The 56507-nt window shown below is 60.7% G+C and carries 52 protein-coding genes and 1 pseudogene; 18 read left to right on the top strand and 35 right to left on the bottom strand.

Annotated elements, in window-relative coordinates:
• The first annotated feature begins 221 nt into the window (after positions 1-221).
• Positions 222-992 carry an oxygen-binding di-iron domain-containing protein gene (locus DNK49_RS18780; RefSeq protein ID WP_110528224.1) on the top strand — a complete coding sequence of 257 codons (771 nt, stop codon included), beginning with the start codon at positions 222-224 and terminating at the stop codon, positions 990-992.
• A gap of 61 nt (positions 993-1053) precedes the next feature.
• On the opposite strand, the gene DNK49_RS18775 is transcribed toward DNK49_RS18780, so the two are convergent.
• The 3 genes from DNK49_RS18775 to DNK49_RS18765 are packed head-to-tail and all read right to left on the bottom strand — an operon-like array spanning position 1054 to position 4501.
• The gene (locus DNK49_RS18775) at positions 1054-2232 is read right to left on the bottom strand and encodes a vWA domain-containing protein (protein ID WP_110528221.1); all 1179 of its coding nucleotides are present in this window, start codon (positions 2230-2232) and stop codon (positions 1054-1056) included.
• A gap of 3 nt (positions 2233-2235) precedes the next feature.
• The gene (locus tag DNK49_RS18770) at positions 2236-3636 is read right to left on the bottom strand and encodes an EAL and HDOD domain-containing protein (protein ID WP_110528218.1); all 1401 of its coding nucleotides are present in this window, start codon (positions 3634-3636) and stop codon (positions 2236-2238) included.
• Positions 3637-3646: 10 nt separating this feature from the next.
• Positions 3647-4501, bottom strand: coding sequence for an AAA family ATPase (locus DNK49_RS18765; RefSeq protein WP_110528214.1), 855 nt, complete (start codon positions 4499-4501; stop codon positions 3647-3649).
• Positions 4502-4646: 145 nt separating this feature from the next.
• On the opposite strand from DNK49_RS18765, the gene DNK49_RS18760 reads away from it, so the two are divergent.
• A complete protein-coding gene (locus tag DNK49_RS18760; protein WP_110528212.1) occupies positions 4647-4967 on the top strand; it encodes a c-type cytochrome in 321 nt (106 codons plus the stop codon).
• Positions 4964-5293: a c-type cytochrome gene (locus DNK49_RS18755; protein WP_243632441.1), complete on the top strand. Its 330-nt coding sequence runs from the start codon at positions 4964-4966 to the stop codon at positions 5291-5293. Before DNK49_RS18760 ends, DNK49_RS18755 begins: the two co-directional genes overlap by 4 nt.
• Positions 5294-5321: 28 nt before the next feature.
• On the opposite strand, the gene DNK49_RS18750 is transcribed toward DNK49_RS18755, so the two are convergent.
• The 13 genes from DNK49_RS18750 to DNK49_RS18690 form a co-directional block, all read right to left on the bottom strand.
• Complete coding sequence (locus DNK49_RS18750) at positions 5322-6464, bottom strand: ABC transporter substrate-binding protein (RefSeq protein WP_110528209.1); 1143 nt, start codon at positions 6462-6464, stop codon at positions 5322-5324.
• 115 nt (positions 6465-6579) lie between these two features.
• The gene (locus tag DNK49_RS18745) at positions 6580-7011 is read right to left on the bottom strand and encodes a DUF1841 family protein (protein ID WP_110528206.1); all 432 of its coding nucleotides are present in this window, start codon (positions 7009-7011) and stop codon (positions 6580-6582) included.
• A 35-nt stretch (positions 7012-7046) separates the two neighbouring features.
• Positions 7047-7679 carry an endonuclease III gene (gene nth / locus DNK49_RS18740; RefSeq protein WP_110528202.1) on the bottom strand — a complete coding sequence of 211 codons (633 nt, stop codon included), beginning with the start codon at positions 7677-7679 and terminating at the stop codon, positions 7047-7049.
• A gap of 11 nt (positions 7680-7690) precedes the next feature.
• A complete protein-coding gene (locus tag DNK49_RS18735) occupies positions 7691-8404 on the bottom strand; it encodes an electron transport complex subunit E (RefSeq protein WP_110528199.1) in 714 nt (237 codons plus the stop codon).
• Between the two features lie 11 nt (positions 8405-8415).
• Positions 8416-9081 (bottom strand): electron transport complex subunit RsxG, encoded by a 666-nt coding sequence (gene rsxG, locus DNK49_RS18730; protein ID WP_110528196.1) that lies wholly within the window; start codon positions 9079-9081, stop codon positions 8416-8418.
• Positions 9078-10079 carry an RnfABCDGE type electron transport complex subunit D gene (locus DNK49_RS18725; protein WP_110528192.1) on the bottom strand — a complete coding sequence of 334 codons (1002 nt, stop codon included), beginning with the start codon at positions 10077-10079 and terminating at the stop codon, positions 9078-9080. The genes rsxG and DNK49_RS18725 overlap by 4 nt, the downstream gene beginning before the upstream one ends.
• 4 nt (positions 10080-10083) lie before the next feature.
• Entirely contained in the window at positions 10084-11781 is a 1698-nt protein-coding gene (gene rsxC / locus DNK49_RS18720; protein WP_110528188.1) for an electron transport complex subunit RsxC, read from the bottom strand.
• Entirely contained in the window at positions 11778-12329 is a 552-nt protein-coding gene (rsxB, locus tag DNK49_RS18715) for an electron transport complex subunit RsxB (RefSeq protein ID WP_110528184.1), read from the bottom strand. Before rsxB ends, rsxC begins: the two co-directional genes overlap by 4 nt.
• Before the next feature lie 62 nt (positions 12330-12391).
• Positions 12392-12976 carry an electron transport complex subunit RsxA gene (gene rsxA, locus DNK49_RS18710; RefSeq protein WP_110528182.1) on the bottom strand — a complete coding sequence of 195 codons (585 nt, stop codon included), beginning with the start codon at positions 12974-12976 and terminating at the stop codon, positions 12392-12394.
• Between the two features lie 97 nt (positions 12977-13073).
• On the bottom strand, positions 13074-14078 hold the full coding sequence (locus DNK49_RS18705) for a quinone-dependent dihydroorotate dehydrogenase (protein ID WP_110528178.1): 1005 nt from the start codon (positions 14076-14078) through the stop codon (positions 13074-13076).
• 70 nt (positions 14079-14148) lie between these two features.
• Positions 14149-14871 (bottom strand): arginyltransferase, encoded by a 723-nt coding sequence (locus DNK49_RS18700; RefSeq protein ID WP_110528175.1) that lies wholly within the window; start codon positions 14869-14871, stop codon positions 14149-14151.
• A gap of 23 nt (positions 14872-14894) precedes the next feature.
• Complete coding sequence (aat, locus tag DNK49_RS18695) at positions 14895-15602, bottom strand: leucyl/phenylalanyl-tRNA--protein transferase (RefSeq protein WP_110528172.1); 708 nt, start codon at positions 15600-15602, stop codon at positions 14895-14897.
• On the bottom strand, positions 15599-16705 hold the full coding sequence (locus tag DNK49_RS18690) for an ABC transporter ATP-binding protein (RefSeq protein WP_110528169.1): 1107 nt from the start codon (positions 16703-16705) through the stop codon (positions 15599-15601). The genes aat and DNK49_RS18690 overlap by 4 nt, the downstream gene beginning before the upstream one ends.
• 121 nt (positions 16706-16826) lie before the next feature.
• Here DNK49_RS18690 and DNK49_RS18685 point away from each other — a divergent pair, with 121 nt between their 5' ends.
• Positions 16827-18497 (top strand): ABC transporter permease, encoded by a 1671-nt coding sequence (locus tag DNK49_RS18685; RefSeq protein ID WP_110528166.1) that lies wholly within the window; start codon positions 16827-16829, stop codon positions 18495-18497.
• Between the two features lie 175 nt (positions 18498-18672).
• Here the strand turns inward: DNK49_RS18685 and DNK49_RS18680 are convergent, their stop codons facing one another.
• On the bottom strand, positions 18673-19695 hold the full coding sequence (locus DNK49_RS18680; protein ID WP_110528162.1) for a Fe(3+) ABC transporter substrate-binding protein: 1023 nt from the start codon (positions 19693-19695) through the stop codon (positions 18673-18675).
• Positions 19696-19819: 124 nt separating this feature from the next.
• On the opposite strand from DNK49_RS18680, the gene DNK49_RS18675 reads away from it, so the two are divergent.
• Positions 19820-20173 (top strand): DUF2325 domain-containing protein, encoded by a 354-nt coding sequence (locus DNK49_RS18675; protein ID WP_110528159.1) that lies wholly within the window; start codon positions 19820-19822, stop codon positions 20171-20173.
• A gap of 17 nt (positions 20174-20190) precedes the next feature.
• Here DNK49_RS18675 and DNK49_RS18670 read toward each other — a convergent pair whose 3' ends face one another.
• The 6 genes from DNK49_RS18670 to DNK49_RS18645 all read right to left on the bottom strand — a co-directional run bounded on the left by DNK49_RS18670 (position 20191) and on the right by DNK49_RS18645 (position 25931).
• Complete coding sequence (locus tag DNK49_RS18670) at positions 20191-20712, bottom strand: C40 family peptidase (protein WP_110528156.1); 522 nt, start codon at positions 20710-20712, stop codon at positions 20191-20193.
• Between the two features lie 109 nt (positions 20713-20821).
• On the bottom strand, positions 20822-21466 hold the full coding sequence (locus DNK49_RS18665; protein WP_110528153.1) for a 3'-5' exonuclease: 645 nt from the start codon (positions 21464-21466) through the stop codon (positions 20822-20824).
• Positions 21463-23361 carry a DUF294 nucleotidyltransferase-like domain-containing protein gene (locus DNK49_RS18660; protein WP_110528150.1) on the bottom strand — a complete coding sequence of 633 codons (1899 nt, stop codon included), beginning with the start codon at positions 23359-23361 and terminating at the stop codon, positions 21463-21465. Before DNK49_RS18660 ends, DNK49_RS18665 begins: the two co-directional genes overlap by 4 nt.
• A 171-nt stretch (positions 23362-23532) precedes the next feature.
• On the bottom strand, positions 23533-24963 hold the full coding sequence (locus tag DNK49_RS18655; RefSeq protein WP_110528145.1) for a PhoH family protein: 1431 nt from the start codon (positions 24961-24963) through the stop codon (positions 23533-23535).
• Positions 24964-24991: 28 nt separating this feature from the next.
• Positions 24992-25447, bottom strand: a complete 456-nt coding sequence (locus DNK49_RS18650) for a peroxiredoxin (protein ID WP_110528142.1) — start codon at positions 25445-25447, stop codon at positions 24992-24994.
• Between the two features lie 106 nt (positions 25448-25553).
• Positions 25554-25931 (bottom strand): Mth938-like domain-containing protein, encoded by a 378-nt coding sequence (locus DNK49_RS18645; protein WP_110528139.1) that lies wholly within the window; start codon positions 25929-25931, stop codon positions 25554-25556.
• Between the two features lie 165 nt (positions 25932-26096).
• On the opposite strand from DNK49_RS18645, the gene DNK49_RS18640 reads away from it, so the two are divergent.
• Positions 26097-27395 carry a pyridoxal phosphate-dependent aminotransferase gene (locus tag DNK49_RS18640; protein WP_110528137.1) on the top strand — a complete coding sequence of 433 codons (1299 nt, stop codon included), beginning with the start codon at positions 26097-26099 and terminating at the stop codon, positions 27393-27395.
• Between the two features lie 48 nt (positions 27396-27443).
• A complete protein-coding gene (locus tag DNK49_RS18635) occupies positions 27444-28751 on the top strand; it encodes a homoserine dehydrogenase (protein ID WP_110528134.1) in 1308 nt (435 codons plus the stop codon).
• A 57-nt stretch (positions 28752-28808) separates the two neighbouring features.
• Here DNK49_RS18635 and DNK49_RS18630 read toward each other — a convergent pair whose 3' ends face one another.
• The 4 genes from DNK49_RS18630 to DNK49_RS18615 form a co-directional block, all read right to left on the bottom strand.
• Positions 28809-29084, bottom strand: coding sequence for a S1 domain-containing protein (locus DNK49_RS18630; RefSeq protein ID WP_110528131.1), 276 nt, complete (start codon positions 29082-29084; stop codon positions 28809-28811).
• 36 nt (positions 29085-29120) lie between these two features.
• Positions 29121-29387, bottom strand: coding sequence for a hypothetical protein (locus DNK49_RS18625; protein WP_110528128.1), 267 nt, complete (start codon positions 29385-29387; stop codon positions 29121-29123).
• Between the two features lie 32 nt (positions 29388-29419).
• On the bottom strand, positions 29420-30154 hold the full coding sequence (locus DNK49_RS18620) for a dinitrogenase iron-molybdenum cofactor biosynthesis protein (RefSeq protein ID WP_110528125.1): 735 nt from the start codon (positions 30152-30154) through the stop codon (positions 29420-29422).
• A 215-nt stretch (positions 30155-30369) separates the two neighbouring features.
• Complete coding sequence (locus DNK49_RS18615; RefSeq protein WP_110528122.1) at positions 30370-33543, bottom strand: error-prone DNA polymerase; 3174 nt, start codon at positions 33541-33543, stop codon at positions 30370-30372.
• A 277-nt stretch (positions 33544-33820) separates the two neighbouring features.
• Between DNK49_RS18615 and DNK49_RS18610 the strand changes: the two genes are divergently transcribed.
• Positions 33821-35617: a M61 family metallopeptidase gene (locus DNK49_RS18610; protein ID WP_110528119.1), complete on the top strand. Its 1797-nt coding sequence runs from the start codon at positions 33821-33823 to the stop codon at positions 35615-35617.
• Between the two features lie 15 nt (positions 35618-35632).
• Here DNK49_RS18610 and DNK49_RS18605 read toward each other — a convergent pair whose 3' ends face one another.
• The 6 genes from DNK49_RS18605 to DNK49_RS18580 all read right to left on the bottom strand — a co-directional run bounded on the left by DNK49_RS18605 (position 35633) and on the right by DNK49_RS18580 (position 42492).
• A complete protein-coding gene (locus tag DNK49_RS18605; protein ID WP_110528116.1) occupies positions 35633-36286 on the bottom strand; it encodes an HAD family hydrolase in 654 nt (217 codons plus the stop codon).
• Between the two features lie 178 nt (positions 36287-36464).
• On the bottom strand, positions 36465-36896 hold the full coding sequence (locus DNK49_RS18600; RefSeq protein ID WP_110528113.1) for a host attachment protein: 432 nt from the start codon (positions 36894-36896) through the stop codon (positions 36465-36467).
• Between the two features lie 175 nt (positions 36897-37071).
• Positions 37072-37536 (bottom strand): flavodoxin family protein, encoded by a 465-nt coding sequence (locus tag DNK49_RS18595; RefSeq protein WP_110528110.1) that lies wholly within the window; start codon positions 37534-37536, stop codon positions 37072-37074.
• Positions 37533-38330, bottom strand: coding sequence for a M90 family metallopeptidase (locus DNK49_RS18590; RefSeq protein ID WP_110528107.1), 798 nt, complete (start codon positions 38328-38330; stop codon positions 37533-37535). Before DNK49_RS18590 ends, DNK49_RS18595 begins: the two co-directional genes overlap by 4 nt.
• 4 nt (positions 38331-38334) lie before the next feature.
• Entirely contained in the window at positions 38335-39228 is an 894-nt protein-coding gene (locus DNK49_RS18585) for a DMT family transporter (protein ID WP_110528104.1), read from the bottom strand.
• 183 nt (positions 39229-39411) lie between these two features.
• On the bottom strand, positions 39412-42492 hold the full coding sequence (locus tag DNK49_RS18580; RefSeq protein ID WP_110528101.1) for a transglycosylase domain-containing protein: 3081 nt from the start codon (positions 42490-42492) through the stop codon (positions 39412-39414).
• 97 nt (positions 42493-42589) lie between these two features.
• Between DNK49_RS18580 and DNK49_RS18575 the strand changes: the two genes are divergently transcribed.
• The gene (locus DNK49_RS18575; RefSeq protein ID WP_110528099.1) at positions 42590-44794 is read left to right on the top strand and encodes a RelA/SpoT family protein; all 2205 of its coding nucleotides are present in this window, start codon (positions 42590-42592) and stop codon (positions 44792-44794) included.
• A gap of 74 nt (positions 44795-44868) precedes the next feature.
• Here DNK49_RS18575 and ppk1 read toward each other — a convergent pair whose 3' ends face one another.
• Positions 44869-46947 carry a polyphosphate kinase 1 gene (gene ppk1, locus DNK49_RS18570; RefSeq protein WP_110528096.1) on the bottom strand — a complete coding sequence of 693 codons (2079 nt, stop codon included), beginning with the start codon at positions 46945-46947 and terminating at the stop codon, positions 44869-44871.
• Positions 46948-47110: 163 nt separating this feature from the next.
• Between ppk1 and ppx the strand changes: the two genes are divergently transcribed.
• From ppx to DNK49_RS18530, 8 genes are all read left to right on the top strand, one after another.
• The gene (gene ppx, locus DNK49_RS18565) at positions 47111-48613 is read left to right on the top strand and encodes an exopolyphosphatase (RefSeq protein WP_110528319.1); all 1503 of its coding nucleotides are present in this window, start codon (positions 47111-47113) and stop codon (positions 48611-48613) included.
• A gap of 8 nt (positions 48614-48621) precedes the next feature.
• A complete protein-coding gene (locus DNK49_RS18560) occupies positions 48622-49740 on the top strand; it encodes an MlaE family ABC transporter permease (protein WP_110528093.1) in 1119 nt (372 codons plus the stop codon).
• Positions 49737-50513: an ABC transporter ATP-binding protein gene (locus tag DNK49_RS18555; RefSeq protein WP_110528090.1), complete on the top strand. Its 777-nt coding sequence runs from the start codon at positions 49737-49739 to the stop codon at positions 50511-50513. Before DNK49_RS18560 ends, DNK49_RS18555 begins: the two co-directional genes overlap by 4 nt.
• Positions 50514-51461, top strand: a complete 948-nt coding sequence (locus tag DNK49_RS18550) for an MlaD family protein (RefSeq protein ID WP_110528087.1) — start codon at positions 50514-50516, stop codon at positions 51459-51461. It begins immediately after the preceding gene.
• A gap of 73 nt (positions 51462-51534) precedes the next feature.
• The gene (locus tag DNK49_RS18545) at positions 51535-52152 is read left to right on the top strand and encodes an ABC-type transport auxiliary lipoprotein family protein (RefSeq protein WP_110528084.1); all 618 of its coding nucleotides are present in this window, start codon (positions 51535-51537) and stop codon (positions 52150-52152) included.
• A gap of 68 nt (positions 52153-52220) precedes the next feature.
• Positions 52221-53870 carry an acyl-CoA synthetase gene (locus DNK49_RS18540; protein WP_110528081.1) on the top strand — a complete coding sequence of 550 codons (1650 nt, stop codon included), beginning with the start codon at positions 52221-52223 and terminating at the stop codon, positions 53868-53870.
• Positions 53871-53976: 106 nt separating this feature from the next.
• On the top strand, positions 53977-54777 hold the full coding sequence (locus DNK49_RS18535) for an enoyl-CoA hydratase (protein ID WP_110528078.1): 801 nt from the start codon (positions 53977-53979) through the stop codon (positions 54775-54777).
• Positions 54778-54792: 15 nt separating this feature from the next.
• Positions 54793-55581, top strand: a complete 789-nt coding sequence (locus tag DNK49_RS18530; protein ID WP_110528075.1) for a TatD family hydrolase — start codon at positions 54793-54795, stop codon at positions 55579-55581.
• Between the two features lie 18 nt (positions 55582-55599).
• Here the strand turns inward: DNK49_RS18530 and DNK49_RS18525 are convergent, their stop codons facing one another.
• Positions 55600-56196: a TetR/AcrR family transcriptional regulator gene (locus DNK49_RS18525; protein ID WP_110528073.1), complete on the bottom strand. Its 597-nt coding sequence runs from the start codon at positions 56194-56196 to the stop codon at positions 55600-55602.
• 183 nt (positions 56197-56379) lie between these two features.
• On the opposite strand from DNK49_RS18525, the pseudogene DNK49_RS18520 reads away from it, so the two are divergent.
• A pseudogene (locus DNK49_RS18520) lies at positions 56380-56507 on the top strand (electron transfer flavoprotein subunit beta/FixA family protein); the annotation flags it as partial.

Genomic DNA, 56507 nt, shown 5'->3' with positions numbered 1-56507 from the left:
CCCGGGCCGGCGGGCAACCCGGTCAACCGTTTCGCACTTGTGCGGACAGCAGCTTGAGGGCGGCCCCAGGGCCGCCCTTTTTTTCCGATCGGCATAGGCGCAATCCCTTTTGATCCAGGTCAATGATTGCGCGCATAATCCGGAGCAGACGCGAGCAGTGCGGTAGAGTCTTACGCTTTGTTCCCGCTGTGGCGGGTCAACCATTCCGGGGCATCCGAAACATGGCAGTTGAGCTCTATAACGACGGCAAGCATGTGTGCCTGGCATTTTATGATCTGGTCGACGAAGAGGCTGATCATGCTGTGCAGTGCAACCAGTTCCTGATCGTGGATGGCGATCACGGCGCACTGGTGGATCCGGGTGGCAACATGACTTATAACGGCCTGCTGATGGGTATGCAGCGTTATTTTCCGTCGCGCAATCTCGACTACATCCTGGCGTCGCATGCCGACCCCGATATCATCGCATCGCTCAACAAGTGGATGGTCACCACCAACTGCCGGGTACTGATCTCCAAGCTGTGGGCCCGATTCCTGCCGCATTTCACCACGGGTCGGGATTATTCCGATCGTATCATCGGCATTCCGGACGAAGGCATGATCGTGCCGTTGGGGGCGAGCCGCTTGAAGGCTATTCCCGCTCATTTCATGCACTCGGAAGGCAACTTCCAGTTTTACGATCCGGTCTCCAAAATCCTGTTCACCGGCGATATGGGGGCCTCACTGATCGATCATGACGAAGCGCTGAAGCCGGTCGCCAACTTCGATGAGCACATTCCGTTCATGATTGGCTTTCACCGCCGCTACATGATCTCCAACAAGATCTGCCGCTTCTGGGTGAACATGGTGCGCAAGCTGGATGTCGAGATGATCGTCCCCCAGCATGGTGCCCGCTTCGAAGGCAAGGAAATGGTCAATCGTTTCCTGGACTGGATTGAGAATCTGCAGTGCGGGGTCGACATCATGACCCAGGACAACTATCGCGCACCCTGAAGTCATTGATCATGGCCGGGCAGGCGCAAGTCAGGCCTGCCTTTCGGGCGCGGATGCAGCTTCAGTGCTTGCGCGACAAGGACTGCATTGCCCGGGTCAGCCCGTCCAGCGTCATAGGAAACATTCGATCGCCGACCAGTTGATGGATCAGATCGATGGACTTGCGATAGGGCCACAGCCGTTCCGGCTCCGGATTCAACCAGGCCGCTGCCGGGTAGGCATCCAGCAGACGGCGCAGCCAGGTTGCGCCAGGTTCTGCGTTCATATGCTCAATCGAGCCGTGTTGATGCAGGATCTCGTACGGACTCATCGTTGCATCGCCCACGAACACCAGTTTGTAATCCGGACCATAGCGGTGGATCACTTCCAGCAGTGGAATGCGCTCAGTGTGACGCCGCCGGCTGTCGCGCCAAACGCTTTCATACACGCAGTTGTGAAAGTAGTAATACTCAAGATGCTTGAACTCCGTACGGCACGCCGAGAACAGCTCTTCGCACACCTTGACGTGATCGTCCATTGACCCACCGACGTCGAAGAACAGCAGTACCTTGACTGCATTGTGGCGCTCCGGCCGCATCAACAAGTCCAGCCAGCCGGCATTGCGGGCGGTGGCGGCAATGGTTGCGTCCAGATCCAGTTCATCGGCCGCGCCATCACGCGCAAAACGTCGGAGTCTGCGGAGCGCTACCTTGATGTTGCGGGTGCCTAACTCTACCGAATCGTCCAGATTCCGGTACTCACGACGGTCCCACACCTTGACCGCAGTGCGATTACCCGCAGACTCACCGCCAACACGGATCCCTTCCGGATGTGTGCCATTGTTGCCAAAAGGCGAACTGCCGCCGGTGCCGATCCATTTGGACCCCCCTTCATGGCGTCCTTTCTGTTCTTCGAGGCGTTTGCGGAATTCCTCCATCAGCTTGTCCCAACCCAGCTTTTCGAGTCTGGCTTGCTCCTCGGGGCTGAGATGCTTCTTCATCGCGGCTCTCAGCCAGTCTTCCGGCAGATCCTGCTCCAGACCGGGCAAAGTGCTGATGCCTTTGAAGTACGCACCAAAAGCCTGATCGAATCGATCGTATAGCGATTCATCCTTGATCAGGCAGGTGCGAGACCATAAATAGAACTCGTCCAGCGAATGGCCGCAGACCCGGGCTCGCAGACCTTCGAGCAAGCTGAGATACTCCCGCGTCGACACAGGCAGTTTGTTGGCCTTCAGGTGCAGGAAGAAATCGATCAGCATCGCTCAGGACTCCTGCTGCAACGACAAGGCCCAGGCCAGTGCATCGAAATGGCACTGGGCTGCAAACTCCGGCGTCACGCCGCAGGTCTCGGCTGCGCTTCTGATGGCGTCGGCATCGCTGCGCTCGCAGGCTTGCGCCAAGGCCAGACGGGATGCCAGCGGGCCTTGCCCGCGAAGCAAAGCGGCTTCGATGTCCGGTGCGACAGCCAGGAGGGTGAGGGCCCGCTCCATTGGTACTTCAAGAATGACATCGATCAGCGAGATCAGACCGGTCAGGAAGAGTGCTTCGCGTTCAGTCGGGCTGCGCTCTGCGGCCAGCAGTTCGAGCATCCGTGCCCGGATCAGGGCACTCTCCAGCGCAGCGGAACTGCGTTCCCCGCCATGGTCCGCACTGCACAGCAACAAGGTGACCCACCGATACAGCTTTTCCCTTCCAAGCAAGGCAAAGGCTCGCTCGACCGAGGAGACCTGCTCCGACAAGCCATTGGCCGCTGCGTTGATGTAACGTAGCAAACGGACAGTGAGGGCGGCATCATGCTTGAGCAGGGCAACGATTTCTGCGGAGTCGGCATCCTTGCGCAGCTTGGAAACGAGTTCGGCAAGACGGGCCGTATTGGGCCCGAGATTGCGGTCCCGCCAGTCCTCGCGACTGGTGATGAAAGGTCCCTGGAACAAGCTGCAGCCTAGCTGAAAGCAGAACCGGAAGTCCTCCAGGCCGGGCAGGTCGCGTGCCAGTAGCGCCGCTTGTGACGCCTTTTCAAGCATCGTTGTAGACAGGCTGAGTGCTTGTTCGGCATCAAGTTGAGGCGCACGCACGACGACTACATCGGCCTCGGGCAACAAGGAGATCAACTGCGGCGTGGAGATGGGGTCGGGAACGCCGATCCTGTAGCCTGCACTTTTCAGGCTGCGGACATGCGTCATCAGCGTCTCCGGGCCTGGGCCATCCGCCTCTGGGTGAGGCTGGATGACCAGAACCGTGTTCCTTGGCGGAAGCTGGCGGATGCACGGATGGTCGAGAAAGGAGTCCGGTAGATCGACAAAGGCCAGACGCGCGCCCAGCAACTTGCCGATATCGGCCTTGACCAGGCTGCTGACGAGGATCTCGGCGTACAGGTGATGAACACGCCGGCTGCTGTTACGAATGCGGTTTCGGGCTGACTCCTGCAGCAGGAAGTGATAACCGGCGATCTTCTGCTGGCGACTGAGGATGGCTTCACGACAGATGAAGGTCGGCCCCATCTCCGACTGTGGTGAAGGGGCAGGTGCAGCCTGCAGCGGCGCCTGCCGATTGAGTTGGTCGATGGGTGCAGTGGGCACGGATGGTCCGCCCGCAGGGGTGGGCACCCTGGCCAGCACCACTTGTTTGCGTCCGAACAGCCAATTCCACAAAGCCTTCAGCATTGCCCGGTCCTCAGCGATTCTGCCGTGCCATGAATACCAGGCGCTCGAACAGATGCATGTCCTGTTCGTTTTTCAACAGCGCACCCGCCAGGGGAGGAACGACAGCCTTGTTGTCCTGAGCACGCAAGGCCTCGGGCGGAATGTCTTCGGCAACCAGAAGCTTGAGCCAGTCGATCAACTCCGAGGTGGTCGGCTTCTTTTTCAGGCCGGGTACATCGCGCAGGCCGAAGAAGACTTCCAGTGCCTCGGCAAGCAATGCCTTGCGGATGCCTGGAAAATGGACATCGACGATGCGTTGCATGGTGTCGCGGTCCGGGAAACGGATGTAGTGAAAGAAGCACCGGCGCAGGAAGGCGTCGGGCAACTCCTTCTCGTTGTTCGAGGTGATGAAGACGATCGGCCGGTGTCGCGCCCGGATGGTCTGGCGTGTCTCATAGACGTGAAACTCCATGCGATCGAGCTCACGCAGCAGATCGTTGGGAAACTCGATATCGGCCTTGTCGACCTCATCGATCAGCACCACGGTTGGCGTTTCGGCCTCGAAGGCCTGCCACAGCACGCCCTTGACGATGTAGTTGGCGATGTCCTTGACCCGGTCGTCACCCAGTTGCGAATCGCGCAGACGCGAGACGGCGTCGTATTCGTACAGACCCTGCTGGGCCTTGGTGGTGGATTTGACATGCCATTGCAGCAGGGGCAGGCCAAGCGCCGCAGCGACCTCTTCGGCCAGCAGTGTCTTGCCGGTGCCCGGCTCACCCTTGATCAGCAAGGGGCGTTGCAACTGGATTGATGCATTGACCGCAAGTTTGAGGTCGGGGGTCGCGATGTAGTGCTCACTGCCGTCGAAGCGAAGCTGGGGGGACATCGGGGAATCCTCTGATTAATTTATTGCGATTATAGGGCTAGGGTTCGTTGGAGATGGGCGCGATCAGCAAATCAATACGCCCTCGTATGGCCGGACCTCGTGTCTGTGGCGAGTTTCGGACTCAAACCCGCAGAGAGGAGACATCATGCAGAGACGACATCTGCTTGTGGCGATTGCATTGGCTGGCACCTTTACCCTTGCTTCCGCGGTCGGGGGCGACCCGGTCGCCGCCAAAGGCAAGCTTTCCGCCTGTATCGGCTGCCATGGCATCCCAGGCTACCGGACGGGGTATCCCGAGGTGTATGCGGTTCCGAAACTCGGCGGGCAACATCCCGAATATATTGTCCGTGCGCTCCAGGCCTACAAGAGCGGTGAGCGCAGCCACCCCAGCATGCAGGGTATTGCCGGTAGCTTGTCTGATCAGGACATGGCCGATCTCGCTGCCTACTACGGAGGTGTCAAATGAAGGTGCAGATGATGCGACGCTTGGGCGTGCTTGCCGCAGCGCTTGTCCTGTCCCCTTCCGCACTGGCCGGCGATCCGGTGCGAGGGCAGGCGAAATCGACAGTCTGCGCAGCCTGTCATGGCGTCGATGGCAACAGCCCGACGCCGGAATTTCCACGCATCGGAGGGCAGTATGAGGACTATCTGCTCCAGGCCCTGCTTGCCTACAAGCACGGCGAACGCAAGAATCCCATCATGGCGTCGCAGGTTGAGAGTCTGAGCCGGCAGGATCTTGCAGATCTGGCTGCCTGGTACGCCAGCCAGCCAGGCCTGGTGTTCAAGCGCTGACTGGCCAAGCCGCGTCTCGCCACGCCGTTCAGCGGACGAAACGACCGTTGCGAGACAGGATGGTCAGGTCGACATAGCTCGAGCCATTGTGGTTGCGCGGCGAGAAGCTGATCGCAAAGCCTCCCGCGTCGTGATTGTTCATCGACTCCAGTGCGCTGATCAATCCGTCGCGGGTCAGGTTGCGTCCGGCGCGACGCAGGCCTTCGACCATGACCCGAGCGGCGATGTAGCCTTCCAGACTGGTGAAGGAATAGTCGGTGTGCCCGGCTCTCTGCATGGCCTTCTGGTAATCACGTACGACAGGTTCGATGCCGCCCCAGGGCAAGGGCACGACCTGGGAGATCACTACGCCGGCCGCATCCGGCCCCAGTTCGTTTGCCAACGCCCGGCTGCCAACAAACGACACGTTGTAAAACGAAGCGAAACTGCCGCTCTTGCGCATCTCACGGATCAGTGCAGCGCATGATGCATAGGCACTGATCTGGATCACGGCATCCGGAGACGCCTTGAGCAGGGTCTGGACAGCTGCCTTGACGTCGGTGGAGTTGCGTTCGACGGTGGCAGTGACCCCCAGTTCAAGGTTGCGCTTCTTCAATGCGCGTTCAACCCCCTCCAGACCCGCCTTGCCGTAGGTGTCGTTCTGATAGAACACCGCGATGTTGCGTACGCCGGTCGTGACCAACTGTTCGACGATGCGCTCTGTTTCATCGAAATAGCTCGCACGGACGTTGAAAATATGCCGGTTGAAGGGGGTCCGCAAGGCTTCTGCACCGGTAAAGGCACCAATGAAGGGAACCTGGTTTTCGGTGAAGATCGGCAGGGCAGCCAGGCTGGTCGGGGTGCCGACGTAGCCGAACAGGGCGAATACCTTGTGTTCGTTGATCAGTTTGCGGGTGTTCTCGGCGGCTCGTTCTGGCTCGTAACCGTCATCAAGCGAGATGAGTTCGATCTTGCGTTCATTGACCCCACCCTGTGCATTGAGCGCATCAAGATAGACCTTCGCTCCTAGTTGCATCTCCCGGCCAAGTTCGGCCGCTGGACCGCTGAGCGCAGCAGACTGGCCGATCAGGATGCGGTTGTCGCCGATCCCGGTCTGTGCTGCGGCAAGGGGCGACAGGAGTATGCCGAAGCTCAGCAAGGTACGGGTCAGCAAGCCATGCAGTCGATTCATGAACACCTCCGAAAGGGGCCGGAACAGGCGCTACAGGGCGAGCATAGCCGCTGTCGACAGGCGAAGCCAGCATGGTTTGAGGGGCGACGTCACGGCTGACATCGCCGAGACTGGCTCAAGGCAGGCTGGCGCGACGGCAAACACTGCTCAGGTAGGCTGCGCCGTCCGGAGGACTGCCAGCGCGCTGGGCATTGAAAATGGTTTCACCGAGACATTCGAGCACATCGTGCAGGGCCGCGTGACGATCGCCATGGCGTTGGCAGAGCGTATCGAAGGCCGCCCGCAAGCCAGGGGGCTGATCGATGGACAATTGCTCCTCGATGGCGAGGTGCAGGGACAGATGCAGGAAGGGGTTGACCTGACCATCCTCCGGCGCGAAGTCGCGATCCACCGAATCGGGGTCTTCGATGATGGAATGGTACTCGGGGTGATGCTCGATCAGCTGACAGGCCAGTGCTTCAAGCTGGGTCAGTACCTCACGCTCGCGATGCTTGCGCCAGGATTCGATGAAGAAGGTGCGAACCTGATCACGGGAAGGATTGAACATCTAAGGCTCCGTCAGTTGTGGCGGGATCGACCCGTTCAGGCGGTCTTGTCGCGGAAGGTGCACAGATCGCTGACCTGGCATGCTGCGCACAGGGGTTTGCGTGCCGTACAGACATAGCGACCATGCAGGATCAGCCAGTGGTGGGCATCCAGCAGGAAGTCCTTGGGGACCCGTCGCATCAGGGCGTTCTCGACCTCGACCACGTCCTTGCCGGGGGCGAGCCCGGTGCGATTGGATACACGGAATATATGCGTATCCACCGCCATCACCGGCAGACGGAAGACCGTGTTCAGGACCACATTGGCCGTCTTGCGACCGACGCCAGGCAAAGCTTCGAGCGCCTCTCGATCGCAGGGCACCTCTCCGCCGTGGCGCTCCAGCAGCAAACGCGACAGCGCCAGGGTATTTTTGGCCTTGTTGCGGAACAGGCCGATGGTCTTGATGTGCTCGGCGACTTCGTCCTCGGTCAGCGAGATCATCGCTTCTGGCGTTGGTGCCGCAGCAAACAGGCGCCGGGTGGCGATGTTGACACTTTTGTCGGTCGCCTGCGCGGACAGTACCACCGCGACCAGCAATTGGTAGGGCGAGGCGTACTCGAGCTCAGTCTGGGGATGCGGATTGGCGGCAGACAAGCGCTCGAAAAATGCCCGGATCGCCTCCCGTTTCATTCGTGCCACGGTCAACCCGCTGCCTGAGTCACTTCGGCAGCAGGCTGTCCCTGCGCCGGGCCCGGTCGGGCGGGTTTGAGCCGCGCCCGGGCCGCGCGATGGGTATTGATTGCGTTGTAGCCGGCAATCAGGCAACCCAGTGCGAAGAAGGCGCCCGGCGGCAGCACGGCGATCAGGAAACCGGGATAGTCATCGCCAAATACTGAAAAACCTTCAAGACCCGGAATCACCATCTCGATACCGGACAGCAGGGTACCGCTGCCGAGCAACTCGCGTATGCCACCCAGCAGCGCCAGTACCCACACCAGCCCCAGGCCCATCAGGATGCCGTCTACCGTCGATGACAGGGCGTCATTCTTGGCGGCATAGGCTTCTACCCGCGCAAGTACGATGCAGTTGGTGACGATGAGTGGAATGAAGATGCCCAGTACCAGATAGAGGCTATGGAAATAGGCGTTGAAGCCCAGGTCTACCACGGTAACCAGGGCAGCAATGATCAGGATGAAGACCGGGATGCGGATCTCATAGGGAATGAAGTTCCTCAACGAGGCGACAGCCAGGTTGGCAACAGCCATGACGAGGATGGTGGCCAGACCAAGACTGACCGAGTTGACGATGTTGGTACTGACCGCGAGGATGGGGCACAGGCCAAGCAACTGCGCGAGCCCCGGGTTCTGCTTCCACAGACCGTTATATGCGCTGTCGCGAAACATCTGGCTGTTCATGATCCTGATCCTCAAAGCCGGCTGGCGGACGGTGCTGCAAACAGGGCATCGCGCTGTTCGACGACATGGCCCACGGTACGCCCGACTGCGCGCGTGACTGCGCGTGCGCTGATGGTGGCGCCGGTGTGATAATCGAATACGCCGCCGTCCTTGCGCACGGTCCACTTTGACGCCTCGATGGCATTCCAGTCGACCGCGACGAACTGGGAAATCCATGGCCGCGTCTTGTTGCGGTCCTTGCGTGGGTCAATGTAGTCACCCAGCCCCGGCGTTTCCTTGTGCGCGGTGACGCGGACGCCGGACACGGTTCCGTCGGCTTGAATGGCGACGATCAGTTCGATTCGACCGGCGTAGCCATCGGGTGCGCTGGATTCAGCAATCAGTGCGACGGGCTGGCCAGCCTTGCGTGCGCGCCAGATCCGGCTGACACGGTTGCCAGCCAGTGCCGGATGAGGACCAACATCGACGAAGTCCTCCAGCAACAGATTGTCGTAGCGGTCACGTGGCAGGACTTCGTCGATCAGTCGCATCTGCTCCTCGATACGGGCGGCCTCGATCGCAGGGCGCGTGGTATCGAAGGTAAATGCCATGATCGCGGTGAATATGGCGGTAAAGCCCACCATGATGGCTGCGGTACGCAGCGAGGTTCGGGTCGCGGTGTAACGTGCGCTGCTCATTTGCCGTTCCCTCGATGGCCGAATACCGACGGCTGGGTCTTCATGTCGATCAGCGGCACGCAGATGTTCATCAGCAGCACCGCGAACGCAATCCCCTCGGGGTAGGCCCCGAACGCGCGGATCAGGTAAGCAATCAGCCCGACGCCGGCGGCAAAAATCAGCTTGCCACGTGGCGTGGTCGCGCCGGAGACTGGGTCGGTGACGATGAAGAAGGCGGCCAGCATCGCGCCGCCGGAAGCCAGATGGAACAAGGGGGAGGCGAATTGATCGGGGTGGAAGATCCAGAACAAGGCGGCGGTGCTGGCCAGGCCCGCAAGAAAACCGACCGGCAGATGCCAGGTAATGGTCCGGGTTGCCAACAGGAACAGACCTCCCAGCAGATAGCCGCCAGCAATCCACTCCCAACCGCGTCCGCCCGCAAGGCCAAAGACGCCAGCCTGCATCACACTGCCAACGGTTCCGTCGGCGCGCAAACCCGTACGTAGCGTATCGAGTGCGGTGGCACCGGTAATGGCATCGAGTTCACGCACCCCGCCGAGGATCAGGTTCAGCTGAGTGGAAAAATCGATACCGCCGGCCGCGGGCCACTGCGACATCAGCGAGGGGTAGGCCACGATCATCGTGCAGTAGGCCGCCATCGCAGGGTTGAACGGGTTCTGGCCCAGCCCGCCGTAAAGATGCTTGACTGCAATGATGGCGATCGAAACCGCGATCACGGTCAACCACCAAGGCACCACCGGCGGAAACGCGAGCGCGACAAGCCAGGCAGTGACCACCGCGGACAAGTCGCCGATGGCGATTGCGACGGGACGCTTGCGCAGACGCAGGATCAGGGCTTCGGCGACAAGCGCGGTTACCGTGGCGATCAGCAGATTGACCAGGATGCCGGCACCGATCTGCCAGACGTAAGCTGCAATACCGGGTGTCAACGCAAGCAGCACGGTGAACATGACGCGCTGTATGCTTGCCGGCTTACGGATGTAGGGTGAATGGATCATCGGATCAGGCCCCGGTTTCGGGCGTGCGCTCGCTGGGCGAGGCAGAGGTGTTGGCGCTTTCCTGCGCACGTTTCCGGCGTGCTTCGATCTCGGCGATCTCGGCTTCCGTTTCCGGACTGAGCGCTTCGGTATTCTTGGGCTGCGCAGCCGCCTTCTGAGCCTTGGCGCGTGCGAGGGCAGCGGCGATCAGCGCCTTCTTTGGGTCCTCGGCGGTTTCCCCTGCTGGCGGGGTCGCGGCATCGGCCGGTGTGGCCGACGTGTCTGCCAGCTTGGCGCGAGTTTCGGCTGCCTTGGCCGCCAGTTTTGCGGCTTTTTCTTCTTTCTCGCGTTCCTGGCGGAAGTTGCGGAACTCGAAACGGTCACGCGCCTGATCGGCTGCAGCCTTTTCACGCTCGCGCGCCCAGATCTCGCTCTTGGCGAAGCGGTAGTAGTCCACCAGTGGAATATGGGCAGGGCAGACGTATGCACAGCAACCGCACTCGATGCAGTCGAACAGCTTGTATTCCTGTGCCTTGCCGAAGTTCTTTGCACGGCTGAACCAGTAGAGCTCGAAAGGCTGCAGTTCCGCCGGGCAGGCACGCGCGCATTCTCCGCAGCGTATGCAGGGCTGCTCGGGTGGCGGAGGTGGAAACAGGGCGGGCGAAGCCGAGATGATGCAGTTGGTGCCCTTGACCACCGGTACATCGAGCCGCGGCAAGGCAAAACCCATCATCGGCCCCCCCATCAGGGTACGGTCGGTATCTGGCCGTGGCCGGCACAGGGAGAGCAGGTGGGTGATCGGGGTACCGATCAGCACCTCGTAGTTTCCCGGCCGCTCAACATTGCCCGTCAGCGTGACGACGCGGGAAACCAGCGGCTCACCATGCGCCAGGGCGCGGTACACGGCATGCGCGGTACCCACGTTGAAGCACTGAATGCCGAATTCGCCGGCAAGCTTGCCGTAGGGGATCTCGACGCCGGTCAGTACGCGGATCAGTTGTTTCTCGCCGCCTGCGGGGTAGAGCGAGGGGACCGGCACGACGCGGATGCCCGCCTCACGACTTGCTGCCGCCTCGCGCATGGCAGCAATGGCCTGTGGCTTGTTGTCCTCGACTCCAATGATCAGCTCACGGGCGCCGATGAGTTCGCGCAGGATGGTGGCACCCGAAAGAATGTCCGCGGCGCGCTCGCGCATCAGTCGGTCGTCGCAGGTGATCCAGGGTTCGCATTCGGCACCATTGAGAATCAGGGTGTCGATACCGCTGCCCTTGCCAAGCTTGATGTGGCTGGGAAAGGTTGCCCCGCCCAAGCCGACGATGCCGCAATCGCGCAACTGGTTCAGGGCTTGCTGACGGCTGGCTGAATGGTAGTCAAAGGGCTTGAGTTCGATCCATCGGTCTTCGCCATCGGGTTCGATCACCACACAGCGCGTATCGAGGCCTGAGGGATGGGCGAGAGGAAACAGGCCCACTTCGGTTACTGTGCCTGAAGTCGGTGCGTGGACGGCAGTGGAGAGCCCTCCCTCGGGTTCACCGATGCGCTGCCCCTTCAGGACCTTGTCACCGACACTGACCACGCAGCGAGCTGTGGCTCGGGTACTCTGGCGCAGCGGGACAACCAATGCAGCCGGCAGCGGCGCCCGCTGAATGGATTGCTCGGCGGATTCGTTCTTGTGTGCGTCGGGCTTGATGCCGCCCCGAAAGCTGAACAGGCGCGAGATCATGCGACGTTCCTGATTTCAATCACCGGGTATTTCCATTTCCAGGTCTGTACTGTCTCCGGCACCGGTACCATGGTGATGCAATCGACCGGGCAGGGGGCGAGGCAAAGCTCGCAACCGGTGCACAGGGGTTCGACCACCGTATGCATCTGCTTGGCAGCGCCGACGATGGCATCCACCGGGCAAGCCTGAATACACAGGGTGCAGCCGATGCAGGTCTGCTCATCGATCAGGGCAACGGACTTGGGCTTTTCGACACCATGTTCTTCGGATAGCGGCTTGTATTCCCGCCCCAGCAGGTCGGCGAGTTTACGTACGCCCTCATCCCCGCCTGGTGGGCATTGATTGATATCCGCCTCGCCCTTGGCAATGGCTTCAGCGTACGGTTTGCAACCTGGATAGCTGCACTGCCCGCACTGTGTTTGCGGCAGGATGGCATCGATTTTTTCGACCAGGGGGTCGCCCTCGACCTTGAAACGGATCGCGGCATAGCCGAGTGCCGCGCCAAGGACCAGGGCGATCCCGGCCATGATGATCAGGGCTGTAAGCATTTAGGCTTGATCGGACAAGGGGCGGAAGAAAAGGAAGTGGGCCGCGTTCTGTATCATTCGCATCAATGGAAGCGATCCAGCCCGGCGAAACCCATGAAGGCCAGGCTCATGAACCCGGCGGTGATCATCGCGATAGCCGTTCCCTTGAATGGCAGGGGTACGTCGGCGCCATCAAGGCGCTCGCGAATACCGGCAAACAACACCAGCGCCAGGGTAAAGCCGACGGACGACCCGAAACCGAACAGCAGGGACTCGAGCAGGTTGTGCTGCAGCCCGACGTTGAGTAGCGGCACGCCCAGCACCGCGCAGTTGGTGGTGATCAGCGGCAGGTAGATGCCCAGCACCTGATGCAGCAAGGGGCTGGTCTTCTGGATCACCAGTTCGGTGAGCTGGACGATTGCCGCAATCACGACAATGAAGGACAGCGTACGCAGATACGCCAGATCATTGGGAACGAGCAGGTAATGATCAATGAGATAGCTGGTGCCCGCACCCAGGGTCAGCACGAAGGTGGTGGCTGCGCCCATGCCGATGGCCGTCTCGAGTTTCTTGGAGACGCCCATGAAGGGGCACAGGCCAAGAATACGGACGAACACCACGTTATTGACAAGGACGGCGCCGATGACGACGAATAAATAGCTGCTCATGATCCGATGACCGGAGATAACCGACGGATTATCCGCTTAGCCACGGGGCTTCTCAACCCTGCGGCGGTTATAGCTTTATGCCTTTTGGCGGTAGCGCTCAGCCCGTTGCCCGAACGCACTCACCCACCAGGCCCGGGCCTCGGTAGATCAGGCCACTGTACACCTGTACCAGGCTGGCGCCGGCGTCGAGCTTGGCCTTGGCGCCCCGTCCGTCGGTGACGCCTCCAGCGGCGATGATCGGCAATTCGCCCGCCAGTGCGGAAGCGAGTTGCCGTACCACCTCGGTCGAGGCCTCGAATACCGGCGCGCCGGACAAGCCGCCCTGTTGCTCGCCGTAGCGCACCCCCTGGACCTTGTCGCGCGAAATGGTGGTGTTGGTAGCGATGACGCCGTCGATACGATGGCGACGCAGGGCATCGGCGATGTTGATGACCTGTTCGGGCTCGAGGTCGGGCGCGATCTTCAGTGTCAGCGGCACATAGCGGCCGTGCTGGTCAGCCAGCCGGGACTGGGCGGCCTTGAGGCGACCAAGCAGGTCATCAAGTTCGGACTCGCCTTGCAGTTGACGCAGATTCTTGGTGTTTGGCGACGAAATATTGACCGTGACGTAGCTCGCAAGCGGGTAGACCTTGTCGAGGCAGATCAGGTAATCGTCTGCGGCATTTTCGATCGGGGTGTCGAAGTTCTTGCCGATGTTGATGCCGAGGATGCCCTTGAAGCGGGCTGCCCGCACATTGGCGATCAGCGCGTCGACGCCGTGATTGTTGAAACCCATGCGGTTGATGATGCCGCGAACCTCGGGCAGCCGGAACATCCGGGGGCGTGGATTGCCCGGCTGAGGCCGGGGGGTGATGGTGCCGATCTCAATGAAACCGAAGCCCAGGCGGGCGAGACCGTCGATCGCTTCACCGTTCTTGTCCAGACCGGCAGCCAGACCAATGCGATTGGGAAAACTCAGTCCCATGAGCTCGATTGGCGTGGATGCAAGTGGTTTGCCGGGCGGAAGCACGCGGCCGGCGAGGTGGAGGGAGGCGAGGGTGAATTCGTGGGCGGTTTCCGCGTCAAGCGAAAACAGCAGCGGGCGGGCGATGTCGTAGAGCATAGGGGCGGATTGTAGCCGCTCGGCAGCCTGGAGGCGATGTGGCTGACCGCAGTATTTCGGTACGGGTCGCCTATTCGGGTTGCAGTTCCATCCACTCGCCCTTGCGATAGGCTTCGATGGGTTTGAAACGGGCCTTGTAGGCCATCTTGCGGCTCTCGGCGATCCAGTAGCCAAGATAGAGATAGGGCAACTGGAGGCGACGACAGGCTTCGAGCTGCCACAGCACACCAAAGGTGCCTAGCGAACTGCGCTGCAGATCGGGATCGTAAAAAGTGTACACACTCGACAGACCATCGGTCAGACGGTCGATGACGCTGACCATGCGCAACGCGTCATTGTCCCGAAACTCGATGATGCGGGTGTCGACATGGCTTTGCAGCAGAAAGTGAGTGTACTGCTCGCGATTGTCCAGATCCATGCCGCCACCGGCGTGACGCGAGGTCTGGTAGCGCTGATAAAGCCGATAATGCTCTTCGGAGAACTCCAGCGGGCATTCGTGAGCAGTGAGGCTGGCGTGTTGCTTCCAGGCACGGCGTTGGCTGCGATCCGGGGCGAAGCGCTTGACCGCGATACGAACCGGGATGCACGCCGAACAGTGGTCGCAGTAGGGGCGGTAGGTAAACACGCCGCTACGACGAAATCCCCTGCGTACCAGATCGGTGTACACCTGAGGGTCGATCAGGTGCCCTGGTGTCGCCACCTGCGAGCGCGCCATCCGTTCGGGCAGGTATGAACATGCATACGGTGCCGTGGCGTAGAACTGAATCAGTGCGTACGGGTAGTCCTGCTGCATGGTCTCGCGCTCGTCGAGTCGGTTCAGGTCCAGTTGATCGGGGCAAGCAACTCGGTGGTCCAGGCACCGGGCAGTCCTTCATGCCGTGTCCAGGCGCGCAGGGCTGCGGTGAATTCCGTCCGCGGAATCTCGCTTGCGCCCATCGACAGCAAGTGCGGTGTCGTCATCTGGCAATCTATCATGGCAAATTCGTAGCGCTCAAGCAGACGGGCAAGGTATGCCAGCGCAACCTTGGAGGCATCGCTCTCGCGTGAGAACATCGATTCGCCGAAGAACACCTTGCCGAGCGCGATGCCATACAGCCCGCCGACCAGTTTGCCGTCTCGCCAGCATTCGACGCTGTGCGCGTAGCCGAGTTCATGCATGCGGCAGTACGCGGCTTGAATGGCGGGTGAGATCCAGGTGCCACCACCGGGTTCCCGTGGTTCGGCGCAGGCCCTGATGACCTGATCAAATGCGCTGTCGAGGCGGACTTCGAAGTGTCCGCGGCGCAGCACCTTTGCCAGCGAGCGCCGAATGCGCACATTCTGTGGGCGTAGCACGAGGCGTGGATCGGGGCTCCACCACAGGATGGGCTCTCCCTCGCTGAACCACGGAAAAACGCCTTGGTGGTATGCCGCCAGCAGCCAGGACGGTGTCAGCTCGCCCCCGGCTGCAAGCAGGCCGTCGGGCTCGCGCAGCGCACGCTCAACCGCGGGAAAATCGTCCAGCTCGACCAGCCACGGGATCATCCTGGCAACTGCACCAGCTGAAGTGCGCCGGCTTCGGCCTCGTCGCCCTGGAAGGTGACAACGTGGTCGGCCGCGAGACGGATGCCAATGCGTTCGCCAATCGCATGGTTGTGGTGGCTCGGTACCAGCGACAAGACCCGTGCGCCGCTGGCGAGCTTCAGCGTGTAAAGGATGTCTGCACCGCGAAAGGCCTTGTGCACCACTTCGGCACGCATCGGGCTGGCATCATCGTGGACGACATCGTCCGGACGCAGCAGGACGTCTACGCTGCAACTCTGTTCGCAATTGCTGCAGCCGATAATGCATTCGACTGGCACATCAGTGCGCAAGGTGCCGACTTCGACCTGAACCTGGGTGCTGTTCAGCACCATGCCCGGCAGGAATACGCCCTGACCGATGAAGTCGGCAACAAACCGATTCTGAGGTCGATGGTACAGGTTGTAAGGGATGTCCCATTGCTGGATCACCCCCTGATGCATGATGCCGATTTCGTCAGCCACCGCAAATGCTTCGTGCTGATCATGCGTCACCAGGATGGCGGTTGTGTTGGTGGCCTTGATGATGTCGCGAACTTCATGCGACAGGCGCTCGCGCAGTTCCACATCCAGGTTGGAGAAGGGTTCGTCGAGCAACAGCAGACCCGGCCGGGGTGCCAGTGCGCGGGCCAGCGCAACGCGCTGCTGCTGCCCGCCGGAGAGTTCATGCGGAAACTTGTTGCCCTGGGTTTTCAAACCCACCAGTTCAAGTAACTCGTCGACCCGCAACTGTCGGGCTGCACGATCCATGCCGCGCAAGCCGAAGCCCACGTTGTCCGAAATGGTCAGGTGGGGGAATAGTGCGTAATCCTGAAACACCATGCCGATGCGACGACGTTCGGGCGGCAGGTGAACGCCCAGACCGCTGACCACGGTACCGCCCAGCCGAATCTCGCCACCGGCGATACGCTCGAATCCGGCAATACAGCGCAGCACTGTGGTCTTGCCGCAGCCCGAAGGGCCGAGCAGGCAACCAATGCGGCCTTCGTCAAGCTTGAGTGACAACCCACGGACCACCTGATGCCCGGAATAAGCCAGATCGATGTTGTCGAGTATGAGCTGAGACATGGAAAGTGCGCAAAAAGGGCGTATCGGGATTATTGCATCGCAGCGATTCAAATGCGATCAATTATAATTCTTCACCTGAAGTCGGCAGAACGGACTGCTCGACACGCACATCGGAAGCAGGATGAAACTCAGCTTAGCGGGCCTGTCGGAACTCGGTCGGAAAACCTCAATGCTGACCGTACTCGCCGTCATCATCGGTTTGTTCATCGCAGCGCCCGTCCTGTCGGTATTCTCCAATGTATTTGTCGGGGGGACGACCGACACCTGGTCGCATCTTGCCGACACCGTGCTGGGTGAGTTCGTGCAGAACACGCTGATCCTCTGCGTCGGGGTTGGCCTGGGCGTGGCCTCCATTGGCGTTACGACCGCATGGCTGACCACCATGCACGAGTTTCCGGGGCGACGCATCTTCGACTGGGCGCTGATCCTGCCGCTGGCTGTGCCGGCTTATGTAATGGCCTACGTCTACACCGACTTCCTGCAATTCGTCGGGCCGGTCCAGACCTGGTTGCGCGAAACCTTTGGCTGGACCCGGGCCGATTACTGGTTTCCGGACGTACGCACGGTCGGTGGGGCCGTGGTCATGTTCATGTTCGTGCTCTATCCGTATGTCTATATGATTGCGCGTACGGCTTTCCTGGAACGCGCCGGCGGCATGCTGGAGGCTGGGCGCTCGCTGGGCCTGGGTCCCTGGGCCAGTTTCTTCCGCGTGTCCTTGCCGCTGGCACGTCCTGCCATCGTGGCTGGCGTTGCACTCGCCCTGATGGAAACACTGGCCGACTTCGGTACGGTTTCATATTTCGGCGTGCAGACCTTCACGACCGGTATCTATCGAGCATGGTTCTCACTTGGCGACCGCACGGCCGCCGCGCAGCTGTCGGCAGCGCTACTGATCTTCGTTGTCCTGGTACTGAGTCTGGAGCGAGTCAGTCGTGGTCGCGCACGCTTCAATAACACCTCGCGCAATGCCAGCCTGGCTGCACGTCACCCCCTGCCGCCGATGTTGGGCGCGATTGCCTGCCTGGCTTGCTTCCTGCCGTTGTTCTTTGGTTTTCTGCTGCCCGGCGGCTTGCTGCTGGATATGGCCTTCAGCGAGGGCGACGCCCAGTTTGGCCATCGCTTTGCCGAGTTGGCGCGGAACAGCTTCGTGCTGGCAGCAGTGACCGCCTTGCTGGCTGTGGTCCTTGCACTCCTGCTGGCTTACGCTGGGCGCCTGGCGCGCTCGCGCATTCCGGCGATCACCAATCGTATCGTCAGTCTGGGGTATGCCGTGCCCGGCTCGGTGATCGCGGTCGGGGTGCTGATTCCCGTCACCCGGCTGGATCACTGGCTGGCGCAGTGGTGGCAGGGCGCCTTCGGCGTGAATCCCGGCCTGATCCTGACCGGTGGTATTGCTGCCCTGGTGTATGCATATCTTGCGCGCTTCCTGACCGTTGCCCTGCAGACGGTAGAGTCCTCGCTGGGCAAGATCACCACCAGCATGGACGACGCCTCACGCAGCCTGGGCTTTGGCAAATGGCGGACCTTGAGTCTGGTGCATATCCCGATTCTGCGCGGAAGTCTTTTGACAGCAGCGCTGCTGGTGTTTGTCGACGTGATGAAGGAGCTGCCGGCAACGCTGGTGATGCGCCCGTTCAATTTCGATACGCTCGCCACCCAGGCGCATACACTGGCCTCGGATGAGCGCCTGACCGAAGCTTCGACCGCTGCCCTGACCATCGTCGCAGTTGGGCTGTTGCCGATGTTCATCGTGTCGCGTCAGATTGTGATGTCGCGACGCAACCGGGGCTAAGGACTCTGTTGCCATCACGACGGTCCTACGGTTCGTTGGCCCAGGCTGCCTGACGCCTCAGCGACTGCGTTCGAGATGCATTCGGAGCAGCGAAAGAATGATGAGTCCATTCCGGATATGACAAAGCCCCATCTGGCACAAGGCCATGATGGGGCTTTGGGAGAGTCAGCAAGGATCAGCGATAACCGGCGCGATCGTAGATCTTCTGTGCTTCACCAACGGTATCGGCCAGCTTGCCGATCGACAGAGTGTCTTCCTTGAACGGACCCAATTTGTCGAGCGCTGCGTTGCTGACCTTGACGCCCTCGACCACGGGCCACTCGTTGTTGCCATCGGCGAAGTAGGTCTGGGCTTCGTCCGATGCCAGATACTCGAGGAACTTGACCGCTGCCCCCTTGTTGGGCGCGTTTTTCAGCATGCCTGCGCCAGAGACGTTGATGTGGGTGCCCGAGGTCTTCTGGTTGGGCCACACCGCCACCACCTTGGCAACCACAGCCTGGTCTTCCGGTTTGGTGGAGTTCATCAGGCGGGCAAGGTAGTAGCTGTTGGCGATGGCGACGCCACATTCGCCCGCAGCCACCGCCTTGATCTGATCGGTATCTCCGCCCTTGGGGGCACGGGCGAAGTTGGCCACAATGCCCTTGGCCCATTGTTCGGTTTTTTCTGCGCCATTGTGCTGGATCAGTGCTGCACCCAGCGACAGGTTGTAGGGATGGCTACCCGAGCGGGTGCACACTTTGCCCTTGAGTGCGGGGTCGGCCAGCGCTTCATAGGTCTGTACCTGATCGCCCTGAACCAGATCCTTGTTGTACACGATCACGCGGGCACGCTTCGAATACGAATACCAGTTGGTTGCACGCAGGTGCGCCGGAATCCGCTTGTCGAGCACCTCGGATTTGACCGGTGCAAAGATACCCATCTGGTCGGCAAACGCCAGCCGGGAAGCATCCACGGTGATGAACACATCGGCCGGGCTGTTGGCGCCTTCGTTGCGCAGGCGCTCGAGCAACTCGTCTTCCTTGGCCTCGATCCGGTTCACCTTGATACCGGTCTGTTTGGTGAAGTTGCCGTAAAGGGCCTCATCGGTCTGGTAGTGGCGCGCTGAGTAGATGTTGATTTCGGTGTCTGCGGCGTTTGCAACACTGCCGTTGAGCGCGAAACCAGCGAGCAGGGCGGAAACAAGAACCTTCTTGATCATGGAGCGACTGCCTCTTGAGAGTGAAGTAAATCTTTGTAGTGATAATAACGAGAACAAGTCGCAGTTGCAAATTAAACCAGGTGAGTTATCATGGATGATAATCACTCTCACTTAGAGGTTTCGCATGAATGCGCTGATCGTAGGTGCCGACCGCCTGGGAAACATCCCCGACATCCTGAACCAGTTTGGTATCCGTATTGCCGCTCATGTATCGGGTCGGGACACCACCCACCAGCGTCGTACCGCGCCGCTGCCCGCAGGTGTGCAGATGGTGATCCTGTTTACCGATTTCCTTGGGCACAACGTGATGCAGCGTTTTCGCGAAGCAGCCAACCGTGAAGGCGTAGACGTTGTCTGTTGTCGCCGATCGGTATGCGCGCTGCAACAGGCGCTCGACAAACGGATGCCGAAGGACTCATGCGAGAAGTGCAGCAACTGCCCGGAAGCTGTGACGATGAAGCGACGCAATCGCCACTGATCCGACTAGCGACGGGCTCAATGTCCGTTTGAGTGGGTGATGACCGGCGTGGTCTCGTCAACCAGGCGCCGTGCGCCATTGAAGCGCTTGGTCCAGTATTGGGCGCTCATGTCTTCGACTCGTACGCCGCCGCCGCTGGAAGGCGCGTGCACGAACTGACCGTCACCGATATAGATGCCGACGTGCGAGAACGCACGGCGCATGGTGTTGAAGAACACAAGATCACCTGGCTTGAGTTCCTGCCGGCCAACCTTGTCGCCCTGACGGGCCATCTCGTGCGCGGTGCGCGGCAGGTTCAGGCCCAGAGCATTGCGGAACACTGCCTGCACCATGCCACTGCAATCGAGACCGGTTTCAGGTGAGGTGCCGCCAAAGCGGTAGCGGACGCCAATGTAGCTAAGGCCTTCGTTGACGAGTTCCTGCGCCGCTGACGAATAGCGGTCGAACAGGTCCGGGGAGGTGGGCACAGCATTGTCAGCGGTGGCCGGCGCGCCCCAGAGCGCAAGGTGGAGCGCGAGAAGGAAGGCTCTTTTCTGCATCGCGCTGGACTATACCCAGCTGTTGTTTAAGAGTAAACCCTTAAAACTGGCGATGTAGGAGGCGTTCAAGGCCCGTGTGGCTGGCGAATCCTTGTGCAGCGTCATGATTTCAGCTCTGTCGGCGAAGCTGCCGTCGCATTCTTTCCATGTCAGCCAACGCCCTTGCACTGCCATAGGCGCTCGAGAGTGCGCGGCTGTTCGCCGCGAGCGCCAGTTGCGCAATGGCCCAGGCATCACCAAGGGCATGGTGGCGTTGAAAGGTTTCAATGCCGAAACTGTTCATCCAGTCAGCGAGACGGGCAGGATGATCGATGCGCTCGGGAAACAATGCAGGCAGCAACACATAGAGATCCAGCCACAGCAGTTCCGGCACGAAACCAAGATGGGTTTCGAAAGCACGTTCAAGCATGCTGCGATTGAACGCGGCATTGAAGGCGATGACGGGCCCTTTCCCGCAGAAAGACAAGAGATTGGCGAGCGTGACGACGGGCTCGGGGGTCAGTGGCGCATAGTAGCTTTGAGACGGCGCGATCTGGCCTTCGTCGATGGCGATTGCTGCGACCGCAAGCAGGCTGTCCTGCTCGAGGTTCAGTCCGGTCGCTTCGGTATTGAGCACGGTGTAGCGGGTTTCGAAGTGGGGCCGGGTAGGGTCGGCAACTTCGAGCGCCCGCCATTGCTCCAGCGCTTCCGCAACGGCTGGGTCCTGAATGCCGCCATCGCTACGGCCGGCAATGAGCTTGGCGAGCCAGTTCACAGCTGGTAATCCAGCTTCAGGCGTAGTTGCAGCTTGCGAGCCTGACGAAAGGCTTCCTTGAGAATGCGGCGGTCAAGCTCGTTGAGGGTATCCGGATTGATCTTGTTATCGCTCGGCGAACCGTGTTCGGTCTCCAGGTGTTGGGAGCGAAGGCGCAAAAGCTGGATGAAATGGAAGCCATCGATGATGGCTGCAACTTCTTCGGGTGGCACGCCCATCTTGACCGCTGCCTGACGCAGTCGATACACCGTGCTGCTCGATTCGATGCCGGTGCGCAGGGCGAGGATGCGCGCGACGTCCACGAACAGGCGGGCACCGGATTTCTTCAGGTCGATGGTGCCATCGTCGTCAACAACGAAATCCCGGATACGGCCAAGAGGTGGCACCACCTGTAGTGCATTGCCGGCCATCATGCGCTGGAAGGCAGAGTTGGACTTCGTGGTCTTGTTCAGCCAGGCGCGGAGCTGGTCGCCCAGGCGCTCGTTGCCGTGTATGACGCGGAAGTCGAAGAAGATCGAGGCATTGAGCAAGGCCTGGGGATCCGGCTCCCGTATCCAGCTGCCGAAGCGATTGCGCCATTCGTCGAGGGTCAGGCATAGCTCCGGGTTGCTGGCCATGATATTGCCCTTGCACAGTGGAAACCCACAGGCGGCGAGGTGCTTGTTGACCTCGGCAGCGAATGCGACCAGGCGGGCGCGCAGTGGACCAACCTGGTCAAACTCGGGGCAAATCCAGATGATGCCGTTGTCCTGATCGGTCGACAGCGTCTGCTCGTGGCGACCCTCGGAGCCGAATGCAACCCATGCATAATCCACCCCGTACAGGTCATGGTGCGCCTGCGCCAGTACGATGATGCGGCGGGTCAGGGCGTCATTGAGCGCAGAGATGAACTGGGTGAGCTGTTCCGAGCCAATGCCCTGTGCAATCAGGTTCAGCGCCAGTTGACGGATATCCTTGCTCGCCCGCTGCAGGGCATCGATGTCGTTGGCGCTCTCGATACCGGCACGGATCTGACGCAAGCTGATGCGCTGAAGCGAGAACAAGTCGCGCTCGGATACCACGCCCTGCAGCCGTCCCTCGCTGTCGATGACCAGCAGGTGGCGAATGCCATGCGTGGCCATTTCCAGTGCGGCGTCGTAGGCCGACGCAGTGCCGGGTAGCTGGTGTGGGTTGGCCGTCATCACATCGCTGATCGGGCGCGACAGATCGAAGGCAGGCAGCAGCAGGCGAGGTAGCAGATCGCTTTGGGTGAGGATACCCAACGGATGACCTTCGGGATCGGCAACCACCATGCAACCGATACGCGATTCGGCCATTTTTTCCAGCGCACTGCGGGTGGCGGTATCGGGCGAGACGAAGATCGGCTTTTTCTTGACCAGTTGCAGCAGCGGCGTGGTCATGGTCTGCTGTTCGGCAGCTCGCTGCGAGAAGGTCGTCTGCAGTTGCTGGCGCGACTGGTTGAGCAGGCTGGCAATGTACTGGGTGCAGAACAGGTGAAACACCGGACTCATCTGCATCAACTGCATGAAGTCGTCCGCACTGATCTGGAAGCAGAAGCTGTCCTCGACCGCGATGTAGGCATTGGTGGAAGGCCGGCTGGCCGACACCGCTCCGATGGGGAAGCATTCACCAGGCCCCATCGTCATGCTGGCGTATTCGGTGACTGCCGTCGCACCGGTCTGGCGTGACTGGATCTTGCCACGCTGGATGATGTAGAAGTGCCGCGCCTGGCCCATTTCTGGAGTCAGGACCTCGCTGCCGCGGGCATGAAACGCGAGCACGGCCCGCTGAGTGAGGAAGGCGAGTGCCTCGGGCTCCATCCGGTTGAAGGGCGAGAAACGCTTCAGGAAATCCGAACTGGCACCGACCAGCATCTCGGGTGCGCTTGCAGTCATGGGCGGGTCATCGAAAGGCAACTTTCGGATTATAAGAGGCTGGCGCAGCCTCGGGACTGATCTGCCGCAAGCTTTCGATCGAAGGATCCGGCTGCAGCCGGGAAACCGGGCGCGCGGGTGCGAGATGACGACGGCCGATTGTCGGCCAGCCGCCGTCATTGGCCTGTCAGTTTACAGAACCTCTGCTGCGTGGTCGGCCAGACGGCTACGCTCACCGCGTTGCAGTGTGATGTGGCCGGAATGCTGCCAGCCCTTGAAACGGTCGACCGCGAAGGTCAGCCCGGACGAGCCTTCGGTCAGATAGGGGGTGTCGATCTGGGCGATGTTGCCCAGACACACCACCTTGGTACCCGGACCGGCACGCGTGATCAGGGTCTTCATCTGCTTCGGTGTCAGGTTCTGCGCCTCGTCGATGATCAGGTACTTGTTGATGAAGGTGCGGCCGCGCATGAAATTGAGGCTCTTGATCTTGATCCGGCTGCGGATCAGGTCTCGGGTGGCCGCACGCCCCCAATCGCCCCCTTCGCCAGTGGTGCCATTGAGTACGTCGAGGTTATCCTCGAGTGCGCCCATCCATGGCGCCATCTTTTCTTCTTCGGTGCCGGGCAGGAAACCGATGTCCTCGCCAACGGGTACGGTCACCCGGGTCATGATGATTTCAGAATAGCGCTTGGTCTCCAGCACCTGGGTCAGCCCAGCCGCCAGCGTCAGCAAGGTCTTGCCGGTGCCAGCCTGGCCGAGCAGGGTGACGAAGTCGATCTCCGGGTTCATCAGCAGGTTGAGCGCAAAGTTCTGCTCACGGTTGCGAGCAGTGATGCCCCAGACGTTGTTCTTGTGGTGGCTGTAATCGGTCAGGGTTTCGAGCACCACGGTACGTCCGCTTTGCTCCTTGACCCACGCCTCGAGCGGACGGTCGCCATCCTGGTACAGAAACTCATTGATGAGCAGATCGCCGGTCAAGGGTCCCTTGAGTCGGTAATAGGTATGGCCCTCGTTCTTCCACGACTCCATGCCCTTGGCGTGCGTGTCCCAGAAATCCGCTGGCAGCTCACGGGTTCCGGTGTACAGCAGGTCAGTGTCTTCAAGGACCTTGTCGTTGAAGTAGTCCTGCGCCTCAAGGCCCAGCGCGCGAGCCTTGATCCGCATGTTGATGTCCTTGGACACCAGGATGACGGAACGGCCGGGCTCCTTCTCGGCCAGGTACATCACCACGGCCAGGATCTGGTTGTCACCCTTGGCAGTGGGCAGAGCGGCCGGCAAGGTAACGTTGATGGCCTCGGTCTGGAGGAAGAGTTTTCCTGCAGCCAGATCATGCGAGGGCGCCTTCAACCCAATGCCGGCTTCGATGCCATCAGGCGAGGACGAGACGATCTCGTCCATCATCCGGCTGGCCTGGCGCGCATTGCGCGCGACCTCGGACATGCCTTTCTTGTTGTTGTCGAGTTCCTCCAGCGTCATGATCGGCACGTAGATGTCGTGCTCTTCGAAACGGTAGAGGCTGGTGGGGTCGTGCATCAAGACATTGGTGTCGAGCACGAACAGTTTGGTCTTCGGTGCGGCAGCGCGGCGGCGGGTCGGCTTCTTGGCGGTGGCTTCTGGCATGTTCGAGGACCTTTGAGAAAGAAATCGATCAGAGCGACTGGACGACGGCAAGCACTTCCTCGGCGTGACCGGCAACCTTGACCCCACGCCACTCACGTGCAACCGAGCCGTCGGCGGCCAGCACAAAGGTGCTGCGTTCGATGCCGCGCACCTGCTTGCCGTACATGTTCTTCATCTTGATCACGCCGAATACGTTGCAGGCGACTTCTTCAGCGTCGGAGATCAGTTCGAAAGGCAGTTCGAGCTTGGCCTTGAAGTTTTCATGCGACTTCAGGCTGTCACGCGAAATGCCGAAGACCTTGCAGCCAGCAGCGGCAAACTGAGCATGCAGTGCACCGAAGTCCTTGGTCTCGTTGGTGCAGCCCGGCGTGTTGTCCTTGGGATAGAAATAAAGCACCACCTTGCTGCCGCGCAGGGCAGACAGCGAGACGGTGGTTCCGGCGGTGGCCGGCAGGCTGAAGTCGGGCAGTGCAGCGTTGGTCATTCGATGTCTCCGGGATGGATGCCTTGCATCCAGCGTAATGGAGGAAGGGCCGCCGTGACAATTGCAAATTGGTGACAGAGGCCGTGTCGCGTCGGTACGCCTGGCCTCAGCGTGGGTCGAACAGCAGTGCCGCTGCCACGGCACGGCCTTCGCCCACCAGCACGTTGTAGGTTCGGCAAGCTGCGGCGAGATCCATGATTTCAAAGCCGATTCTGGCTTCCATGAGGGGGCGGAGCAGGTGTGGTGCGGGGAAACGCTGCCGCTTTCCGGTACCGATCAGCACGATCTCGCGGCCGAGTTCGCACAGGCGGGCAATGTCTTCGGTGCCGAGCTGTTCGAAACCGTCTGTGGCCCAGCCGGTGTGGATCTCGGTGTCGGTGACGATCAGGTTGCCGTCGTGGCGGACCTTGTTGATCATCAGGTGGTCGGCGCCGTAGCCGGTGATGATGTTGGTGCTGCCGGTCTGGTCGAGATGAAGCTTCATGCTGGATTCTGGAGGGAGGGTCAAGGGTAAATTGCCGCAACGCGGCGTCGCGGCTAAGATAACAATCTTTTCCGTCTTGTGCGCGTGCGGCATTCCGGCCGACGGCATCAAGCGTACCGAGCGCCCCGCGGTGTTTCGGGGCAACACCCTAAAGGATGGCAGGACATGAAAGCGGCGACGACACTGAATCTGGCAACGGCACCCACCGACATCGTGGTCAAGGCCGAGGCCGCCGCCGCGCGCCCCATCCGCAAGTCCGCCAAGCTTGCCGACGTGTGTTACGACATCCGTGGTCCGGTACTGGTTCGCGCCAAGCAGATGGAAGACGAAGGGCACAAGATCATCAAGCTCAACATCGGCAATCTGGCTGCGTTCGGCTTCGATGCGCCCGAAGAAATCCAGATGGACATGATCCGCAACCTGCCCAATTCGGCCGGTTATTCGGACTCCAAGGGCATCTTCGCAGCGCGCAAGGCGGTAATGCACTACACCCAGCAGAAGGGCATCAAGGGTGTGGACATCGAGGATATCTACATTGGCAACGGTGTGTCCGAGCTGATCGTGATGGCGATGAACGCGCTGCTCAACGCGGGTGACGAGGTGTTGGTGCCGGCACCGGACTATCCGCTGTGGACGGCGGCCGTCAGCCTGTCCGGGGGCAAGCCGATTCACTATCTGTGTGACGAGGGGGCGGGCTGGATGCCGGACATCGCCGACATGCGGGCGAAGATCACGCCCAACACCCGCGCGATCGTCATCATCAACCCGAATAATCCGACCGGTGCGGTGTATCCTGACGCGGTGCTCAAGGACATCATCCAGCTTGCCCGTGAACACGACCTGATCCTGTACGCCGACGAGGTGTATGACAAGGTGCTGTATGACGGCATCAGCCACACCTCGGTGGCTGCACTGTCGGAAGACGTGCTCACCATCGTGTTCAATGGACTGTCGAAAAACTACCGCTCCTGCGGCTACCGTGCCGGCTGGATGGTGGTGTGTGGTGACAAACGTCGGGCGCAGGACTACATCGAAGGCCTGAACATGCTGGCCTCGATGCGTCTGTGTGCCAACGTTCCGGGCCAGTACGCGATCCAGACTGCACTGGGGGGGTATCAGAGCATCGACGACCTGGTGGCCGAAGGTGGACGCATGCGTCGCCAGCGCGACCTGGCCTGGGAGCTGATCAACGCCATTCCGGGGGTCAGTTGCGTGAAGCCGCAGGCCACCTTGTATATGTTCCCCAGGCTCGATCCCAAGATCTACCCGATCGTGGATGATCAGGCCTTCATCGCCGAGTTGCTGGAAGAAGAGCGGGTGCTGCTGGTGCAGGGCACTGGCTTCAACTGGCCGCACCCGGATCACTTCCGGCTCGTCTTCCTGCCGCACGAGGATGATCTGCGCGACGCTGTCGGGCGGATCGCGCGCTTCCTCGAGCATTACCGCAAGCGTCACGGCACCTGAGCCGCGGCACTTGCCTTTCATCCTCAACGACCAACACGGAAACACTGCATGAAACCGATCAACGTGGGCCTGCTTGGCATCGGTACCGTCGGCGGCGGCACCTTTACCGTCCTCAAACGCAACGAAGAGGAAATCACCCGCCGTGCGGGCCGGCCGATTCGCATTACCACGGTGGCGGACAAGAACCTCGAACTTGCCCGCAAGGTGGCGGGCGAGGGCGTCAGGCTTACCGATGACGCCTTCTCCGTCGTCACCGACCCCGAGATCGACATCGTCGTCGAGCTGATCGGCGGCTACGGCGTGGCACGCGAGTTGGTGCTGAAAGCGATCGAGAACGGCAAGCATGTCGTCACCGCCAACAAGGCGCTGCTGGCGGTGCATGGCAACGAGATCTTCTCGGCCGCGCAGAAAAAGGGCGTGATGGTGGCCTTCGAGGCTGCGGTGGCCGGTGGCATCCCCATCATCAAGGCGCTGCGCGAAGGCCTGACGGCCAACCGCATCCAGTGGCTGGCCGGCATCATCAACGGCACCACCAACTTCATCCTGTCCGAGATGCGCGACAAGGGCCTGCCCTTTGCCGATGTGCTGAAGGAAGCGCAGGCCTTGGGCTACGCCGAAGCCGACCCGACCTTCGACATCGAAGGCGTCGATGCCGCACACAAGGCCACGATCATGAGCGCGATCGCCTTCGGTATTCCGATGCAGTTCGACAAGGCGTACGTCGAAGGCATCACCAAGCTGGAGTCGGCCGATATCGAATACGCCGAACAGCTCGGCTATCGCATCAAGCTGTTGGGTATCGCCCGCAAGCGCGAGGCCGGTGTCGAGCTGCGCGTGCATCCGACACTGATTCCGACCAAGCGCCTGATTGCCAATGTCGAAGGTGCGATGAACGCGGTGCTGGTGCAGGCTGATGCGGTCGGTGCCACGCTGTATTACGGCAAGGGCGCCGGTGCCGAGCCCACTGCTTCGGCGGTGATCGCCGACTTGGTGGATATCACCCGCCTGCATACGGCCGACCCGGAACACCGGGTGCCGCATCTGGCCTTCCAGCCCGATCAGGTGCAGGACATCGCTGTGCTGCCGATCGACGAGGTGGAAACCTCCTATTACCTGCGCATGCGGGTTGAGGACAAGCCGGGCGTGCTCGCCGACATCACCCGCATTCTGGCTGACAGCGAGATCTCGATCGACGCGATGATTCAGAAAGAACCGGCCGAGGGTGAGGCCCAGACCGACATCATCATGCTGACCCACCTGACGGTGGAGAGGAACGCCAATGCCGCGATCGCACGTATTGAGTCGCTGCCGGTGGTGCAGGGCAAGGTGAAGCGCATCCGCCTTGAGAACCTGTAAGGCTGTCGTGCCTTGATGTGACAAGGGCCGGGTAACCGGCCCTTGTGTTGTCTGCCCTCAGCGTGCGGCCTGTCGTACCCGCTCCATCTGGAAAGGGGCGAGCCCGATGCTGGTGGTGGCATTGCCGTCACCGGTGCTCCACCACATGGTGACCCAGGCGCGGCCCGCCTCGTCAAAGCGCTCGACCTCACAGGTCGAGCCGATCATGAACTCGAACATTTCACGCTCGTCGTCGTCGATGTCCGGGTCGATGCTGACGTGCAGCACACGAACTTCATCGCCGACTTCAACGGCCTGACCAAGACGGTCGGTGTGGATTGCGGTGTCCTGCATGGTATGACTCCTGTGTGCGGGTGTCGGCGGTCGGCGTCAGGGACGTGCGGCCATTGCATCGACGGTTGCGGTGAGGGCGGGCACGAGCTCGGCGCCGTCGTAGTCGGCCAGCAGGCCTGCAGCCAGCTCGACCAGCTCACGGGCCTCGTCGTCACGCCCGCCGTGACGTAGCTCGGCGGCAAAACGCTCGACACTGCCGGCCACCAGCCGGGTGACGCGACTGTTCTCGCCAGTCACCCGTGAGCTGCTGATGGCGTTGGCGATCAGGTCGGTGATGATGCGCGGGTAGTCTTTGTCAGCCATGGCGCTCACTCCTCATCCGTGCTCATTCGTGTTCACTCGTCGATGGTGGCGGCGTTGTAGTTCTTCAGCCGCTGGCCCGCATCGACGCCCAGGATCTTGGCCAGCCAGGGCGGTGGCGACTGCGTCATCATCTGCTGGAACTCGGCCAGCACCTCGGCTGCGGCGCCGCCTTCGATGCGCTTGATCGGGTAGATGCCCCCCTTGATGACTTTGGCCGCGGCGGGGCCGCCTACCGATACCACGTACAGCACGTGACAGTCGGAGATCAGCTGTACGCGAAAACCGTTCTTGTCTTCGGCAAAATCGGCCTCGAGTGCGTCACGCACCCCTACCAGACGGGTCTCCTGTGCGGATACCTGATAGACCAGGTAACGCATACAGGAGCCAAAGTGCCCATTCAATGCCTCACCGCTGTCTGACGCCAGCGCGACCCGAACTGAGTCTGGCATGTCGCCCTCGTCATAGGGCTGGATCGGGGGCAGGTTCTCGCCTTCGGTGTCACCCCACAAGATGCGTACAGCCAGCTTCATGGCTTCAAGACCAATGCCGATGTCCTCGCCATCCTCCTCGCCATCCGCGCTGGCGAAGGCTGTTTTCAGGTCGGTGACGGTGACCGTACGCAGGTCGTCGGCGTCGATCTCATCCTTGCCGATACGGTTTTGCAAGACGTCGATGAGCAGGGGCAGGGAGATGCCGGGCATGGCCCGGCCGGCCAGGGCGATCCGCAATGCGGCTTCACGGGTGATGGGCGCTGCGCTCTGTTGCATGGGAAGGACTCCTCTGTCGGGGTTGTCCTGTTCAAAGCATAATGAATGCCAGTAAGTGCTGCATTAAGGCGTTTTTATAACTATCTATTTATAAATGAAAAAATAATTCAGATCGCCTGCCCTGAACAGAAAAGGCGCGCCCCTTGCTACAAGCTCAACCAAAACCTTTGTCGTGAAGTGGTTTTTATCCGGAGGTTCAGCGTGTTGTTCAAGCCTCAATGAAAATCCCGGCTATGAACATCGAGCAGCCCAAGCATCGCGGAATGATCGACCACCCTGCCCGCAATCAGATGCACGACCTGACCCTGGCGGCTGATCTGTCCGTAGACGCCGAGCAGGCGGGCCCCAAGCAGGGCCCGGCGTTGACGTTCGATCAGTTCGGGGCGGACGATGACGTTGGTCAGGCCGGTTTCGTCTTCCAGTGTGATGAACAAGGTACCTTTGGCAGTGCCGGGACGTTGCCGACAGGTCACGATGCCGGCTCCGCGCGCCAGCATCCGGTCGCTGCATTGCATGATTTCGCTTGCCGACAGAAAACGCAGCCCGCGCAGCGTATCGCGCAACAACGCGAGTGGATGACGGCCAAGGGTGAAGCCAAGACGGTGATAGTCGGCGTGCAACTCCTCGGCTTCACTGGGCTGTTGCAGGGCCAGTGTTGTCTCCGGCGCGGCCGTGCCGTTCAGAATGCCGGGCAGGGGGGCATTGCCGGCGGCCTGCCACACCGCTTGCCGACGATGCCCGGCCAGCAGACGCAGGGCACCACCCGCCGCCAGGCGTTGTAGTACGGCGGGTTCCAGTCGTGCGCGCTGGGCCAGATCGGCCACATCGGCATAGGGTCGGGCCCCGCGTGCGGTCACGATGCGTTGCGCGCTGTCCAGCGACAGGCCCCGAATCATCGACAGACCGAGCCGTACAGCCGGCGTGGAGGCGGCCTGCTCGACCGCGGTGACCGAATCCTGGGCTTCCAGCGTGGAATCACAGGCACTGGCGTTAACCTCGGGCGGGCGCACTTCGACACCATGCCGGCGGGCGTCCTGAATCAGCTGCGAAGGTGAGTAAAAGCCCATTGGCTGGCTATTGAGCAGGGCGCAGAGGAAGGCGGCCGGTTCGAAGCACTTGAGCCAGGCCGAGGCATAGACCAGCAGCGCAAAGCTGGCCGCATGCGATTCCGGAAAACCATAGCTGCCGAAACCTTCGATCTGCCGGCACAGACGCTCGGCAAACTCAGGCTCATAGTCGTTCTTGTCCAGCCCAGCCAGCAACTGAGCACGGTAGCGCTCGAGCTCACCCTTGCGGCGCCAGGCCCCCATTGCCCGGCGCAACTGATCGGCCTCGCCACCGGTAAAATCTGCGGCGACCACCGCCAGCTGCATCACCTGTTCCTGAAAGATGGGTACGCCCAAGGTCCGTTCGAGCACGCCGCGGATCTCGGGACGCAAATCTGCCAGCGGATCTTCACCGCGTGCCTTGCGTGCACGCGCCTCCAGGTAGGGATGCACCATACCACCCTGAATCGGACCTGGACGAACGATGGCAACCTCGACCACCAGATCATAGAAACGTGCAGGCCTGAGCCTGGGCAGCATGGTCATCTGCGCGCGCGACTCGATCTGGAAGACACCGATGGTGTCGGCCTGCGACACCATCTGGTACACCGCGTCCGACTCGCGCGGGATGTTGGCCAGACTCATCGGCCGGCCACGCCATTGCGATACCAGATCAAGCGCCCGGCGCAGTGCGCTCAGCATGCCAAGCGCCAGCACGTCCACCTTGAGCAGGCCCAGGGTGTCGAGATCGTCCTTGTCCCACTGCAAGACGGTGCGTCCGGACATGGCCGCGTTCTCGATCGGTACCAGTTCATCGAGCCGCCCACGGGCAATGACAAAGCCGCCGACATGCTGGGACAGGTGCCGGGGAAAACCCATCAGGTTGTGCGCAAGCTCGAGCCACTGCACCACCGGCGGGCTATCCGGGTCAAATCCGGCTTCGCGTACCCGCTCGGGCAGGACGCGAGCCCCATCAAACCAGAAGCGGTCGCGGGTCAGACGCTCGATCTGTGTGTCTTCGAAGCCCAGCGCACGGCCGACATCCCGCACTGCACTGCGGGCGCGGTAACGGATCACCGTGGCGGCCAGCGCGGTACGCTCGCGCCCGTAGCGGCGGTAGATGTACTGGATGACCTCCTCGCGGCGTTCGTGCTCGAAATCGACGTCGATATCCGGCGGCTCATTGCGTTCGCGCGAGATGAAACGCTCGACCAGCATGATACCCAGCGAGGGATCGACCTCGGTGATACCAAGCGCCCAGCACACTGCAGAGTTTGCGGCCGATCCCCGTCCCTGGCACAGGATGCCGACACTGCGCGCATGACGGACGATGTCATGCACCGTCAGGAAGTAGGCTTCGTACTCGAGCTCGCGGATCAGTGCGAGTTCGGACTCGATCTGGGTGCGGACTTTGGCGGGGACAACATCGGTTGTCGTGCTGCGTTCATTCCGTAGCGCCTCGGCTGGCGACGCAACACGCTGGTAGCGCCAGCTCAAACCGGCCTCCACCAGCCGGCGCAACCATGAGGCGGCCGTTTCACCCGCAGGTACCAACTCTTCCGGATACTCGTAACGCAGCTCATCGAGACTGAAATGGCACAGATCGGCGATGTGCTGGGCCTCGGCCAGGGCGTCGGCCGGATAACGCTGCTGCAACTGGGGTTTGGACAACAAACGCCGTTCGGCATTGGGCGCGAGCCTGAGGCCAGCCTTGCTGACGGGGACGTGCAGGCGGATTGCCGTCAGCACATCGGCCAACGGACGTCGAGCCGCATCATGCATGAGCACACCGGTTGCTGCGACCAGTGGCAGTCCACTGATAGCCGACAACTGACGCAAGGCCTGCAGATGAGCGCAATCATGACCGTCATACAGCACGCTGAGTACGATCCAGGCTCGTGTGGAAAAATACGTGCCCAGCCAGTGGGCATCGTCCCGGTCGCGTACGTGGTCACCACTGGGCAGGAGCAGGGCGACACAATCGCTCAGTCCTGTATCGAGATCGCTGCGCAGCAGTCGATAACGGCCTTTGTCAGCGGCACGCCGCCCTTGAGTGATCAAGCGCGACAACTGACCGTAACCGCTACGGTTCCGTGCCAGAACGACCAGCCCAGGCCCATCCTCCAAGTTTATTTCACTGCCGATGATCAACTTCAGCGGCAAGCTGTGCGCACGGATCTCGCGATGGGCACACACCACGCCCGCCAGCGAGCACTCGTCGGTGATTGCCAGTGCTCGATAGCCCAACGCAGCCGCCTGCTGTACGAGCTCCTCTGGATGAGAGGCGCCACGCTGGAAGCTGAAATTGCTCAGGCAGTGTAGTTCGACAGGATCATGCGACATCAGATAACTGTATTTAAATACAGTTATCGAGGCAAGTCAGGTTATTGATGGCGGTCACGGCCCATAACATGCACGTGTTGCCACAAGCAGAAGCAGAGGGTTCACACCAAAGTCTTATCCCCGCCAACCGTGGGTGAAGCTGTGGACAAGTTGTGGGACAGTGGCGAAGAGCCTTGAGCCGACAGTGTTTTTCCGTGCTGCACAAAAAATAGGCAATCGCCGGCAAACGGCCTAGAATCGGGCTTCCCACGAATTTTGCACGGTCTGCGTCTGCCCCATGTCCAACGCCATCCGATATTTCATCCGCCCCCTGCGCCCGGAAGCGCATCTGTTCGAAGTGCGCTGCACGGTGACCGAACCAGATCCTGCCGGACAGGTCTTCAGCCTGCCGGCATGGATACCCGGCAGCTACATGATCCGCGAGTTTTCCCGTCACCTGCTTGATCTGCGCGCCGAGAGCAATGGCAAGGCCGTCAAGCTCGACAAGCTGGACAAGCACACCTGGAAGGCTGCCAGGGTCAGGCAGGGACAGGCTCTGACCCTGCATTACCAGGTCTATGCCTGGGATTTGTCGGTACGGGCCGCTCACCTCGACCAGACCCATGGCTTCTTCAACGGGACCAGTGTCTTTCTGGCCGTGGCAGGGCAAACCGATGCGCCCTGCCTGGTCGAAATCGCCGGGCCCGAAGGAGAGACCTGCCGCCACTGGAAAGTCGCGACTGCGCTGCCGCGGGCGACCGGCGAAAAAGGCGCAGCCAAGGCTTATGGTTTTGGCTTGTACCGCGCAGAGAACTACGATGAGTTGATCGACCATCCGGTCGAGATGGGGCAGTTTACCCAGGCAGCGTTCGAGGCTGGCGGTGTCCGGCACGACATGGTGTTTACCGGCCGGCATGACTGCGACACCCAACGGCTGGCTGCCGATCTGAGCAAGATCTGTCAGTGGCAGATCGAGCTTTTCGGCGCGCCACCGCCGATGGATTACTACCTGTTCCTGACCCAGGTGGTCGGTGACGGCTACGGCGGGCTGGAGCATCGCGCATCGACTGCCTTGCTGGCCAGCCGCAAGGACCTGCCCTGGCCGGGCATGAAGGGCATGCCAGAGGGTTACAAGACCTATCTCGGTCTGTGCAGCCACGAATATTTCCATACCTGGAACGTCAAGCGCATCAAGCCGGCAGCCTTCACCCCGTACGATCTGGCGGTGGAAAACCATACCCGTCTGCTATGGGCGTTCGAAGGTTTCACCTCGTACTACGATGATCTGGCGCTGGTGCGTTCGGGGGTGATCACACCGGATGACTATCTTGGACTGCTCGGCAAGACGATCTCCAATGTGCTGCGTGGCCCCGGACGCAAGCATCAGAGCGTAGCCGAGTCCTCTTTCGATGCCTGGACCAAGTATTACCGTCAGGACGAGAACTCACCCAATACCATCGTCAGCTATTACGCAAAAGGCGCGCTGATTGCGCTGGCGCTCGATCTGCAATTGCGCAGCGAAAGTGCCGGACGTTGCAGTCTGGATGATGTCATGCGTCTGCTGTGGCAACGTTACGGCCAGACTGGAACCGGCGTTGAGGAAGACGGTATCTTTACAGCGATCGAAGCGCTTGCCGGAGCCGACCTGGGGCCAAGATTGGCGCGCTGGCTGCGTAAGGTGGTAGAGGGCACCGATGATCTGCCGCTGACCAGGCTGCTCAAGCCTTTCGGGGTCGATCTGGCGCTTGACGCGGCCAGCACAACACCAACGATCGGCATCAAGCTGACCAGCGGCGATACACGTATCGCAACCGTTTATGAACACAGCCCGGCGCAACAAGCCGGGCTCTCCGCCGGTGATGTGTTGATCGCGATTGACGGACTGAAGCTGAACGGCGGCGGACTGGATGCAATGCTGGAGCGCCGTCAGCCGGGGGACCACATTCAAGTCCATGCTTTCAGGCGGGACGAGTTGATGTGCTTTGACGTCGAACTGGCCAGCCCGACGGCCGATTCGGTAAAGCTGACGCGTCAATCCAAAGCACCAGCCAGTGCAATGCAGTTGCGCAAGGGATGGTTGGGCAAACAGGCCTGAGCCGATGTTGAGCGTTCAGGCGCCCAGCATCTGCGCGAGCTGTCCGGGGGTGCTTGCCATTTGCCAGTGTGCCGCAGTTTCAGCTGCGGTCAGGCTGCCATAGCCCCAGCTCGCGGCAATGAAGGCCAGGTGATTGGCATCGGCCGACTGTCCGTCTTCGGCGCGATCGCCAATATAGACGGCCAGATCCGCAGCAATGCCGCGATCACCGAGCAGACGCCCGATCATGGCTGCCTTGTCCGGCAAACGTGGGGTGAAGAGGTCGAGCGCATAGACATCGCCAAAAAAATCCTGCCAGCCAAGATGTTCGAGAATCAAGCGGGTCGGATAGATGCGTTTGTTGGTGGCAATCGACAGTCTTGCGCCCGTCTGCATCAGTCGCTGCAGCATCTCGGTGACACCGTCGAAGGCTGTGGTGTGGCGATAGCCGCTGCTGTCGTAACTGGCCTTGAAGGCATCGGCCAGGCGCGCGATCAGGGCAGGGTCACGGCTGGCGCTCAACAACTCCAGTGTTTCGGTCAGCGGTGGGCCGATGATGTCCGCTGCAATCGGTACTGCCGGGGTCATGGAAACGGCGGAAAAAGCATCGCGGAAACTGGCGAGAATGGCCGGCGCTGAATCGATCAGGGTACCGTCAAGATCGAAAATGACGTGGGGAAAACGGGGCATGAATGTGCTTGGAGCGGTCGATAGGTCCGCCATTATCCCGGAATCTGATGGCAGCGCTTACCCTTGCCCATAAAGGGTCTCGGTCGCTGAAAATGGATGCGGGGCGCCAAGCGCCCCGCGGCTCTTCGGTGCGGTTTTAGCCGCACCATCGTCTCAGGTCGGGAGACGGTCGAAGAAGTCAGAGATAGATGGCGGACGAGAGTCGATTTGCGAGTTCAGGCTCCGGTGTCTTGGTGTAGTCTTTTTCGAAACGATCGCTGATCAGTTGGGCGGTTGGTGCGTCCAGCATGTTGTTCAGCATGCCCATGAAGGCGGGCGGAGCGACGATGATGGCGCGCTTGAAGGCATTCTTCGCCCTGCCGTGGTAGAGGGTTTGTGCAATCTCCTGTGCGAAAACCTTGGCTTCGTAGTGCTTGGGTTCGGTCTGAGGCTGCATCGAGCCACCGGTGCTGCCCATGCTGCCTGGTCGGTCGGTTACCAGGTCGGCATTCTTCTGCCTGCTTTCTGGATGGATGAGTTCCTTGACCAGCTTGAGGCCCTTGTTGGGGCCGAGGTTCGCGTACAGTTTTGCCAGGCTGGCGTTGGCAACCAAAATCCAGGTAATAGCCATGAGACACCCTCCGTTACGGAAAAAAAGCGGACTGTTGCGTGCAACAGTTTTACCAGACTAGACCGTACGGAAGGGGCTGCCAAGAACTATCGTTACCGTTTGATGAAACGGTTTTTCGTTTTGCAGGAAAACACTTGGTTGATCACGGCAGGCCGTGGTTTGCGCGACGTGGTGACTAGAATGCGCCCATCGACAACGCGGTGGCAAAGCCTTCCCCCAGCTCATGCGCGAGAGTGAGGTCGCCCGGCGTGACCGCCTTACGCACGATCAAGGGCTCGCAGGCCAGCTTCCAGCCATAACCATTGGCAATGCGGCCAATCTCACGCACCGCACCAGTGCCGTCGTTGCCTGCACTGACGAAAATGCCGTAAGGACGCCCATTGGTCTTGTTTTCGCAGGGATAGTAGGTGCGGTCGAAGAAATCCTTCAGTGCACCTGACATGTAGCCAAAGTTCTCCGGGGTGCCAAGCAGCACGCCATCGCAAGCGAGCAGATCGCTGTGACCGGCATCAAAGGCCCGTAGCAGACGGGTTTCAACGTCAAGGACCTGTCGCGCGCCATCGAACACGGCATGTGCAAGCGCGCCCGTGTTGCCGGACTGGGTGTGATAGACAATCAACAGCCGCTTTGCCGGCATCATGAGGGCAGGGTGGAGGTCTGGCGCAGGCAGCGAGCCTCGCCCGCGGCTGGATCAAGGCCGTAGTAGGCCGACAGCTGGGCATACACGGCCGGAAATACGCTGCGCAGATAACCGGGCTGTTCGAAGAAGACTTCAGAGGCGACCGCAAAGAACTCGCCAGGATGTTCGCTGGCATAGGGGTCGAGCACCGGCTCGGCGCCGCTGTCGACCTGCTCGCAAAGCGCATCGTAGGCCGCGGTGAAGGCGGTTGCCCAATCGCGCCTCGACATGTGGGCAGGCAGTGGCGGCAGACCATCGACACCGCCATTTTCCATATCAAGCTTGTGCGCAAACTCGTGGATCACCACATTGACGCCGTCAGGTGCGGGGGTTCCGCCGTCGTCAAACCAAGATACGATGACAGGCCCGCCTTCCCAGGCCTCGCCAAGGACTTCGTCATCGTATTCGTGGACGACGCCATCCTCGTCCATCTCGTGCCTCGGAATGACGAAATCGCCCGGATACACGATGATGCCGACCCAGCCGCGATAGGCCTGCAGTCCGATATTGAGCACTGGCAAGCAGGCCTGAAGGGCAATGCCAAGCATGATCTCGTCGGAGAGCTCCATGCCCTGAGCGCCATGAAACTGCTTTTCAGCCAGCAGCTGGCGTGCCATCAGGCGCAGACGCGCTCGGTCATCCGGCTCGAGATAGTCAAGAAAGGGCAGACGGGCCTCGACACGCGTCCACATCTCGACAGGGACGTCGACGAGCGTCTGCTCAAATCCCAGCCAGTTGCGCAGTTTTCCGAACATCGGTCTAGGAGGCGGGTTTCCGGGTGGTCAGCAGGATACCTGCAAAGACCAGGCCAATTCCGATGAAATGATAACTCTGTGGTCGCTCACCCAGGAATATCGCCGCAAGGATGATGCCAAATACCGGCATCAGATGAATGAACAGCGACGCGCGGCTGGGACCGACGGCAGCCACGCCGGCGTTGTAAAACACATAACCGATGAAGCCGGGAAAGATGCCGGTGTAGAGAATGCCGCTGACGGCGGTAAAGGACAGCTGGATGTGCCGGCCACTGGCCAGTTCCCAGGCATAGATGGGCGCGAGCAATGCCAGCCCGATCACTGTCAGTGCCGCCAGCATCAGCATCGGATCGACGCCTTGCGGTCGCCACTGCAAGCCAACGGTGTACAAGCCCCAAGTCAGTACGGCACCCAACATCCACAAGTCACCGTTGTTAAGGCTGAGGCCCAGCAATGTGTCCAGGCTACCTCTGCTGACGATGGTGACGACCCCCAGCAAGGAGACGATCACCCCGGCCGCCTCCAGCCTGCTCAGGCGCTTGCCGAACAGCAGGAACGCAAGTGCGATGGTGGCGATGGGGATGAAGGAGTTCAGAAGCGTGGCGTTGGTCGCGGTCGTGTATTGCAGTGCGATATAGGCAAAGGTGTTGTAGCTGCCGACGCCAAGCGCACCCAGAAACAGCAGGGGGCGCCAGGCGCTGCGCAGACGGGGCCATTGTTCGCGCAGGTGCGGCAAGGCAAAGGGCAGGACGAGGGCCAACGCAATGGTCCATCGCCAGAAGGCAAGTGCGATGGGCGGGACGTCCGCACGGATGCCACGCCCCATCACCATGTTGCCCGCCCAGAACAGGGCGGTAAGGGAAAGCAGCAGATAGGGGTTGGCCGACAGTCGTTTCATTCGAATTTTGCAGAGCTTATTGAGGCGCGATCATGGCACAAGGCTGGCGTGAGCCAAACAGGGAGAATCCCTGATGGAGCGTGCACAAGCGGATTGAGTCCGAGTGGGGGGAGTCAAGGCAAGACATGGGCGGGATGCAATCCCGCTGGGGGCTGCGACGATGGTCCTATCTGTCACGGAAGATCAGGAGGCGGCTTCTGCGTCGGCAGCAGGCTTGCAGGCCTTGGCCGCATCTTCATGCAACAGCGGTTGAAGCAGTGGTGCAATGCCACGCGCCAGCAACTGGACCGCGAGTCCACTGGTGAACTGGTAGCTTGCTGCATGGGGTTCGCCAACGTATGCGGTCAGCGTGCCGAAGAAGCGATCGCCGATCATGAACACCAGTGTTGCGGAGCGCGTGACCACGCGCGAACTGACCAGTTGACCACCCCGCCCATAGACGTCATAGCGGTGATCGCCTGTTCCGGTTTTACCGCCGACGGTGATCGGCTTGCCCGTCGGGTCGACGAAAGCCCCCGCCAGCCGTCTGGCCGTACCTGCATTGGCCACATCAATCAGTGCTTCGCGAGCCACCCTCGCCAGTTCGGGGGGCAGCACTTGCTCCGGCGTACCGGGCAACCTGGCCAAACGGGTTTCATAAGGCGTATCGGCAGCGAAATGCAGCGACTCGATCCGTTGTATCGGGAGGCGCTTGCCGTCGTTAAGCAGAATGCCAACCAGCTCGGAAAGTGCAGCGGGGCGGTCTGCCGAGCTGCCGATGGAACTGGCATAGGACGGGGTGAGCGTTTCGAACGGATAGCCCAGACGGTGCCAGCGCCGGGCGATATCGATGAAGGCCTCGACTTCGAGCAGACTGCGGATGCGTACATCCTGGGCGTTACGATGACGCGTCCGGAACAACCACGTGTAGACCTCGCGGCGCTCGTCCACACTGGCGCTGACGACCTGCGATCGGGTGGCACCGGGATGGGCCTGCAGGAACTCTACCAGCCAGAGCTCCAGTGGATGAACACCGGCTAGGTAGCCTCGGTCCGGCAAGCCGAAGCGGTCACGTCCAAAACGGGTGTATAGGTTGCTCAACTCGGCATCGCCGAGCTGACGACCTTCTGGCAGGCGGTCTCGCATCAGCGTGGCGAACTGGGCCTCATCGGCTTCGGGGAGCACCGACCTGAGGATGACGGCAAGCCGGCGCGGCGTCAGACGCAGACCGTCGAGCAGATGATCGAGTGCGGCCAGACCCTGCCGCCCCTGGTACTTGCGGAAGAAGCCATTGAGGAACACCTGGCCCTCACGATCGGCAAAGCGTTCGAGATACTCGCGACGGCGTGGATCGTCAGGATCCTCGAAGATGTCGGCCGCTGCTGGATTCTGCGCGATGGTATGGCGGACGATATCCCGCATCATGCGAATGAAGACAAGATTGACGGAATGGCGGAAGGCAACCTTCACGCTCATTACCTTGTTGTCATCATCGCGGTTGAAATTGTTGAACCGGTGCAGACCGCCGCCGGTGAAAAACTGCTCGGCCGGGCTTGCCGAGTAATTTCGTTCCATCGCAGCATCCAGCATGGCGCCCAGTGAGCGCTCGTCGGTGTTGCTCAGGTAGTCCAGCGCCCACGCGGCCAGTGGGTTGTTCCGCGGACGCGGGGTCTGGCGCAACTGCTCGAGATCCAGCGCGCCGTAGTATTGATGCAGTTCGGCGATGACTTCGAGATAGTTCACCAAGGTGCGCAGCTTTGCCGTCGAGCCCAGATCGAGCTTCGCACCTTCATTGATGTCGAAAGGCTGATCGTAACTGTCGGTCTGGATGCGCAGCAGATTGCTGTTGCCGGAACGTTCATACAGCGTAAAGCTGAACAGCACCCGGGAGGGGTCCTGTCCAGGGGCAAACATTCTGCCGCCGACAAGGCCAAGCTGATTGGCGCGCACTGGATCGGCGATCTCACGCAGCAAGGTGCCGACGGCGGACTGAACTTGCCCGTGCAGGGTGCTGGTCACGCTCAGATCGAGTCTATCGAGGTCGTAAAAGCGTGGAACACCCAACTGGCCGGACAGGTGCGTTCGTAAGCTGTTGCTGGCCTTCCGGGTGACGAAATCGGACTGGGGCGGAAGTGCAGGACCATCGCGCAAGGTCAGCGTCTGGGCCAGTGCGGCATCACGCAGGGCAGGCTGTATCAGCCCAGCCTGTGCCAGCAATCGCAGATGGCTGTCGGTCAGACTGCCCAGCGAGCGTGCGTTTCCAGCAAGGTAAAAAGATGGGCGGCGCTGTGCGATCATCAGGGACAAGGCCTGCTTGTAGGCCAGTGCACGCTCAGCCAAATCGGTTTCCGGTGCAGGAGCCCCTGTGGTGACAGGGGGGGTATCGGCAAGCAGACGATTCACCTCGGCAAAATCGCGTCCATACCATGCCCACAAACCGTCACCGAGGCCATTGACTTCTCCGAACCCGGATTTTGCTGACAAGGGCACTGTATTGAGGTAATCGGTGACGATACGTTGTCGCGCGGTAAAGTTCTGTTCGCCATCCAGATAGGCTCGCACCGAGGCGGTGGCCATCTGCCGTAGTTTTTCTTCGCGGGAACCGGTACGGCCATCAGGTGAATGACGATATTTCTCGATCTGGGTAGCCAGCGTGCTACCACCGGGTTTGCTGTGATCGGGGCGGACCAAGCCGATCAACTGGTCGAGCGCCGCACGCGCGAAGCGGTTCCATTCAACCGCGGGATTGCGGTAGGGCCGGTCAGCAGCCAGCAGTTCGCGGTTTTCGATAAACAGCAGGCTGTCGACAAGAAGCTGTGGCACCTCTTCAAAACGGGCATAGATGCGTTCGGGGAAACGCGAAACCTGAAGCCGTTGATCACGGCAATCCAGCAGCTCAAGTCCGCCCTGGTTCTTCTCGCGGTAGACAGGGAACAACCCCAGATCGGAGAGTGCCAGCAGACGCGCGGATGGCCGGGCCTGGTGGGTGACAGTGTAGCCACGCTGCAACAGGCGCTCGATAAAGGCCGGTATCTGGTTGTAGCCGAAACGGGTGTCGTAGGGGCCGGTCGGTGCGTGCAGGAGCGCCCCACGCCCGGGTTCAAGCGAAAAACTGGCTTCGCTGGCAATGCGGTTGAGATGGGCTGCCTGAAAGTGCGAATGCTCGATTTCGTCCAGTACCCAGGCAGCCGCAGCGACGATGGCGGCAAGCGCCAGCGGGAGCAGGAACCAGCGCAGCCGGATCTTGCGAGCGGGGGTGGAGTTCGAGCGCTGAACGCCTTCCATGGGGCTACCGTTGGCAAGGTGGGAGATGCCTGCAGCATCTTCGGGTCGACACCGGGATGGTAACACCGCAATGTGGGTGATATGGGATAATCGCGTCATGGTTTACGTTACCCACGCAATCTCTCAGGACTCGGCTTCGCCGCCCATCGATCTTCTTGCCGAGGGCTTGGCTCCGGCCGAGCGTACCCGTATCGAGGAGGCGCTGGAAATGGCCGCCGAAGCCTACGAGGATCGGGTGCTCGGTACGGGTGAGTCGGTCTGGACTCATGCTCTGGGTATGGCTTTGATCGTGACCTCGCTGCGGCTCGATGCGGATTCGCGGATCGCTGCCTTGTTGTTCTCGATTGGCGAGTACGTCGAGGCCGATGCCTACGCCGAGGTCGAAGCCCGCTTCGGCACCCATGTCGCACGCTTGGTCGAAGGTTTGCGCAAACTCAATGGTCTGCGTGTTCTCACCCGCATGACTACCACGGCCTCCGGTCCCGAAATCCGGGCCCAGACCGAGACCTTGCGCAAGATGTTGCTGGCGATGGTCGAGGACATCCGCGTGGTGTTGCTGCGTATCGCTTCGCGCACCCAGACGCTGCGTTATTACACCGAGGTGCCAAGCGATAGCCGACCCGATGTGGCGCGTGAGAGTCTGGATATCTATGCACCACTAGCCAACCGGCTGGGGGTCTGGCAATTGAAATGGGAACTGGAGGATCTCTCCTTCCGCTTTCTCGAGCCGGAAACCTATAAACGTATCGCCAAGATGCTCGATGAGCGTCGTTCGGAGCGCGAGGAGTTCATCCACTCCGCGATCGAACGCCTGCGCAGCGAAATTGCGGCGGTTGGCATCAAGGCCGAGATTTTCGGGCGGCCGAAGCATATTTACAGCATCTACAACAAGATGCGTGCAAAACGCCTGGATTTCTCCCAGGTGTACGACATCCGCGCCTTGCGGGTTCTGGTGGATGAAGTCCGCGATTGTTATACCGTGCTTGGCCTGGTGCATCAGATCTGGCAGCCGATCAACAAAGAGTTCGACGATTACATCACCAAGCCCAAGGGCAACAACTACCAGTCGCTGCACACTGCAGTGCTGGCCGGTGACGGCCGTGCGCTGGAGGTCCAGATCCGGACCTACGACATGCATCGTCATGCGGAGCTCGGCATTGCCGCCCACTGGCGCTACAAGGAAGGCAGCGGGCCGACGGGCGACTACGATGACAAGATCGCGCTGTTGCGCAATCTGCTGTCGTGGCGAGATGAGGTTGCGGATTCTGCCCAGTGGCTGGAGCAGTTCAAGCGCGCCTCACTGGACGACACGCTGTATGTGTTGACGCCGCAGGGCAGGGTGGTGGATCTGCCGCGTGGCGCCACGCCGGTTGACTTCGCCTATCGTCTGCACACCGATCTGGGGCACCGTTGTCGCGGCGCCAAGGTGGATGGTCACCTTGTCCCCTTGAATACGCCGCTCGAGAGCGGGCAGACGGTGGAGATCTCCACCACCAAGGAAGGCGGGCCGTCGCGCGACTGGCTCGATCCGCGTCAGCATTACGTCGTGACTTCACGTGCCCGCACCAAGATCAAGCAGTACTTCAGTGCGCAGGACGAAGAGGAATTGCTCGCGCGTGGGCGCAGCTTTGTGACCCGCGAAATGCAACGTGATGGTCATGCGCAGGCCAACATCGACGGATTGGCGGACCGCATGGGGTTCAAGAACGCCGATGCGCTGTATCTGGCTGCAGGGCGCGGCGAAATCGGGCCACGTGCCGTGCAGATGGCGCTGCGCGAGGGCGATGTGGTGGCCGAACCCGTGGCCGAACCCGAGATCGTTGTTGGTCGTAGTCGCTCGGGTGACAGTTCGGACAAGATCCTGATCGTGGGGGTTGGCAAACTCTTGACCTCGCTGTCGCGCTGCTGCAAACCGGCGCCGCCGGACGCGATCGAAGGCTTCGTAACACGTGGGCGGGGCATCTCGATTCACCGCGTCGACTGCCAGGACTTTCAGTTACTCGTCAAGCGTCACCCGGAACGGGTGATCGCGGCGGAGTGGGGCGACCAGGCGTACAACAATCGTCAGGCGCTATTTCCGGTAGATATCGCGGTTCAGGCGATGGATCGTCAGGGCTTGTTGCGCGATATCTCGGAAGTGCTGTCCCGCGAAAAACTCAATGTCACCGCGGTCAATACCCTCACCAAAAAAGGTACGGCCTACATGCGCTTTACCATGGAGGTGGGCGGCATCACCCAGTTGCAGCGTGCGATTACGCTGATACGCGAGGTCAAGGGCGTCATTGACGCGCAGCGCAAGTAAGCGACGGCCGCACGGCGTCGGCCTGCATGCAGACAGTGGCGCGAGCCTGAAGGGTTCGCGCCACTGTCTTTGGATCAGCGCCCCGCCAGTTCCTGCAGCAGGATCAACTGCGCAGCACGGCGTGTGCCGCGTGCGGATTTACGCCGGTAGCCGCCTTCCTGCTGCATCTCCCAGGACTGGCAGTTATCACCCAGATAGGGGCGTAGGCCTTCCTTCATGACCCGGCGCTTGACCCTTGAGTCGAGCACCGGGAAGGCGATCTCGATCCGGCGGAAGAAGTTGCGATCCATCCAGTCTGCGCTCGACAGATACATCTGGTCCTCACCATCGGCATGGAAGTGAAAGATCCGGTGGTGTTCCAGAAAGCGCCCGATCACGGAACGCACCCGGATGTTGTCCGACAGTCCCGGCACGCCCGGACGCAGTGCGCAGGGGCCGCGGATGATCAGGTCGATTTCGACACCCGCTTGCGATGCGGCATACAGCGCTTCGATGGTTTCAGGCTCTAGCAGCGCATTCATCTTGGCAATGATGCGGCCACGACGGCCAGCGGCAGCAATTTCTGCCTCGCGACCAATGGCTGCGACGACATTGGGTTGCAACGAGAACGGGGCCTGCCACAGGTGTTTAAGCGTCGTCGCCTGGCCCAGGCCGGTGAGCTGCTTGAAGACCTCAGCCACGTCTTCGCTGATTTCCGGGTTGCAGGTCAGCAGGCCAAAGTCGGTGTAGAACCGGGTTGTGCGCGGGTGGTAGTTGCCAGTGCCAAGATGCACATAACGGCGCAGACCGTCATCCTCCCGGCGCACCAGCATCAACAGTTTGGCATGCACCTTGTAGCCGAAAACGCCATACACCACGTGTACGCCCACTTCCTCAAGCCGGTTCGCCCATGAGATGTTGGCCTCTTCGTCGAAGCGGGCCATCAGCTCAAGCACCACCGTCACTTCCTTGCCCTTCTGTGCGGCACGTACCAGATGCTCCATCAGTACCGAGTCTGTTCCCGTCCGGTACACCGTCATCTTGATGGCAACGACCTGAGGGTCGTCGGCAGCAGCGCGCAGTAGCTCGATCACGGGCGCAAAGCTCTGGAAGGGGTGATGCAGCAGGATGTCCTGCTTGCGAATTGCGGAGAAGATCTCCTCGCGCTTGTCGAGCACCTTGGGTAGCCCGGGCAGGAAGTTGCCATACTTCAGATCCGGCCGCTCCACCCAGTCAGGCACCTGCATGAGGCGAACCAGGTTGACGATGCCGGGGGTGCGGTACAGATCGGCGCGCTCCAGGCGGAAGTGCTGCAGCAGGAAGTCCGCCATTTCCGCGGAGCAGTTGTCGGCGACCTCAAGCCGCACGGCGTCACCGAAGTGGCGCTGTTGAAGTTCGCCCTTCAACGATGCACGCAGATCCTTGACTTCTTCTTCATCGACAAACAGGTCCGAGTTGCGGGTGACCCGGAACTGGTAGCAACCGAGCACGTTCATGCCGCTGAACAAGTCGCCCACATGCGCATGCAGCACTGAGGACAGGAAGACAAAGCTGTACTCGGCCGTGCTCAGTTCGGCCGGCAGCCGGATGACACGTGGCAGAACCCGAGGAGCCTGCACGATGGCGGTCCCCGAATCACGTCCAAACGCGTCACGGCCTTCGAGTTCGACAGCAAAGTTCAGGCTCTTGTTGAGCACACGAGGAAAGGGGTGCGCCGGATCCAGCCCGATGGGTGTCAGCACCGGCATGACTTCACGCTGGAAATACTCGCGGATCCAGGCTCGTTGTGCATCGTTCCACAGGCTGCGGCGCAGGAAGACAATGCCTTCGCCCGCAAGCGCGGGAAGGATGTCGTCGTTCAGCATCTCATACTGGTCAGCGATGATCTCGTGGACTTCCGTACTGACCCTGGAGAGCAGTTCTGTTGGCGGAATGCCATCGTTTCCGGACGCCCGGCTACCAAGCCGGATCTGCTCCTTGATGCCCGAAACGCGGATTTCGAAGAACTCATCCAGATTGCTCGATACGATGCAGAGAAACCGCAGCCGCTCAAGCAGGGGAACATTGACGTCGGCAGCTTGTGCGAGCACCCGCCGTTGAAACTGCAGCAACGAGAGTTCGCGGTTGATGAAGTGCTCTTTGGGGTAGCGATTGGCTGGGGCCGGTCTGTACATGGTTCATCCGCACGGGTGAGTTTTCGAGATTATGTGACATTTCCATTACATTTCAATGACACAGATACGTTTTGTTCATGTATTTTCGAGTCGTCGGATTGATCTGCGCAGATGCTAGAATGTGTGCCCCAATGCGTTTGTCCCCGGCGGCTACCTGCCCATCATGATGCAAGACCTGATCGCTGCGATCGACCTCGGCTCCAACAGTTTTCGCCTCCAGGTGGGGCGTATCGTCAATGACCAGATCTACCCACTGGATGGCCTCAAGGAGGCGGTTCGACTGGCTGCGGGGCTGTCGCCCGAAAAATGGCTGGACATGGAGGCTCAGCAGCGTGGTGTGGCCGCCTTGCGTCGTTTCAATGAGCGCCTGAACGGTTTCCCTCGTGATTCGGTCAGGGTTGTGGCGACCAACACCCTGCGGGTGGCGAAGAATGCACAGGAGTTCCTGATCCGTGCCGAAGCGGCACTCGGTTTTCCAATCGAAGTCATCGCCGGCCGCGAAGAGGCTCGCCTGATCTATGTCGGTGTGGCCCACACGCTGCCAGACCCGCACAAGCAGCAACTGGTTGTGGATATCGGTGGCGGCTCCACCGAGTTCATCATCGGCAAGAGCTTTGAACCTCTGCTGCTCGAGTCGCTGTACATGGGTTGCGTGGGCTACAGCCTGAAGTATTTTCCAGAAGGCCGTATCGACAAGCGTGGCCTCAAGGAGGCCGAGTTGGCGGCTCGACGTGAGTTGCAGGCCATTGCCCACGTCTATCGCGAGACCGGATGGGAGGAGGCGGTCGGTTCATCCGGTTCGGCCAAGGCCTTGGTCGAGATTCTTGAACAGAATGGTTTGTCGTCCGGCGGTATCACCCGTGATGGCCTGGAGAAACTCAAGACGCTCTTCCTGCGGGCTGGCCATGTCGAGGCGCTGGATCTCCCCGGCCTGAGAGGTGACCGGATTCCGGTCATTCTGGGCGGGTTTTCGATCATGAGCGCGGTATTCAAGGAGTTCGGCCTGGAACGCATGGTGTTTTCGGAGGGAGCCTTGCGCCAGGGTGTGCTTTACGACCTGCTGGGGCGCTACCATCACCATGATCTGCGTGACGCTACGGTCGCGGCCTTTGTGGCCCGTTACCGGGTCGATCAGCGCCAGGCGCAGCAGGTTGCAGCCACAGCCACGTATCTGCTGTCACAGGTCGACCCGACGGCCGCCGCTCCGGAAAGCCTCGACCACCGCTTTCTGCACTGGGCGGCGATGATGCATGAGATCGGAATTTCGGTTGCGCACTCCAGTTATCACAAGCACAGCGCCTACATTCTTGCCAATGCCGACATGCCAGGATTCTCGCGGATGGATCAGGGGCGTCTGTCGCGCATTGTGCTGGCACATCGTGGCAAGCTCGAGCGCGTTGCCGCCATTGACCCGACCAGCCCCGACTGGACGTTGATCGCCTGCCTCAGGCTTGCCGTGGTGATCCACCGGGCACGGGATACGCGCGGTGTGCCGCCGATCACGATGACCCGGGAGGGAAGGGGGTTTTCGGTCAATACGCCGGTTGGCTGGTTGCAGAAGCTTCCTTTGACTGCCGCAGCATTGGACGAAGAGCAACGGCAGTGGATTTCGGTTGGGCGCGGCTTGTACGTACGATCCACCGCGCCGCGTAGCGTTGCCGTCTGACGTCCTTCATGAGCGGTGATTCGCCCCCCGCCTTGAGTCGGGATCCCGCCTCAGGCACGTGGACTGCCAGCGGGAACTGGACCTTGCAGGCTTTGCGGCCACGTGTCGACGTGCTGCGCAAGCAACTCTCAGGCGCGTCGGCCGGTGAGCGCTGGCATCTTGAACAGCTGTCGCGACTCGACAGCTTTGGCGCTGCCTTGCTATGGGGGGCCTGGGCACAACAGTGGCCAGCAGGGATCGAGGTTTCCGCAGCACATCGCGCCATCATCGAGCGGATTGCTGACTCCGCAACAAAACCCTTGCCGCCTGCCAGGCGTTTTGGCCCGCTGGATGCGCTTGCGCATGTAGGCCAGGTGATATTCCTGTTTCGTGATCACTTGCTGGCCTTCATCGCCTTGCTGGGGCGCTTGCTGCTCGATATCGCACATCTGATGCGACGCCCGCGGGATTGGCCGGTACTGGAAATCTCTGCCAACCTGTACAAAGTTGGGGTCAAGGCGATGCCGGTGACCGCGCTGGTGGGTTTCTTGATTGGTGTGGTGCTGTCGTATCTTTCGGCCTTGCAATTGAAGGCATTTGGCGCTGATATCTTCATCGTCAACATCCTGGGGCTGGGCATCATCCGCGAGTTGGGGCCTGTGCTGGTCTCGGTGCTGGTTGCGGGACGCTCCGGCTCGGCAATGACCGCTCAGCTCGGTGTCATGAGGGTGACCGAGGAAATTGATGCGCTGACCGCGATGGGCGTCTCACGAACCCTGCGCCTGATCCTGCCTAAAGTCATTGCACTGACGCTGGCCATGCCGCTGCTGGTGCTCTGGACATCCTCGGTGGCCTTGTTCGGTGGCATGGTGTCGGCGTGGATCGAGCTTGGGTTGAGTTTCGGGTTCTTTCTGGAGACCCTGCCCCGGGTGGTGCCGATTTCCAACGTATATATCGGCCTTGCCAAGGGTGCAGTGTTTGGTTTGCTGATCTCGATGGTCGCCTGCCACTTTGGCCTGCGTGTGCGGCCGAATACCGAAAGTCTGTCGGCCAACACCACGGCATCGGTGGTGTCATCCATCACGCTCGTGATCCTGGTGGATGCGGTATTCGCAATCGCAACGCGTTCGATTGGTGTGCCGGTATGAGCGAGACAGTGGTCTCCCTGTCGGACGTGGTTACCCGTTTCGGGTCGAATCTGGTACACGACGGACTGAATCTGGACATTGCACGTGGCGAGATCGTGGCCCTGGTCGGCGGTTCCGGCAGCGGCAAGACCACGCTGTTGCGTCACATCATTGGCCTGACCCAGCCAGCGGCGGGCCAGGTCAGACTGTTTGGCGAACCGCTGGATGGTGGTTCGATCGACGATCAGGTGAATCGCAAACGCCGGTTTGGCGTATTGTTTCAGCAAGGGGCCTTGTTCTCTGCGTTCACCGTGGGCGAGAACATTGCCTTTCCTCTGCGGGAGCTAGGCGTTGCGACCGAAGACGAGATCCGGCAACTGGTCAGCCTGAAGCTCGCCATGGTGGAGATGGAAGCACAACATGCTGCGCTGATGCCCGCAGAGCTTTCGGGTGGAATGGTCAAGCGTGCGGCACTGGCCAGGGCGCTGGCGCTGGAGCCTGAGTTGCTGTTGCTGGACGAGCCCACCGCGGGACTTGACCCGGATCGCAGCGCGAGCTTTGTCCGTCTGATCCTGTCCCTGCATCGGGAGCTTGGGCTGACCGTGGTGCTGGTCACTCATGACCTGGATACCCTGGCTGCCATGTCAAGCAAGGTCGCGGTGCTTGCCGATCGCAAGATACTGAGTTATGCCTCTCTGGAGGAAACGATGCTGATCGAGCATCCTTTCATCGAACGCTTCTTTCGCGGCGAGCACGGTCGTCGCGCGCTGGCGCGGGCCAAGGAGAACATCTGAATGGAAAATCGCGCTCACGCGATCGCAACCGGGCTATTTGCGCTGCTGCTCGGTGGCGCCCTTGTGTTGGCACTGTGGTGGTTTTCGGAGGATCGGGAAGCCACCCGCGAATATCTGCTGGCATCCACCGGCTCCGTCAATGGGCTGAACGTGCAGGCAGCGGTACGCTATCGCGGGATGCTGGCGGGCAGGGTCACAGATATCGCCATCGACCCTCAGGACGCGCGCCGACTGCTCGTAAAAATCCGCATCCGGGCAGACCTGCCCATCACCCGTAGCACCCGGGCCTCGCTGGGTACTCAAGGGGTGACCGGGCTCGCCTATATCCAGCTTGAAGAGCGGGGAAGCGACACCACGCCCTTGACTGCTGAGGATGGGCAGCTTCCAGTCATCGTGCTCAACTCCGGACTGATCGATCAGATTGCCGATCATGCGTTGGCGGCCGCACAGCGTTTCAAGGAGGTTGCCGACCGCATTTCGCTGGTCTTCGATGAGACGACGACCGAGCGTTTGCGCAAATCGCTGGAACGGCTGGAGTCTGCGATCGCAGGGATCGACCGAACTTTCAAGGATGCACCGGCCACCCTGGCCGCCATCAGCGCCGCTTTCAACGATGAGAACCTCGGACGGTTGGCGGCAACCCTGGACAACCTCGAGCGCACCACCGGTGCCGCTGAACCCACCATTGCCGAAATGCGGGTGCTGCTGGAGCGACTTACCGCGATGTCCGAGCGGGTGGACCGCGCAGCGCTTGCTGCAGGGGACGGCCTGATCGACGGGACCTTGCCGCAACTGAACGAGTTGCTGCGCGAGTTGACCGCAACCTCCCGCCGCCTGGGGCGTTTGATCGAAGAGGTCGAATCCTCGCCTCAGATGCTATTGACCGGGCCGGGGGAGCGGGCGCCAGGACCGGGCGAGCCTGGATTTACCGTGAATTCGCCACGCTGAATGCACCATCCGGGAACGCCAACTTCGGTCGGGCAAACGCCTTTCGCGCACCTTATCTTTCTCGAGCCAGAAAATGCGTATTCCACAGCTTGCCGCCATCGTGCTGACTTCGATCGCTGTCACTGCCTGCAATGGGTTGGGTGTTCCGCCGCGTCCAATGGCGAGCTTCGATCTGGGGCTGACGGCACCAAGATCGCTGCCTGCCCAGGTTGTCCCGGCACAAATCCAGTTACTGGCGCCTTCTTGGTTGGAAACCAGTGCGATGCAGTACCGCCTGACCTGGGACCAGACGCACCGCCGACGCAGTTTTGCCAATAGCCGCTGGGCAGCACATCCACCGGAGATGCTGGCACGCAATCTGGAGCGCGCCATCGGTGGCATCAACATCGGTACCAGTGAATGCCGTCTGCGGCTGGAGCTTGATGAGTTCGTACAGGTGTTCGATACCGAACAACGCAGTGAAGCACGCGTAGTGCTGCGGGCAAGCTGGCTACCGGCTCGCAGTGACAAGGCGCTGGCACGTAAGGAGTTCGCATTGAGCAGCGTCGCGCCGGAAGCGACTGCCGAAGGCGGTGTCGCGGCCTTTTTGCAGATCTCGGACATGCTTGCCGAACAGCTTGTGCAATGGCTTGCAGGGCTTGACGGCGAGGGGCTGCGGGATTTGAATGTCGGCGCGGCATGCCGTAGCTGATCTGCATGGCTGCGGCCGTCGCGTTTCAACCACTATAACGATGCAATAATGTTGTTGAGGGAGAACGCATGACCGACAGAATGTCTCCATATGACACGGGCCTGGACAAGAATCCGGCCAATTACGTGCCGCTGACACCGCTGACTTTCATCGAACGCAGTGCCTATATTTATCCTGACCGTATCGCTGTCATCCATGGCCAGCGACGGCTGACCTGGCGCGAAGTGTTCGAGCGCAGCCGACGGCTCGCTTCCGCGTTGAAACAGCTTGGCGTCGGCAAGAATGACACCGTCGCCGTGGTGCTGAACAACACGCCCGAGATGTTCGAATGCCATTTCGGGGTTCCAGGTTGCGGTGCAGTGCTCAATACCGTCAACACCCGGCTGGATGCCGAAGGGGTGGCCTTCATCCTGAATCATGGCGAGGCCAAGGTATTGATCACCGACCGCGAGTATTCGCGCATGGTCAAGACCGCGATCGAACTCGCTGGGCGCAAGGACATGATCGTCGTCGATGTAGACGATCCGGAATACACCGGTCCGGGCGAGCGCGTGGGCGCACTGGAGTACGAGGCGCTGCTTGCCGGTGGCAATCCCGAGTTTGTCCTGGAGCAGCCTTCGGATGAGTGGGACGCGATCTCGCTGAACTACACTTCCGGCACCACTGGCAATCCGAAAGGTGTGGTCTATCACCATCGCGGCGCCTATCTGAATTCGATGTCGAACATCGTTTCCTGGGGGATGCCACCGCACGCGGTCTATCTGTGGACGCTGCCAATGTTCCACTGCAATGGCTGGTGCTTTGCCTGGACGCTTGCAGCGAATGCCGGCGTGAATGTCTGTCTGCGCAGGGTCGATCCGCGGTTGATCTTCGAGGCCATCCGTGAGCACAAGGTCACCCACTATTGTGGCGCGCCCATCGTGCATTCGATGCTTGCCAATGCGCCGGCAGCCTGGCGCGAGGGCATCAACCACAAGGTTTCGGGTCTGGTTGCCGCAGCACCCCCGCCGGCGGCCGTCATCGAGGGCATGGCGAAGATCGGCTTTGACATCACTCACGTCTATGGCTTGACCGAAACCTACGGCCCGGCAGCGGTCTGCGCCAAACACGAGGACTGGGCGGATCTGCCGCTGGCTGAACAGGTGGTCAGGAATGGACGCCAGGGTGTTCGTTATCATGCCCAGGAAGGCATTACCGTACTGGATCCGGAAACGATGGAGCCCGTTCCCTGGGATAACGAAACCATGGGCGAGATCATGTTCCGCGGCAACCTGGTGATGAAGGGGTACCTGAAGAACCCTAAAGCCACAGAGGAATCCTTCCGTGGCGGCTGGTATCACACTGGCGATCTGGCGGTCATGCAAGCGGACGGCTACGTCAAGATCAAGGACCGCTCCAAAGACGTGATCATCTCGGGGGGCGAGAACATCTCGTCGATCGAGGTCGAGGATGCGCTCTATCGTCATCCTGCTGTCATGGCCGCTGCGGTGGTTGCCCTGCCCGACGAGAAATGGGGTGAGGTTCCCTGCGCCTTCGTCGAACTGAAGGACGGTGCCGAGGTGTCGGAAGACGACATGCGGACTCACTGCCGCGAACATCTGGCAGGGTTCAAGGTGCCGAAGAAAGTGATTTTCGGCGCCCTGCCGAAGACCTCGACCGGCAAGATCCAGAAGTTCGTGCTGCGTGAGCAGGCCAGGTCGACGGCTGCGTTCGAGTAGTCGCAGGGTACGGGGATGTTTGCAGCATACATCCCCCGCAACGGCCGATCATGCGCTAACATGATCGGCCGTTGACGTTAACGTAAACCAATATCGGAGGAGATCAATGAGTGCAATGCCGCAGTCCCAGGACGCACCGATGCTGCTACGAAGCGACGAAGCCGGTGTCACCACGCTGACGCTCAATCGTCCGCTGCAGTTCAATTCGCTGTCGCGTGCCATGCTTGAAGCATTGATTGCCGAGATCGACGTCATTTCGAAGGACGATTCCGTACGTGTCGTCATCCTCGCGGGGGAGGGCAAGGCTTTTTGTGCCGGTCATGACCTCAAGGAGATGCGTGGCAATTACAACCTGGCCTTTCAGCAGGATTTGTTCAGGCTGTGCGGCAAGTTCATGGTCAAGCTGACCGAAATGCCGCAACCGGTCATCGCCCGCATCCACGGCATTGCCACGGCGGCGGGTTGTCAGCTGGTGTCGATGTGCGATCTTGCCGTTGCGGCCGACGTCGCGCGTTTTGCCGTATCGGGTATCAATGTGGGGCTGTTCTGCGCCACGCCCAGTGTTGGGTTGTCACGCAACATGGGTCGCAAGCAGGCCTTTGAGATGCTGGTTACCGGAGATTTCATCGATGCGCATGAGGCCCAGCGCCGAGGCCTGATCAACCGGGTCGTACCGCTTGAACAACTCGATGAAGAGGTTGCCCGCCTGGCCGCATCGATCGTCGCCAAGTCTCCGGTCGCGATTGGCATGGGCAAGCAGATGTTCTACCGGCAGCTTGAAATGGGGCTTGAGGCGGCCTACCAGATGGCCGCCGAGACCATGGCCTGCAACATGATGGCGGAGGATGCCGCAGAGGGTATCGACGCTTTCGTGGGCAAACGCAAGCCCGTCTGGAAAGGTCGCTGAAACGGCTTTACGACGATGCTGATCGACAGTCACATACACCTTGATGCGGCCGAGTTCGATGCGGACCGCAACGAGGTGCTTGCAGCAGCACGTGCTGTGGGTGTCGGTGGATTCGTCGTACCTGCAGTGGACCGCGCAAGTTTTTTGCGTATCGCAGAACTTGCGCGGAACTGTCCCGACGTGTGGCCTGCGTATGGCTTGCATCCAATGTACGTTGATCAAGCCGTTGATGCCGATATTGAAGCGCTGGAACACAAGCTGGCCACATCGAACTGCATTGCGGTTGGCGAGATCGGACTCGACTTCTATATTGATGTCACGGACAGGAAACGCCAGGCCAATTTTTTTTCCGCTCAACTCAAGCTGGCGCAGCGTTTCGATCTTCCGGTCATCCTCCATCTGCGACGGGCGCAGGACGAGGTGCTGAAACACTTGCGTCAGACCCGCGTGCGCGGCGGTGTTGCGCATGCTTTCAATGGCAGTCGCCAGCAGGCTGACGCTTTCATCGCGCTCGGATTCAAGCTCGGCTTTGGCGGAGCGATGACCTTCGAAGGTTCTCAGCGCATTCGAAAACTGGCGACCGAGCTTCCGCTGGAGAGCATCGTGCTCGAAACCGATGCTCCGGACATGGCACCCAGCTGGGGGCGGGGCCAGCGCAACTGCCCGGCCAATCTGTCACGCTATGCCGCAACGCTGGCGACTTTACGTGGCATCCCGGTCGACATCGTCATTCGGCAGACTACGCTGAACGTGGTTGAAGCTTTTCCCCGCCTCAATTCCCGGTCAGATGCGCCTGCTACCTGACAGTGACTCCCGATCTGCTCAGGCCGGGCCCGAGGCGTGCGCGGAACGAGCGATCAAATCGGCGATGTCGCGTTTGAGCCGTGCAACATCGGTGTCGAACTTTTCGTAAATCATCAGGGAAACGCCGAACACATAGGCATACAGCAGCATGCAGCGACTCGATGCCTCCTCCATCGGCACACCACAAGCCAGGAACAAGGCGCGCGCGCAGCGCAGACGAACGTCATCGACCTCTGCAACGATCGCACCCGCCTCGCTGTCACGTCTCGCCCAGTCACGAACCGCCAGTTCGATCATCATCCCCCGACGACTGCGACTTGCGCTATAGACGTCGATGACGTGATAGATCTGCTCCAGCTCGTGACCTGGATCGGCTGTGGTCTGCTTGATGATGTCGCGTATACGACCTTCCTTCCAGTGCAGCAGGACTGCTATCAGCAGATCCCTGCGGTCCTGAAAATGCCAGTAGAAGCTGCCCTTGGTCACTTTCAGCCGTTTCGCCAACACCTCGACGCGCAAGCCGGCAATACCTTCCTCTGCCAGTACTTCGGTGGCAGCGGCAATCCATGCGTCGCGGTCGAGCTGAACCCGTGGTTTATCTGTTTGTGTCTCCATACGGTATAGTATTGACGATTCTTCGTCCGTACGCTACCGTACGCGCTCCATACTGAAGCGTATGGAGATAACTTCCCGATTCGATTCGCGCTGAAGTGCGATAAATGCACCATCTGAGTGCCATAATGAATCGGTTCGACGAGAGTCGAACGTGGAGACAACGAATTTACAAGGAGCGCGGCATTGAAGATTCTGGTCCCGGTCAAACGCGTGGTGGATTACAACGTGAAGGTTCGCGTGAAGGCGGACGGTAGCGGCGTGGATATTGCCAACGTGAAGATGAGCATGAACCCGTTCGACGAGATCGCGGT

Source organism: Parazoarcus communis SWub3 = DSM 12120 (assembly GCF_003226565.1).
GTDB classification, from domain to species: Bacteria; Pseudomonadota; Gammaproteobacteria; order Burkholderiales; family Rhodocyclaceae; genus Parazoarcus; species Parazoarcus communis.
Note: the sequence above shows the minus strand (reverse complement) of the source record. Positions and strands in the feature narration are given on the sequence as shown.

Bases quoted from the DNA above. Each gene is read 5' to 3' on its own strand.
- DNK49_RS18685 (WP_110528166.1), top strand. From the start codon at position 16,827: ATGAAACTCAGCTTAGCGGGCCTGTCGGAACTCGGTCGGAAAACCTCA.
- DNK49_RS18545 (WP_110528084.1), top strand. From the start codon at position 51,535: ATGCGTATTCCACAGCTTGCCGCCATCGTGCTGACTTCGATCGCTGTC.
- DNK49_RS18650 (WP_110528142.1), bottom strand. From the start codon at position 25,447: ATGACCAACGCTGCACTGCCCGACTTCAGCCTGCCGGCCACCGCCGGA.
- DNK49_RS18615 (WP_110528122.1), bottom strand. From the start codon at position 33,543: ATGTCGCATGATCCTGTCGAACTACACTGCCTGAGCAATTTCAGCTTC.
- DNK49_RS18550 (WP_110528087.1), top strand. From the start codon at position 50,514: ATGGAAAATCGCGCTCACGCGATCGCAACCGGGCTATTTGCGCTGCTG.
- DNK49_RS18705 (WP_110528178.1), bottom strand. From the start codon at position 14,078: ATGCTCTACGACATCGCCCGCCCGCTGCTGTTTTCGCTTGACGCGGAA.
- DNK49_RS18605 (WP_110528116.1), bottom strand. From the start codon at position 36,286: ATGCCCCGTTTTCCCCACGTCATTTTCGATCTTGACGGTACCCTGATC.
- DNK49_RS18590 (WP_110528107.1), bottom strand. From the start codon at position 38,330: ATGTTCGGAAAACTGCGCAACTGGCTGGGATTTGAGCAGACGCTCGTC.
- DNK49_RS18775 (WP_110528221.1), bottom strand. From the start codon at position 2,232: ATGCTGATCGATTTCTTCCTGCACCTGAAGGCCAACAAACTGCCTGTG.
- DNK49_RS18610 (WP_110528119.1), top strand. From the start codon at position 33,821: ATGTCCAACGCCATCCGATATTTCATCCGCCCCCTGCGCCCGGAAGCG.
- DNK49_RS18620 (WP_110528125.1), bottom strand. From the start codon at position 30,154: ATGCAACAGAGCGCAGCGCCCATCACCCGTGAAGCCGCATTGCGGATC.
- DNK49_RS18670 (WP_110528156.1), bottom strand. From the start codon at position 20,712: ATGCAGAAAAGAGCCTTCCTTCTCGCGCTCCACCTTGCGCTCTGGGGC.
- DNK49_RS18690 (WP_110528169.1), bottom strand. From the start codon at position 16,705: ATGTCTCAGCTCATACTCGACAACATCGATCTGGCTTATTCCGGGCAT.
- DNK49_RS18640 (WP_110528137.1), top strand. From the start codon at position 26,097: ATGAAAGCGGCGACGACACTGAATCTGGCAACGGCACCCACCGACATC.
- DNK49_RS18755 (WP_243632441.1), top strand. From the start codon at position 4,964: ATGAAGGTGCAGATGATGCGACGCTTGGGCGTGCTTGCCGCAGCGCTT.
- DNK49_RS18585 (WP_110528104.1), bottom strand. From the start codon at position 39,228: ATGAAACGACTGTCGGCCAACCCCTATCTGCTGCTTTCCCTTACCGCC.
- DNK49_RS18725 (WP_110528192.1), bottom strand. From the start codon at position 10,079: ATGATCCATTCACCCTACATCCGTAAGCCGGCAAGCATACAGCGCGTC.
- DNK49_RS18575 (WP_110528099.1), top strand. From the start codon at position 42,590: ATGGTTTACGTTACCCACGCAATCTCTCAGGACTCGGCTTCGCCGCCC.
- rsxG (WP_110528196.1), bottom strand. From the start codon at position 9,081: ATGAGCAGCGCACGTTACACCGCGACCCGAACCTCGCTGCGTACCGCA.
- DNK49_RS18765 (WP_110528214.1), bottom strand. From the start codon at position 4,501: ATGTCCCCCCAGCTTCGCTTCGACGGCAGTGAGCACTACATCGCGACC.
- DNK49_RS18560 (WP_110528093.1), top strand. From the start codon at position 48,622: ATGAGCGGTGATTCGCCCCCCGCCTTGAGTCGGGATCCCGCCTCAGGC.
- DNK49_RS18555 (WP_110528090.1), top strand. From the start codon at position 49,737: ATGAGCGAGACAGTGGTCTCCCTGTCGGACGTGGTTACCCGTTTCGGG.
- DNK49_RS18735 (WP_110528199.1), bottom strand. From the start codon at position 8,404: ATGAACAGCCAGATGTTTCGCGACAGCGCATATAACGGTCTGTGGAAG.
- DNK49_RS18595 (WP_110528110.1), bottom strand. From the start codon at position 37,536: ATGATGCCGGCAAAGCGGCTGTTGATTGTCTATCACACCCAGTCCGGC.
- rsxA (WP_110528182.1), bottom strand. From the start codon at position 12,976: ATGAGCAGCTATTTATTCGTCGTCATCGGCGCCGTCCTTGTCAATAAC.
- DNK49_RS18530 (WP_110528075.1), top strand. From the start codon at position 54,793: ATGCTGATCGACAGTCACATACACCTTGATGCGGCCGAGTTCGATGCG.
- DNK49_RS18600 (WP_110528113.1), bottom strand. From the start codon at position 36,896: ATGGCTATTACCTGGATTTTGGTTGCCAACGCCAGCCTGGCAAAACTG.
- ppk1 (WP_110528096.1), bottom strand. From the start codon at position 46,947: ATGTACAGACCGGCCCCAGCCAATCGCTACCCCAAAGAGCACTTCATC.
- rsxB (WP_110528184.1), bottom strand. From the start codon at position 12,329: ATGCTTACAGCCCTGATCATCATGGCCGGGATCGCCCTGGTCCTTGGC.
- DNK49_RS18700 (WP_110528175.1), bottom strand. From the start codon at position 14,871: ATGCAGCAGGACTACCCGTACGCACTGATTCAGTTCTACGCCACGGCA.
- DNK49_RS18770 (WP_110528218.1), bottom strand. From the start codon at position 3,636: ATGCTGAAGGCTTTGTGGAATTGGCTGTTCGGACGCAAACAAGTGGTG.
- ppx (WP_110528319.1), top strand. From the start codon at position 47,111: ATGATGCAAGACCTGATCGCTGCGATCGACCTCGGCTCCAACAGTTTT.
- nth (WP_110528202.1), bottom strand. From the start codon at position 7,679: ATGAAACGGGAGGCGATCCGGGCATTTTTCGAGCGCTTGTCTGCCGCC.
- DNK49_RS18580 (WP_110528101.1), bottom strand. From the start codon at position 42,492: ATGGAAGGCGTTCAGCGCTCGAACTCCACCCCCGCTCGCAAGATCCGG.
- DNK49_RS18630 (WP_110528131.1), bottom strand. From the start codon at position 29,084: ATGCAGGACACCGCAATCCACACCGACCGTCTTGGTCAGGCCGTTGAA.
- DNK49_RS18680 (WP_110528162.1), bottom strand. From the start codon at position 19,695: ATGATCAAGAAGGTTCTTGTTTCCGCCCTGCTCGCTGGTTTCGCGCTC.
- rsxC (WP_110528188.1), bottom strand. From the start codon at position 11,781: ATGATCTCGCGCCTGTTCAGCTTTCGGGGCGGCATCAAGCCCGACGCA.
- DNK49_RS18760 (WP_110528212.1), top strand. From the start codon at position 4,647: ATGCAGAGACGACATCTGCTTGTGGCGATTGCATTGGCTGGCACCTTT.
- DNK49_RS18655 (WP_110528145.1), bottom strand. From the start codon at position 24,963: ATGCCAGAAGCCACCGCCAAGAAGCCGACCCGCCGCCGCGCTGCCGCA.
- DNK49_RS18750 (WP_110528209.1), bottom strand. From the start codon at position 6,464: ATGAATCGACTGCATGGCTTGCTGACCCGTACCTTGCTGAGCTTCGGC.
- aat (WP_110528172.1), bottom strand. From the start codon at position 15,602: ATGATCCCGTGGCTGGTCGAGCTGGACGATTTTCCCGCGGTTGAGCGT.
- DNK49_RS18535 (WP_110528078.1), top strand. From the start codon at position 53,977: ATGAGTGCAATGCCGCAGTCCCAGGACGCACCGATGCTGCTACGAAGC.
- DNK49_RS18540 (WP_110528081.1), top strand. From the start codon at position 52,221: ATGACCGACAGAATGTCTCCATATGACACGGGCCTGGACAAGAATCCG.
- DNK49_RS18660 (WP_110528150.1), bottom strand. From the start codon at position 23,361: ATGACTGCAAGCGCACCCGAGATGCTGGTCGGTGCCAGTTCGGATTTC.
- DNK49_RS18675 (WP_110528159.1), top strand. From the start codon at position 19,820: ATGAATGCGCTGATCGTAGGTGCCGACCGCCTGGGAAACATCCCCGAC.
- DNK49_RS18525 (WP_110528073.1), bottom strand. From the start codon at position 56,196: ATGGAGACACAAACAGATAAACCACGGGTTCAGCTCGACCGCGACGCA.
- DNK49_RS18780 (WP_110528224.1), top strand. From the start codon at position 222: ATGGCAGTTGAGCTCTATAACGACGGCAAGCATGTGTGCCTGGCATTT.
- DNK49_RS18645 (WP_110528139.1), bottom strand. From the start codon at position 25,931: ATGAAGCTTCATCTCGACCAGACCGGCAGCACCAACATCATCACCGGC.
- DNK49_RS18625 (WP_110528128.1), bottom strand. From the start codon at position 29,387: ATGGCTGACAAAGACTACCCGCGCATCATCACCGACCTGATCGCCAAC.
- DNK49_RS18635 (WP_110528134.1), top strand. From the start codon at position 27,444: ATGAAACCGATCAACGTGGGCCTGCTTGGCATCGGTACCGTCGGCGGC.
- DNK49_RS18745 (WP_110528206.1), bottom strand. From the start codon at position 7,011: ATGTTCAATCCTTCCCGTGATCAGGTTCGCACCTTCTTCATCGAATCC.